Here is a 57,423-nt window from a genome sequence, read left to right on the forward strand (position 1 = left end):
CGATTTTGGTGCTTGGACATCATGTCGTCGACCGAATCCGAATCGGTGCCAGATTGCCGCCGATCGTGATTGGACAGTTTCAGTGTCTGCCGACGCAGTTGCAACGCGGATCCCGATTGCCAAACCGGATTGATTTCCAGCATGGATCGCAAATAAGTTTTAGCGGGCGAATCAGTCACAATCGGCGGCTGGGTTGATGGTTGCGGAAATCAATTTGGTGCATGTCATTTGGATGTTTTTTAGTCGGAACGTGTTTGCAGTTCCTTGATTCAACCTACCGCACGACTTTGGTGCCGATTCACGCATCCTTAGGAACCGTTCGGAATCGAGTTCGGTTGTAGCAGAGCGGCGCGAGCCGCCCGGTGTGTCACCGGAGGGCTCGCGCCCTTCCGCTACCTTTTAGATCCCGAAGTTGTTTCCGAATGGTTCCTCAGTTTTCTTCATGATCGAAACCCAACGACGACAGCACCATCAGCAACGTGTCCTTGGCATTGGCAAAGTGTTCGCGATCGGCTCGCGCCATTGCGTCTTCGTAGTAGTCCAGAGCTTCGTCGAGCTGTTGACGTTGGGACGGGTGCAATTCGCCAAGCATGCGTTCTGCGAAACGTGCCAGCTTCTGATTGTCCAGGTCGTCGCGGGGATAGAACTTCAGTTCATCGATCCGGCGTTTGGCTTCTTCGATTTGGGCGGGCGATAGTTGGCGAACATGGCTAGTCAGGACCGTGCGGAAACGTTCGCCTCCCGGCGTGTAGGCTTCGACTTCCAAGACGCCGGACAAGTCATAGGTGAATCGGACGTAGATGGGGCTGCCGGACGGACCGGGCGGCAAACCTTTGACTTCCAATTGTCCGAGAGCCGTATTGTCGGCGACCTTGCGGGCATCACCTTGGAAGACTCTCAGCGTCACGTTGGTTTGGTTTGCCGAAACGGTGCTGAAGACTTCTTCGCGGGAAACTGGGATCGTGCAATTTCGATGCAAAACGGGTTTGAAGTAACCGTCCTGCATGTGCCCGCCGAACTCTTTGACGACTTCGACTCCCAGTGTGAACGGGCAGACGTCGGTCATCACCATGTCATCGACCGCGGCGTCTTGACCGATCAGAGCTGCTTGCACAGCAGCGCCCAACGCAACGACTTCATCGGGATCGTGATCAATGATCGGTGGTTTGCCGAAGTAGTCGATCACGAAGTCCCGCAGCACCGGCATTCGCGTTGAACCGCCGACCAAGATCACATCGTCGATGTCTTTGGGATCCAGTTCGGCATCTCGAAGAGCCCTGGCGATCGGTCCGGCGATCCGCTGCATCAACGGATCGCACATGCGTGAAAATTCAGCTCGGGTGAGCCGATATGTTTTCGGTTTCTCCGCGAAGTTGCCGTCTTGATCGGGAAGCCGGATCTTGCAGCTTTCTTCCTTGGACAGCAAACGTTTGGCTTTTTCGCATTCGCCTCGCAATCGAGATACACGCAGAGGTTGCTGCAACTCCGCCAGTTCGAGTTGTGTGTCTTCGCCAACCAAAACCGCGGACACCATTCGGTCGGTGAAGTCTTCGCCGCCCAGCATGCTCTCGCCGGCGGTGGCTCGGATTTCGAGCGTGCCTTCGAAGACTTCCATGACCGTCACGTCGAACGTGCCTCCGCCGAGGTCGATGACGCACAGATTCTTTTCTTCTTCGCGAGCGTGAAAGCCATACACGAGCGCCGCGGCGGTGGGTTCGTTGATCATCCGGCGAACGTTCAGGCCCGCCATCTCGCCGGCCAAGCGTGTTGCCGTGCGCTGGTGATCATTGAAGTACGCGGGGACGGTGATCACGGCGTCGGTGATCTCGGTGTTCAAGTGCGCGGCGGCGTCGTCACGAAGTGACTGCAAGACCAAGCTGCTCAACTCGTGAGGCGTGAACTCCTTGTCGCCCAGTTTGAGTTTGCGTTCTTGGCCCATGTAGCGTTTGAATACCCACGCACATCGTTCGGGCGCGGTGACGCGAAGTTCTCTCGCAGCGGAACCGACAACGATTTGACCGTCTTGCAACACGCCAACAATGGACGGGGTGAGCTTGTCACCGTGGGCATTTGGAATCAGTTCGGGCTTGCCGTCGCGAAAAACGCTGACCAGCGAATGCGTGGTGCCCAGATCGATTCCGATGCACACCGGTTCTTCGGTTGGGAAAGACGAATCGGATCCAAATTCAGGCATGAATCGAGGACGGTTTTCGAGAGAGGGTGATCGCGGCGGGCAGATGCGGTTTCGGGCGGTGATAGTCTAGTGATTCTGCGGGCCGCCGTGCATCCGTTGCAACCGCTGGATTTAGCGAGTGAGGGCGGACTGCGGAAGAGCAACCCGTCGGGATCGAGCGAGTTGCGGAAAGGAACGATGAATTTCACTGGCAAGATGAGACGCCGATGAATTGGGACGCAAAAATCGCTTTGCGTCCAGTGTCCCAAATCGGGTACTTTGGTAGGGCTGATTCGCACCGAATGCGAAGAGCGATTTCTTGTCTCGTTCATAGAATTGTAGATGGCAGTACGCATTGATCCGATCGAAGAATCGAGTCGCGGGCCGATCCACGTTGTGGTTGCCGGCTATCGTGCTCGACCAAACGCCGATTTGATCCGTGCTGCCGAATTGAGGGGATCCACCTACAGTGTGCTGTGGGCCGCCGGGTCGTGGTCGGAAGCTGGTGCGTCAATGGGCGTGATCGCTCGCGGTGCTCGGGCAGCTGTGCCAGCCATCCACGGCGGTCGAGCCCTGTTGGGCGTCGGAGCGTTGGCCGGCGGCATCGGAACCGCTGCGGTGATCGGAGCGGCGAGCTTTCGCCATCGGTATTACTGCGCACGCCGAGACGGCATTCGCTTGGCCGACAAAATTTTGGAACTTCCCGGTGTAGGAAAACGCCCTTTGCATTTGGTTGGGCACTCGCTGGGAACCGTCGTGATTCGATCGGCACTGGAGAAATTGGCCGAACGAGAATGCCGGGTCGATGACCTGCTGTTGATGGGCGGGATGACATCGCGGCTGAATTGGAATTTGCAAGCCGACGCGTTCCGCGGACGATTGATCAATTTGTATTCGCCAAGGGACCGGATTCTGAACATGGCTCCCGTGATCGATCGCGTGGTCGGAACCGGGGCGATCGTTTGCGAAAAGCTGAGCGATCGATTGATGAATCACGATCTGTGTCTTGAGTTGCCCAACCAGTTCAATCTTTGGGGACACCACAGCGGTTACTGGAATCGATTCGGGCAATACGCAGTCGTTTGAGATCGCACGCCCGGATCACATCGGTGGATCGCCGAGTGAAGCCACATCGACCGGGAAGTCTTCGCCGTTGAATGTGACCACGTCCCCGTCGTGCAACTGTTTGCGACGACGTGTGTCGACCTCGCCGTTTACGATCACTTCGCCGGCCTGGATCAGGACTTTGGCTTCGCCGCCCGTTCCAACCAACCCCTCTCGTTTGAGAAAGTCATCCAGTCGAACCATTGGGACCGGTGTGTTGGGCTGCGTTGATGAATCGCTCATTGAATCTGGAATCGTGCGAGGACGGGATTGTGGTCACTGATGTCACGCTGGTCATCAGGGATGTCCCAGTAGCTGTTCCAGTGTTCGTCTTGGGTGTCTTGTTTGCCGCCGAAGTTCAAATCGTTTCGAACCGTGACATCGCGAAGCGATAGGTCGGCGACGCCAGGTGTGTCGATGACCAAGTCGCGCGAAACGAGAATGCGGTCGAATTGCCGACCGGGCAGCAAATGTGTCGTTCGGTCTGCGGCGGGAATTTGATCGTGTAAGTCAACCAAATCGTCGGAGGGATCGTCAGTGCCTCGCGAAATCAAAACGGCGAGGTCCGAGTCCGGGGAGATCTGACCGGCCAACTCTTCCGTGTTGAAGTCTCCGGTGACAATGACGTGAACCGGTTGATCCGGGTTCGGTTGCGATGCCTTGACCCCGGCGACCAGTCTTTCGAGCCATAGGCTGAGCGTGCGTGCTTGCCGGGCTCGCAGTTCGCCTTTTTCGGCCATCGCGCGAAGGTGACAATTCGCGATCACCAGCAATTCGACGTTGCCGTTGACTGGTATTTCGACGACGGCGAACAGATGTTTGGACACTGACGCGTACCCACGTGACTTCATCGATGGCGTGACGATTCCACGAGAGATCGATTGCACGCCGGTTGTCGTGGTCGCCAAGAACGCGACGTCTTGCTCGGTGTAAAAGTCTTCGCCTTTGATCACGTAGTCGTCGTACTTCAGGCCGTGATTGCGATCGATCGCTCGAGTCAGAAAATACATGACGTTCTGACTCTCGATTTCCTGCAATGCCACCACCGTTGGCTGCACGTTCGCGATCGCCGCGGCAACTCGGTCGCGTCGCCAATCCCATTGTTCGCGGCTGGGAGCAGTCTTTTCACGCCCGAGTTCACTCGGGTTGTCCGCCGGTTGATCGTCGAAGAACCATTCCAAGTTCCAAGTCATCACGCTGAACTCGGTTGGCTCCTGTGCGTCGGCGTGAGATCCCGTGGCACCAACAATCAGCCCGGCCGTGGCGAGCAAGTGGATCAATCGCATGATGTCATTCGTCGATGATGAGTGGTGCGTTCGGCTTTGGTTTGCGCAGAAAAGTTTCACGAGCGATTCCGACGATCAAGCTTTTTCTGCCGCGATGGCTGCGACGGCGAGCAAGTCGGCTCGTTCAAAGCAGAATTGCTCCAACGCTTCCAGCCCGGATGTGTCGCCGGCCTGCTTGGCTCGACGGGCCATCGCCAATAACTCGGGCAAGACTCGTTGAACCGGAACGTCGTCCGGGAACAACTCGATCGCGGCGCGGAGGGCTTCGGCGGGACGGCCTACTCGATCGAGCAAGTCAATGTAGGTCTCGATGGCTCCCGCACCGGCAACGTTGACGTCGACTGTGCGAGCCTTCTGCTCAAACATTCGCAGGGACGTGTCGACGCTTTGTCCCAACAACGCTGAAAAGAACGCCGAGTGAGCGGGATAGAAGTCGACGAAGGGTTCTTCGCCGGGGTACTGGAAGTCGGAGGGCAACCGGCGACCGTACTGGCAAAGCTGCAACGCTTGATCGATCATTTCGCGATCATCAATCACGGTCGCGAAACGGACGGTTGACGACAAGTGAGTTGTGTCGAGGTGATAGCCACCGCCACCGAGAATCCATTTGTGCTTGGCAATCAATTCACCGAGATTCAGATTCGCGGCATCCTCTTCGATGGTTTCGGCCGAGACGCCGTTTTCGGAGCCGCGGTTTCGAAAGTCGTCGCGAACGAGTGACAGAAGTTCGTTGTAGAACGATGTCAGCAAGCACTCCGCTGCAATTTGGCGATCGCCTCGCGAACGTGTCGCGATGGCTTGGTCGTAGAGCGTGATGCTGTTGCACGTGCCCTGGTGTTTCAGCACAGCGTTGTAACCACGACGAAGGTCGATGCTTTCGTGCAGCAGCACCTGAGTCATCTCGTCGTAGTTGTCGTCATCGATCTCGACGTCCTCGAGTAACCGCTTGGCCAATTCGGTGTCGCCGGTCGGACGCAGATACATCCATCCTTCCGCGATGCGGCCGTCCTGGATCAGCATCGCACCGGCTTGGCGACACGCGTCGAGCAGGTCTTCTTCGAGAGCCCGTTCGCGTTGTTTTTCCGCGTCCGTCTTGGCGGGTGCCAGCGGTTCGTCAGGATCCGCGATCATCGGCAGACCATGAGCCAGCCGGCTTTTCATCTTGAGTGCTTCGAACAGTTCGACCGGCTGACGTTCACGCCGGTAGTGGGCGATGACTTCGTCGATGCGTTTGGCAGGATCGGTGCTGAGACGCGTGAGCAGTTGAGGATCGAGCGACACGGAAAATGGGCTTTGAGGCGGGGATTATCGGGGATTGAGCGTCCCCGAACGTGACGCAGCAGGGCTCAAATGTCAACGGTGAGGAGATCTGACGAGCCGTTTGTCGACTGCTTTCGCTCGCGATGTGTGTCGCAAATTGCGTTGAATTTCCAGAGCTTGATTGATCTGGCGAATTTGCCGGTGAAGCTATCCAAAGGTACAATTGCCAGGGGAGAAACACATGACAGATTTGCTGGAAAAGGCGTTTCAAAACGCTTCCAAGTTGCCACCTCAGGAACAAGATGCCCTCGCGAAGTGGCTGCTTGCTCAGATCGAGGACGACCGACGATGGGACGAGTCATTCGGCAGTTCCTCGGCGTTGCTAACATCGCTTGCAGCCGAGGCGTTGCAAGAAAAGGAATCAGGGGATGCAGTTCCGCTCGTACCGGATGAGCTTTGAACTCGTTTACAACGCGACGGTTCCGAGACTGTTTCGCCGCTCTGCCGCGGCATATCCAACAGCAGACGCGAGAGGCATATCGCCAATTCCTCCTGAACCCGTCGCATCCGGGGCTTCGGTTCAAACCAATCGTCGGGCACGACAACATCTGGTCAGCACGAATTACATTGGACTATCGCGCGGTATGTGTCATCGAAAGCGGCAATGCCACTTGGTTCTGGATCGGATCTCATTCCGACTATGACAAGCTTCTATCCGTTGGCTGAAGCTGGTGGCTAGCGTAGTGGTCGCGAACTGTTTGATCTGGAACGCGATGGTCCGGGTCAGACGATTTCCCAGCGGCCGACCAAACCGTCGTCGAGGTCGACGTAGTAAAGTGCTCCGTCGGGGCCCTGGCTGATCGCGACCACGGCGCCGGCACCGGTTGTGAAAGTTTGGACGTTGGTGATCGCTCCGGTTGCATCAACGTCTCCGTGCCGAACAATCCCCTGGCCGAGGTCGTTGAAGAACACATCGCCGGTGTAGTCGTCGCCGTACAAGGTACCTCGGTAGACATCACCCATCACGATCGCATTGATGCCATCGGCCTGGTGATTCAAACCGTACTGCGAGGATGTCACGACGACGTTCTCGGCGAAGAAAGCAACTCCCTCAGGCGTGCTGGCGTAACCCGGATTGACCAAGCTGGTTCCGCTGCCGCCTTCATAGAACGGCCAACCAAAGTTCGCACCCGGGCCGGCGGAGTTGATCTCTTCCCATTTCGTCCATCCAACGTCACCAACGAACAAGCGTCCTGTGACGGGATCAACGGACATACGGAACGGATTGCGAAGTCCCAATTGGTAGACCTTCGATCGGTTCGCATCAGGATCGCCGTTGTAGAACGGATTGTCCGACAAACCATCGCCGGTCAGCGGATCGATTCGCAGCACCTTGCCTGACAAACTGTCGATGTCTTGCACCCGGTCGGCTCGCACGTCGACGCGGTTGTAGCTGGCACCGTCACCGATGGAGACGAACAACTCACCGTTGATCCCAAACGCGAGAGCCCCGATCGTGTGCGATTCGCTGTCGCTGTTGATGAAGTCGTTGATGTACGTTCCATCAGGATTCTCGCCGGCGGGAGCTTCCGTGAAGTTGAACGTGCTATTGGCCTCGCCATTGAAGTTCTCCCACGTGCTATTGCTGCCCAGCAGAACGACTTCGCTGCCCGCAACCGCGGTTTGGTAGTTGTTGGCGACATCGGCGGTCACACGGATCAGACGGCCCGCGCGGTTGCCTTTTCCATCGGGACCGGCCAACGATCCGTTGCTGTACTGATTGACCTCGGGCGGGTCGTAGGTGAAGAGCAGATAGACGTACGGATTGTTTGCGAAATCGGGATGAACGGCGATGTCCAGCAATCCGCGGTCGCGAGTTCCATTGACGATTCCCGAGATGTCAATGAATGGATCGGTAGCAACCGCGCCGCCCTGAACGGTTTTGACAACTCCGCCTTGTTCTGAAACCAACATCGTTCCGTCGGGAAGCCAGTCGATCGCGGTAGGCAGACTGAGCTGCGAGGCGATTGTGGTGCTGAGGACTTCGTCGCCGCCAACGACGGGCGGATCCAGTGACGGAGCGGTTTGATCGACCGACCAGTTCAGAATGCGATGCGAGTTATCGAGTCCCCCAGTGCCCGCGGTGAAGCCCACGAACCCGGCCTCTCCCACCTGTGATTGCAAATCGACGGTGGCTTTCATCAAGGCGTGCGTGGGCTTGGTCGCGTCATCGGAAAGATAGACCGCCAACACGTTGCTGGTTCCGTTGTATTCGACCCAGGCATAGCGTGGGCTTCCGTTGTTGAGGTCCAGATCTGGAACCGCAGTACGCACGTTCGAATAAACCGAGCCAGTCAGAATCGAAACGTGGTTGTCGTTCAGGTCCAGGCTGTTTCGATAGGTGTCAAATTCGATGGCGACCGAGTTCGTGATGTCTTGGTAGCCGAGTTCCTCGCCCGACCCGCCAATCGCAGCGGCACCGCGTGGATCGTTTTGGATGGTGAAAGTCAGCCCGTCGGCTCCGTCAGTGCCTGCACCATTCATCGCTCGAAACGCGAACGAGGTGCGGAAGGAACCATCGTCGGCCAAGTTGACCGCGGTCGAGTAGAACGCACTGCCGGCTTGATCGTTGAGAGCTTGAGTGAGCTCCAACGTGTTGCCGGTTTGGCGAGCCGTTCCGTTGAGAGTCAGGCCAGAGACATCGGTGAAATTGGCGTAGTCAGGTAGGCTGACTTCGTCGTCGACGATCGATACCGTCGCGGTTCGGGGCACCAGCAAATTGGCTCCTCCTTGCACGTTGTCGATCGTGATGTTGAAGGTCTCATTCGTTTCCAACAGAGCATCGTCCAGGATCGAAACTGCAATTGTTTGCTCGGTGACTCCATCGGCAAAGGTGAGTGTTCCCGTTTGACGCGTGTAGTCGACTCCTTCGCTTGCCGTTCCAGCGAACGTGTCGTAATCAACCGTTGCGATGCCATCGCTGCCGCCAGTTCGGACGACACGAATCAAAGCCGTTCCCGCATCTTCATCGACGGCCACGTTGCTGGTTTCCAACGAGACGGTGCCGGGACTGGTCGACGTCGTTCCGTATTGGAAGTACCCATTCGCATGCAGCCACTCGGACTGTTTGAACCCGGGGGTCAGGCCGTCTTCTTGCCAAGTGCCGGTGGAGTAAACCGTCTCGGCTTCGGTTTGATAGGAAGTCCCGTCCAGCTCGACTCGGTCAATTCGAACGTTGCGATCGACCGCTCCGTTGGCTTGGTACAAATCATTGGTGAAGCGAATTTGAATCTGTGAGATGTCGACCGTCTCGTCGGCTTCGAAATCCAGTTTGACAAAGTCTCCTGTGTCGATGTCCCCACCGATGTTCTGCCAGGTCTGTGCATGTTCGCCACCGATCCATAGTTCAATCGTTTCGGTGTTTTCAGCTCCCGCGGCGTAAACGGAAATCGAACTGGTGGACGACGGTGCGGCATATTGGAAGTAGCCGTTGCTGTGAATCCACTCGCTGCGTCGGAAACCCGGTGCGACGCCGTCTTCTTCTCGCCATGTTCCTGTGCCGAACGTGTTCGCGTTTTCGGATTCAACCGTGACGCCGTTGACGGTGATGGAGTCGACGACCAAGTTTCGATCGATGCCTTGTTCGGGTTGGTACAAATCGTTCGTGAAGACAACTCGCACATCGTCCGCCGTCGCGTCAGCCGCACCGTTGTAGGTGAACGTCTGGAACTGCCGCGTGGAAACGTTGCCACCGATGTCGTTCCAGGTTTGGACGACCTCTCCATTGACTTCCAACTGCATTTGCTCGGACCCCGTCGTGCCCGCGGCACGCAGGGAAATCGGCAACACCATCTCGATGTGTTGCAAACGGTCGACGCTCGCCAGCAGCAAACTTTCGATATTGCCGACTTCAAACTCCAAGTCCCAATCGCCGCCGCGGGTAGCATGTCCGGTCGCGTCATCGGAAGCTGCGACGTCGGCTGATGTCAATCTCGCGAGCGTTGTGATCAGGTCTCGTCCGGCTAAGCTTCCGGCTGTGTTGCACCCATAGAGCAGAATGTCCGCATTGTTGGTCAGAGAGTCCTGCCAACGTTGGAGTTGACCGGAATGCTGTTGGATCGTCATCGCATCGACGCGTTGACCAGCCAATTGCAGTGCGCCAGCCTCGCCATGCGAGACGACATGCACCGCGCGGACGTTTGTGCGGCTGCTCAAAACCGCGGTCATTTGATCGATCGCGGAAGTCGCACGGTCGAGCAGCACAATCTCGACGCCGCCGCGCATCAACTTGGTCAGCTGTTCCGATTGCTCGACGTCACCATCAATGAACGCGATTTCGGTGGTGGATGCGTTTAAGACCGAGGAATCAATTGCACCGGAATCGGGAGCGGCCGAGTTCGATTCCGCTGAGCCGGATGTCGCGGCGGCAGCCACTTCGGCACCGGTGTCTCCCGCGAGCATCAGACGTGGTTCAAGCGGTTCGATCGACCATTCAGGCTGGGCGAACGAAGGTTGGCGTTTGGATTGAAATCGAGTCATCAGGCGGAGTCCGGGCACGTTGGATTACCAGCACCTCTCTGGCACAATCGTCACAGTGCGGCTCTGCAGAGGGGTGGTGTTCCAAGCATACCTACCGACACAACCGATACAACTCTCCCAGTGTGATTTTTCGCCCCGGACAGCGTCAACAACTTCGCCGAAATCGGCGGCGGTTTCGAGATCGTCCCCGGTCTCGAGCGCGAACGATAGTTTCCACCGATCAGTTCAGCCGCCGGCCGTTACGCCCGGTCCTCACCATGAACCGCATGCGCTATTTACTAGATGCCAAGAACGATCGGTGCAGCGGTGTAGGCAGGAACCGCAGCTAATGCCGGCCGGCTAAAGCACAAAAAGAGACCTACTCGTCCGATTCTTCGGAAAGCAGTTTGAGTGCCGAGTCGTGGTTGTCGCTGCCCAAGTCGCTGACCCGTGATAGCACATCAACCAGTTGATTCGTAGAAACCGCAAATGGGTCGTCGGTGCTGGTGTCGATCAGCTTCGTCAGATCCGACAGCACGGAATCGCGAGCCTGACTTCGGAGGGATGACTGTGCGAATCCGCGAGGAGCGTTTGGCCCCATGGAGTCATCACTGCCGGGGACCAACGGTTGATTCGAATCGTCGTCACCTTGAGCGAGCTCGTCATCGACGTTCGGTTCTCCTTCGCCTTCTCCGTCGTTGGATTCTTCTTCGCCGTTGTTGACCGTCCCCGCGGGAGTCAAGATTTGATTCAGGTGGTTGATCACCAACAACGCATCGAGAGCCGTCACGAAGCCATCGCCGTTGACGTCGTAGCCAAACCCGGGATCACCAAAGCCGACCGGTCCGGGGCCGTATGTATTGAGGTAGTTGATGATCGTCAACGCATCGAGCGCGGTCACGTCGTTGTCGCCGTTGACATCGTGAGGTTCGATGTCGTTGTGGTACGGTGTGTCGTTCTCGGTCACTTGGATCAAAAACGTTTCGGTGACCGGATCGACTCCAGGCGATTGCGAGCTAGCAGTGATGTCGAGCTCGATCTCTTGTTGATCCGCCAGCAAGACAGCAACGCCTTCGGCCAACTTCAACGTCGAACCGTCAAACACGAACCGCGAATCGTTGACGGACAGTGTGTGGTTGTTGGCGGCTGGGTTGCCAGCGATACGAAGTTCACCGACGACCGCGCCGGCCATTTGTTCTTCGACGGTGGAAGGCGTCAGTGCAAAGCCAGCTGGTGTTTCCGGCATATCGACGACCTGCAACGTGATCGCTTTTTCAAACGAGTCGTCCAGGCGAGAAACCGTGAGGTTCACAACGATGCTCTCTTCGGCTTCGAAATCGACCGCGATGCCGGGCTTTAACCGCAGGCTTCCACCGAAGACAAAGAAGCGATCATCATCGACTTCGAAATCGTAGGTTTGATCTTCGTCTTCATCGACCACCGTGATTTCGGTGACCACGTCGCCCTCAAAATTTTCGCGGACGGTCGCGTTGTTCGGCAACACGTCCTCGATCGGATCGTCTTCATCCGTTATCTGCAGAGTCGCCGTGTGGATCAAAGGTTCTTCGAAGTCGGGATCATGAACGGTGATGATCAACGGGATCGCCCATTCATCTTCCCAGTTCAAGCTGCCGGGACCGACGAAGATCAGATTGCCGTCTTGGTCGACGATGAAGCGTTCGTCATCGATCTCGATGACATGGTTGGCTTGGCCATCCCCATCGATGACATCGATATCACCGATGGGAGCGCCCGGCAGTATGTTTTCAGGGACCGGATTGACGTTCGGGATGACTTCGATCGGAGCATCAGGGACATTCACGACGGTGATGTCCAAAACGTGTTCGGTGAAATCTCGACCGTCGTGCAGCCAAACGGTGAACTGATCGACGCCCGCGAAGTCCTCGATCGGAACATATGAAAGTGAACCGGCAAGCGTCACCGTCGACACGCCAGCACTGGTGCCTTGCATTGGCAGCAGAATGAAATCGTCGTCGTCCGCGTCCGCTGAATCGCCGTAAACCGCGGGAGCCGCGTTGGTCAGCACGGTGTCTTCGTCCATCGTCCAATTTGGCGGCGTGTCGTAATCCGGCGCCGTGTTGGCACCGATCAAACGCATGCCGAATTCGATCGGCGCGGGATCTTGGTTGTTGGTGATTTGCACTCGGTGAGGCGCCGGAGTCCGCAGGCTCATCTCGGCCAAACCAGCCGCGCCCACAACCGCAACTCGACGCAATTCAGGGTCGAGCGAGATGCCCTGGACGCCCGAAGTTGCGGGCAGGTTGAGAGCCGACAAATCAATCGCCAAGTCGACGACCAAGTCACCTGTGTCTGCATCAATCAATCGCAGGCCAGCCTCCAGTGGGTCAACCGAGTCCGGACTCAAAGTCACGATCAAACCGCGAGCCGCATCAATCGCGACGGGGCCGTCGTTTGAGAGGCTGTAAAGAGTCGCCAGGTCGGTCGACTCCAGATCGTGGACGGTCAAACCATCGGACTGGCGGACGACCAACAAGCCTGCTTCATCGCTGAAGCCGACTACTTCGACGCCGCCGTCGACGATGATTGGATCGTTCGTCAACAACGAGTGACTCGCATTGCTCCAAACGTGAATTTCCAGGCCGTCGTCCGTGCCGCCTTGTCCGTCATCGATTTGCGTCGCCCGAGCCAGGATCGAACGGGTCGGACCGTCGCTCGATCGAGGAGTCGAATCGCCAATCAGTTGTGTGTCGGTAGGGATCAGTGCACCGGTGGCGTCGGCACTGAGGCTGTTCGTGTCGACGGTCCACAATTGGGAGGTGCCATTTTCGGCGGCTTGCAAAAGCAGTCCGCGACCGACATCGTCGATGGCGTGATCGACGAATTGCGGGGCCAAGTCGCTGTCTTGGAATGGAGTCGATCCGGCGAGCGCCGCGTCGACGATGAACGCTTTGTGTCCGACGGCGTTATCACCCAAAGCGAACAAATCGCCAGCGGGTGAACGCCAAAGAGCTTGAATGCCAACGCCCAAATCCAACGTCGACGCAACCGTTCCGCTGGCCGTCAATGTGTTCAGCGAGGTGCCTTTCGCGAAAACGGCCGGCAAGACAACTTCGTCATCCGTTCCCGCGTCGAGAACAAAGGCTGGAGTGACGGCGGTGATCTCCGATTCGCTGAGGAACGGGTTCGCCGTGATCACCGACGGAGTGGTTTGAATTTGTGATTGGGTTCCGTTGAAGACGCGGACCACGTGGGTTCCGTCGCCCAATCCATTCAACGAAAACTCACCGGATTCATCCGTCAATCCGTATCGCTCGCCTTGATCGAGTGTGCCGTTGTCGTTTTGGTCGACGAACACCAACCGATTTGCCAGCGTCGATTCTTCGGCTTCTTTCTTCAGCGAATCGTTGGCATCGTGAAAGACCGATCCGACGATCGCGGCCAAAACGCGGCGATCATCCAGCGTCTGCATCGACAGGCGACGGCGAGTTCCGCGCGTCAGATTTCTCTGGGAGCGGCGTCGAAGGCTCGTCAGGGAAAGACGCGGCATCGTGTCAATTTCTCACGTGTCGAGACGGAACGGATAGACAGGCGTTTCAAGGAGGACGTCATGGGTGGGAAGAAAGTTCCCAGGCAGTGGCATCTTTCGCGTCAAAATTGGACGAATTGTCCACACGATTGTTTGGATGCTTTTCCAGAATCCATTCCCCAGCCCTCGGCGCCGTCGCTTATTATAGACGACGACCGTTTGGCTCCGAGTAGCCTTTTCCCCGGATTTTTGCCGGATTTCGTCGCGACCGGGTGACCTCCCGAGTCGTTGTGTTTTCGGCGAATCGCTTGATTGCATCTCCGCCGCGCCTCTTTTCCATTCATTTTTTCCAATGTTGACGATGCCCGCTGATCTGTCGCTGCGTTCTTCTGCCAAATCTGCCGGATTGGCGATCTGTTTGACGACGCTTTTCACGGCGTTGTCCGCAATCGCGTTCCCATCTTTCGCGAATGCCCAAGGGCAACAGGCGGCGATGGCGGCTGCTGAGCGAGCTGCCATGGAAGCTCAGGCAGGCGGCCCCGGCGGACCGCCGACCTATGGAGAAATGGAAAATGGCTACGACGAGATGGAGATGTACGATTCCCAGATGGAAGACCAAGGAATGGGCGATCCGTACGGCGAATCGGGGTACGGTTCTGGCTACGGCGGTCAATCAAACTCCGGCGGAGGCAACCTGGCTCCGTCGCCAATGGTGATGCTACAAGTGTTCCGGCTCGATTGGTCACCGCTCACTGAACGGGTCCAGCAAGTTTTTACGAACGCAACCGCTTCGCAACAGCCCGTGGCGTTGGGGCCGGTTCTTCGCAACGAAGCCCACGTCGCTTATCGGTACGGAAATCTGCCGTTGGCCCTGCAGCTTTTCCATGGCTTCATCGCACGTGGAAGCGACGCGGCGGAGCAGCAGATGGATCAGATCAAATTCAGCAAGCATTTTCGAAAGCCTCTTTGGCACCTTCGGATTGGTACCAGCCTGGGTGTGCATGGCGATTCGTCGACGGCTGACCCATCACCCATCACCAGCTCCGGATCATCCAATGGTATGGGACGAGGCGATATGGGAATGGATGCCGGGATGATGGAAATGGACATGGCGATGGGCAACCCAGGTCCGGGCATGGAAGGTGCGATGCGTGACGACATGGGCATGGACGACATGAGCATGGGTGAAATGGACATGTACGCGGAAGACATGGGCATGGGTGGACCTGGCATGGGCATGGGCATGGGCGGGCCCGGAATGGGTGGACCAGGCATGGGAATGCCCGGTCGAGGCGGACGAAACCGCAACGCAGCGGCGATGGCTCCGAAGGCCGAGATGACCGACTCGGAAGTGAACTCTCGCATGGAGAAGTTCCTGGGCTTGGTCGCTGAAACGATCAAAACCGGATTGTCGAAACGAATCTCCGACGGCAAATTCGGACATGCTTTGACGGACGTCGAACGTGAATCGACGACGCAGGGGCACACCGTCAACGGTGACTCAGTCGACGACGCAGCTCAATCGATGTGGATCCCCAGCGTCTTGTTCGTCGGCGAAGGAAATTCTCGCGACACGATCAAGACCGCTCACAATTTGGAACTGGATTTGTTGTTCCATTTTGACGTTGGTCTGAAAGAAAACCGAGTCGGCGCGGTCAGCAACATCAGCCGGGTGAAAGTTTTGGACGCTCGCACCGGAAAGACATTGGTTAGCTCGGGGCCAATGGAAAACACCGAAGTCGAACGAATGAACCGCGTCGGTCGAGGCTCAGCTTCATCCTACGTCGACGAGCAACTGAAGTCGCTTTGGGCGGTCGTTGATGAGCGACTGACGTTGTCTGACCTGCCAACGCTGAGCCCCGAAGTGGCTCGCAAACGCGTGGCCCAGGTCCTGGGTGACAGTTCAATGACTCCGCTGCGAAAGCTGGCCGAAATTCGCTACTACGGTTACCGCGGTTGGTTGACCGAAGAAGAAGTGGAACAAGCCTTCGAGATCACAGGCGGCCCCGACGCCATGAAAGTCCTCCACGGCAGCGACACCCAAGCGATCGAGGCCATCCACGAACTGGTTGTCGAAGCTGCGGCCAGTGATTCCTGACCCGAACGACGCTCGTAGGTTCGGTTCCCACCGGACATCTTCCCAGCTCCAAGTCCCAACCCGCAGCGTCAGCAAGGCCATCCCCGTAGCCGGATTCACCAGAATTCGGACGGAAAGTCACGCGGTTCAGGCTATTCCTGGTCATAACCCGCAGCGTCAGCAAGGCTCCTGGTGATGTGACCAACCGACTCAAAGCCTGAGTCGGCAACGTGTGCATTGAACCGCAGCTTCGTACAGCCATCCCCGTAGCCGGATTCGCCAGAATTCGGATCTCAACCCGCCGCGTCAGCAAGGTCTTCCGTGTTGAGGATCCGCCGACTCAGAGCCTGAGTCGACTACACGTACATGGTGTGCAGGCTGGCAAAGCGTCCGGTTGGCCCGCGTAGCCGACTCAGGCCCTGAGTCGGCCCAGGTGAACGGCATCCGAATTCTGGTAACCCTAACGCTTGCCGCGACTTTATCGATCACGCAAACCAGGGCCCCTCTGGTCCAGCGATTGAACGTCGAGGGTACAAGATGACGAATGAGAGAATGCATCAAGGCTCCCGTCACGCAAATCGCGTTGGGGATCCACCGCATCGCGATTCAAACTCATTCGGCCCTGCAAAAGGACTTGCCCGACCATGGCGACCACGTTCCCAACACAACGCACGTTGCTCTTCGCCGCAATCCTCGCAGCGACAGCATTCGGTGGCATTCGCACCCAAACAGCATCCGCGGACTGGGGTTCGTTGGTTCACCAAATGCACGTCGGATACCACCGCAACGTCGCTTGGCCGGACCCGTTCAACGAGGTGGACGCGTTGCAAGTCGTGATGCCATTTGAAGCGATGAAACGCAACGGATGGCGTATGCACAACACCATCGGACACGAACTGTTCCGCGGCGGCGACGGAGCCCTCTTGGCCGCCGGCCAAAATCGCGTCCGTTGGATCGCGACCCAGGCACCCGAAAACCGCCGAGAGATCTACGTGCTTCGTGGTGCAACCCAGTCCGAGACGCAGTCACGGATCAAATCCGTGCGGGATGCAGTCGACAACTATGTGTTGGATGGACAACCGCAGCCACAAGTCCTCGTGACCACCATCGAGCCCGCGACATCGCCGGGTGTCATGGCCACCAAGATCAACCGAGAGCGCCTCGAGCAAATGGCCGCACCAAAGTTGCCAACCACCAGCGCCGCCGGAACCGCTGGCATCACTCAGTAGAGCTGTCTGAGCCGAGGAGTCCGCAAGACGACGGACGGTTCCAATAACAACAAAAAAGGCGACTGCGAGCCAAGCTCACAGTCGCCTTTTTTCAATGTCGTATTAAAGTTGCCTGTCGCTCAGCCGCCTAACAGAATCAACCTCGTAGCCGGATTCGCCAGAATTCGGACCACAAATCATGCCGTCCAAGCTACTCCAAGTCACAACCCGCCGCGTAAGCAAGGCTCTTAGTGATGTGGACAACCGACTCAGAGCCTGAGTCGGCGACACGTTTGCTGAACCGCAGCGTCGTACGGTCGTCTTCCGCAGCCGGCTCGCCAGAATTCGGACTCACCACTGCCCGTCACCTATCCCAACCCGCAGCGTGAGCAAGGCTCTTCTTGATATTGCGAACCGACTGAGAGCCTGAGTTGGCAACACGCATGCTGAACCGCAGTGTCGTACGGCCGTCTTCCGCAGCCGGATTCGTGAGAGATCGAACTCTTCACATCTGTAGCCGATTCAGGCCCTGAATCGGCCTTCTGCGCATTCAAACGCAATCTCGCCGGGGCCGTCCATCCCGCAGCCGGATTCGCCAGAATTCGGACCACAAATCATGCCGTCCGAGCAGCTCCAAGTCACAACCCGCAGCGTAAGCAATGCTCTTGGCGATGTGGACAACCGACTCAGAGCCTGAGTCGGCAACGGAGTCATCCCGCAATGGAAGCAATGCCGAGCCCTGAAGGTGGCGACCAGCACCGCGTCCTTGCTAACGCGGCGGGTTATGAAAAGCAAATGCCACAGGCTGCCGGGAACGCGATCGCTGATTCAAGACCTACAAATCCTCGGCAAACCCAACCATCTCAATCGGACGTCTCAGCTTCTTCCGTCATCGCCGCTCGGTGTTCTTCCGCCAATTCTTCTTGCCCCAAAGCCTCAAAGCAAACCGCAAGCGACTCGTGAGCCGCATTGGCGAGCGACTCTTCCGCCAAAGCCCGTTCGAGGTCAGGGATGGCTTCCAGGTGTTTACCGAGCTTCGTCAGGATCTGCCCGCGGGTTTCAAAGAAGTAAGCATTCGGTGTCGAGACACTTTCGATCGCTTGCTCGCTGATCTGAAGGGCTTGCTCCAAATCGCCATCTTCCTTCTCCGCTATCGCGACTGCCAAGTTATTCAGGATGGCCGGGCTATGCGGCAAATGTTCCACCGCGAGCTTCAGGTGGAGCGTTGCTTTTTCAGCATCGCCTTTCAACAGGGCCGCCGTCCCGCGGATGAAATTCGCGATTCCCGGCGAAGACCCTTTGACCAGTGCCGCTCGAATCTTGCCCAGTTCTTTATCGTCTGATTCCAACGTTTTGAGCACCTGATCCGCAACCAGGCTCAGCACGCGCGGATTGTTGGGGGCGTACTGCAACGCAACTTGCAGCATCTTCAGCACCCGCAAACGTTCTTCCACGGTCTCGTTGGGTTCCGATTCAATCTTGTTGATCCAGACGACGATGGTGTCGCCCATCGCCTGTTGCAACCCAGCCTGATGCTCCTTGGTTTTCATTCGGCCAATCGATTCGCTCAACAGCCGAACCGCGTCCGCGTGCTTCTCAAGAAAAATCAACGCCTGAACGTTCGCCATTGCCAACTGCGGGCTAGCCGGCTCTTCCTCAAACAGCTGCTGAATCTTTTCGAGCGTTGTTTCTGCGTAGCGAGTTGCAGCGTCATCCTCGCCAGCCTGGCGGGAAATCATCGCCGCCTGCAAACCAAACATCGGCTGAACGGACGCGAGTTGAACCAGGTACGGAACCGCCTGATTCTGGCGGTTGGTGCGAATGAGATAGTCCGCATAAGCCTTCTTGATGCCCAAGTCATCAGGAACTTCTTCGCTCAATAGACGAAGCAACTGTCCGAACTCTCGCTGCTCATCATTCTCCAGGTCCGCCCACTTCTTTTGTTCATAGAGCTCCTGCAACAACCACCGAGCCGCACGGGCGTCACGCTGCTGCGCCACCAACCCACGCATCAGCGACCGAGCCTCCTCCGTCTCATCCTGCTGATTCCGAGCCACCGCCAACCGGTACAGCGTCTCAGTTGACTCGTCACCTTCTTCAATCTGCCGCCGAATCAGCAGATCCGCTGTCTTGTAGTCATCACGTTCAAAAGCGGACGCCAACTGTTCGCGGATCAACTGATTCCGCCAAGAAACGTTCTCACCCGTCGAAACAAACAGCAAAATCGCCAAAGCGATCGTTAATGCCAGCGCAGGGATCGCAGTTGATGCTCGCTTCCACGGAATCGTCCGAAACCAAGCAATGAACCACTGTCCAAACCACTTGAACCACTGCAACGGGTTGAGGTACCGAATCATGATGACGCCTCCAAGTCAGCTTCAGTCTGATCGGCAGTTCCGACCGCCGAGCCACCACTGGCCGCCTTCACCGCGGTCGCGATCTTCTGCCGCAGTCCGTCGAACATCTCATCAACCCGATCAATCGTCGACGCATCAAGCTTTTGAGGGGCAACCACCCAAAGCTGCAGCATCATCATTGGTTCGATTGCTTCATCCAATCCTTCCGCGGCATCGGCGATGCGGCGTCCGATTTGTCCGGGCCTTTCGGGTGGGTAAACAAAATTTCCTGATGGAGTGATTGCGGAATACCAAAGATGACCGCGTGCGTCGGTGTCGCCACCAAACAGAGCATAAGCGAAAGGTTGGAATCCAGAATCGGCCACTTCTGACTCGGTAGCATCCGTTGACTCCAAAATTCGATTGAGCAGTCTCCAATCTTGGTTTTCATAGCAAAGACAAAGCTCATGCCACTCCGCATAGGTTTGGCTTAAAACAAACTGCCCGCGAACTGGAAGGCCGTTGACCATCGATTCGAATGTCCAAACATCCGCATTTTGACCGAGAATGGGATTGTCACCATCACGCGACTGTTGATGTTCATTCAGTTGAAAGCCGCTGTTGCCTGAAGAGATGAACTTGACGGGCGGCTCAAAAACAATCCCATCAACGAACATGCCCTGTGCACCTTCCTCTACGCCGACAGCACTGACCTTCATGGCTGACGACGAACTCACCGAAATCAAGACAACTCCCAGAACCGCCATTGCTGCTGCGATTGGCTTGGCTTGCAAACGGCCCAATAGACGAGCTAGCTGAAGTTGGAATCCAAGCTCCTTCCGATCGGAAGCGGACTGATTGCTCCGGTAGTATTCGCCCACGGCGTCAACGTTTTGGCCGTCGTCAACGAACCAATTCCAAAGATGCAAGACTGGATTGTCCGGATGTTCGTCCGACGTCGTTCCAGTCACGTGCATCAGCGTCATGATCATTCCATCGAATGACCATAGGAAGAATGCCGAAATCGCCAAAGTGGTGTATCCCAAAATGTCGTGAGCCCACCCCGATGCAAGGTCAAGCGACATCCATTGATCAGCGACAGCGACCATGGTCACTCGCAAGACATTTCCGCCGGCGGCGAGAATGAGAGCGATGATCAAATAGAATGGAGCCAGCCACAGTTTCCGACGATTGATCGCGACGATCAACGTGCTGAGAAAAGCCATGGTGAAGACAGACTGGATTCCACTGCACGCCTCAGCCACAAATAATTCTCGGCTTGGCAGTTCAATCACATTGCGTGTCACCGCGTGCGGAATCGAGAGAACATCGAGGAGCAAGCTCGACATCATTGTGGTCAAATGCTGCAGCTGGATCACCAGCAACTGGTCGTAGCCAAGCGGCAAACGAATCAGCAGCAGTAACGGCAGAGCGAGGATCAACAGGCTCTTGTCGTGCGGGCCGCGCATCACACTCAAACAAGCCGCTGTGTAGCAGACAAAGGCGATGGACATCATCCAAGGTGACCGGAGGCTCCAACTTCCGATCATGGCGAGCACGCCCACTGAGATCAGCAGCAAGGAACTGATTCGAGACGGAGCGTAGAAATAGCGGTCGCTACGAGACCATGCCAGCCATGCGACCGCTCCAATCGCAAACGGAAAGTACTGGTAGTGGTCCAGACGCCACATCCGCGAGAAGTAGATGACCAGCATAGGAATGCACGCGGCAAGCAGAGCCACCCAAAACCACGTCCAAACGGATTGGATGACCGGAGTGCGAATGGGAGCCAGCGGCACCTTCGCCTTCGTCTTCATGGGAGCGATCGCGGGAGAATCTTCAGTCATACTGCGGTCTGTTGTGCGGGGGGAAAGGTCGATCCCCATGATAAGGCGAGGAGTGTCCGAACGCCACAAATTGCTAGCCGATTGTCACCGCAATCGCGAAAAGATTTGCAGCCAATCCCGCTCAATCGGACGCTGGAATCGCAGAGATCAGATGTGTCCGGCGTTTGAGTCTGCAATCACAACCCGAACGCGTCAGCGAGGGACCATACGTCGGAATCCTCGGCAAATCTGGCGATGCAGACGAGCATCGCTTGTCGCGTCACAACCCGCCGCGTCAGCAAGGCTTCGACCAACATTTTTACGAATCGTAGCTGGAATCGCCAGATCTCAGTTTGTTTGCAGGACTGCGAACCGTTGCGTGCGTTCTCACGCAGAGTCCTTGCTAACGCGGCGGGTTATGAAGATTGGCAAGATATCCGAATTTGATGCGATTCCTGATCATGTTCGGGAGGCCGATTCAAAGCCTGAATCGGCTACGACGTTTGGTGGCTCGAGCTTTTGCAGCTTCGGCGATGGAGAGACGCCTCGATAACGCCGAGAATGCACACACGTAGCCGACTTAGGCCTCTAAGTCGATGATCTGGCTACGCAGACGAGCGTCGTTTGTCGCGTCACAACCCGCCGCGTCAGCAAGGCAGCGATCAAAAGTTCTTTACATCGTAGCTGGAATCGCCAGATTTCAGACTGTTCGAATTGGAATTCTTGGCCCATTTCGTACAGCGAATTCTGCTTGGTTCAATGAGCGTTGGATCGCCACCGAGGACACAGAGTTCACAGAGAGCCGGACGGGACTCCATGTGCGGTTTTAAATGGCCGTATTATTGCAGATTCGAGAGTGCGTATTCCAAGCCGAGAGCGACTGAGAAACGCAGCTCTGTGTTCTCCGTGATCTCTGTGGCTATACCGATAGTCCGTCCAAACTCTCAGCGAATCCGGCTACACGTCCGAGCGTTCTTGATCAGTTGATGACGTCACCGTCGGCGGCACCGCAATCGGTCTCGCACTTCTAGCACCGCCTCCGCGTCCGGACACAACCACGGGACTCCGCCGTTGCCCTGCCTTGGCACCGTTGTCAGCAGTCTTGCGGTAATAGCGATTCGTGTGGCGTCCATAACGATAGTAGCCGTATCCTTTGTAGCCGTCATTGTTCGCACCTTCATCGGATGCATTGATCACCACACCGAGTAATTTCGCACCGACATTGGCCAAGATCGAGGCAGCTTCTTTCGCGTTTGGCTTGCTCTTGCGACGAACCTTCAGTGCCATCACGACGCCATCAGTCATACTGGCGGTGATACTCGGGTCGGTCACCACCAACAGCGGCGGCGTGTCCAAAATGATGTAGTCGTACTCTTCCCGAAGCACGTCCAACAACTCGCTCATTTCAGGCAAGGTCAACGCCTCCGCCGGGTTCGCCGGGATCGGCCCCGAAGGCATCATTTTCAATGTGCTAAGGGGCGTGTCATGAGCCGCGTCCACATGTTCACATTTCCCGTTGAGAACATCGACCAAACCAAGTTGATCCGCCATGGCGAAGTTGTCGGTCACCTGCGGCCGGCGAAGGTCACAATCAATGATCAGCGTGCGTTTGCCCGACTGAGCGATACTGCACGCCAAGTTGCCAGCGATGGTGGATTTCCCGTCACCAGGAAGCGGGCTGGTGACCTGCAGAACTTTTCCTCCCTCAACGCCAGCCAACTCAAACAGAACCGAAGTCCGACAAGACCGAATGGACTCGGATGCCACGGAGGATGGAGCATGCACAACCGCCAAGTGAGGGTCAAGCAATTCAAATGGATTCGAGGCTTCACCCTTCTTACGTTTAACGCGACCCTTGAAGAATGGAACGTGAGTCAAGATTGGCGCACCAACGGCCGCGATGATTTCCTCTGGGTCTCGGAACGTGTTGGCATTTTTTTCCAAAAGCACTGCGAGTCCGCAACCGAGTGCAAGGCCCAGAAATGTGCCTATCCCGAGCATTTTCACCAAGTTAGGGCCAGTGCGATAGGCGCGGCTTGGAGCTCGTAGCTCGGATACCTGGATCCCACCTTCTTCCTCCGTTAGCTCAACACGTGCCATTTGCTCGTCGAGTTGATTGATTAACTCGCGATTGCGGTCAATCTGCCGAAGCATCGATGCGTTTTCCTGTTCGTCTTGGGCCAGCTTCATTGCTTCGATCCGTTCGTCCGCGATTTGCGAATCAATTTCGGAGATCTGCTGTTTCAGCAGCTGCACTTCCGCTCGCGAGGCGGTCAAAATCACATTGACGGCTTCTTCGGCACGTTTGCGAGGGTCGACACCTTCGACTTTGTTTTGTTCCATCAATTCGACGATGCGTTCGGATTGCTCTTTGACCAAGCGTTTGAGCTCCCGCTTCATCATCGAAAGTTCAGCGTCAAGCGCCTTGACCGTCGGGTGTTGCTCACCAAATTCCGCCGCGAACTTGTTTCGCTCGATCATCAGCGGGACCAATTGTTGATCCAACTCAATTTGGGCAAGTTCAGCGTCGCCATCACGCATGTTTTGGCTAATCTGATTTGACTCAGGCATCTCGAAGGTCTTACCCATCAGTTGCCCGATAATGGAAAGTCGTACAAGCGGATCTTCAGCCTCTTTCGCGATGCTCTCAACTGCCGACAGTTCGACTGATTGGCTGCGGAGCGTCTCAAAAAGTTCGCTTCGACGTCCGGTCAAATAAAGTTGACGTTCGCGGTGAGGGTTGATTGCCTCCCCGTTCTCGTTCCATACTAACGAAGCTTTCGTTCGGAACGCACGGTAGTCCTTCTCCAGTTCGCTAAGTTTTGGCTGCAAGTTGTCAGTTGCGTCCCGAATCAGACGCAGTAATTCTCCCCGTGAGCTTTTGTGCTTTTCCGCGAACAGCTGCTGCAGTGCGGCACTGTACGCTTTGACGGAGGCTTCACAAAGCTCCGGATCGGAATGTTCAAAAGTCAATGACGCCACGAGTGATGAGGCGGAACGAGCGTCCTGGATATCGGTTTCGAATTTCAAGGCCTTGTTCGCCAGGCCTAGCAATGCAGAGGGATGACCACCCAGCGATTCGCGAAAAACTTCCATGCTCTCATTCTCAAACGCATTGCGAGTGACCTTGTCACTCAGCAGCTGCGATCGCAGAATATCGATCGACGGGACACCGCCGATCAAATCGCCCGTCATCGTATCGATGACCGCTGGACGATCCGATTCAAACATCAGCAACGTTCCGGATTGAAACGTCTCCGGTGTTTTGACAAACACCAGGAAGCCAATAACCGCACCGAGAATCGTGGGGACCAATGCGGCCCAGCGATAACGCCAGATCGCGCCCATTAGATCCGCCGATTCGGCCGTTTGGGCAGAGCCACTGCTGCCCCAGCCTTCGTTCATCGCAGGGTACGATCCCATCGCCGCCTGTCCCATCGTTCCCGCGTTTTGCGAGGGATACGACACAAAGGAATTCGGGCCGCGTTTTCCGGCGGTCGAGTCAGTTGAATTCGAGTTCGGGGTCATCCGAAGTCCGTGATGAAAAGCAGAGGAGTGGGGATGGAACGGCAAAGCGGAGGGAATCTGCTATCGAAGCAGTCAAGTGTACGGAGCCACCCGCCGTAGGGCTAGGAATTCTGATTCGGGAAAGCCAATTCCGAAGATACGGGAACGGCCATCCGGAACGTTCGGATTGCCCCACAAAATCGTCAAAATCGACCAGAGTGGAACAGTTGTCCCCAACCGTTCCACAAAGCCGTTCGAAACTCAGGCCCAGGCGAGCCAATCGATTGCACCCCGAAAAGTGGCATAGGCTTGTCAGCCTTCTTGTACCCCACATCTTTTCGGAGACGCTTACGTTGGGAATATAAGCGGTTTGAAGCCAAATATCCCTGTCAAGGAATTATTAGTGTTCGATTAGCGGCGATTAGTGTTCTCTTGGCCACTCTGGTGGAACACTAATCCAGTCTAATCGGACACTAATCTTGGGTGTTTCGAGATGTGGGGTATGAAAAGGTCTCTCAGCCTGTGGAAATAAATCACAGGCTGGGAAGCCTATGCCACAAAGTCCCCTCTCCTGCCGGGAGAGGGCTAGGGTGAGGGCTGAGCGAGACACTGCTCACCGTCTCAAAACTGAGGAAGCTTCCGAATCGGCTTCGTGAACCGCAATCCAACCGGTGGTTTCAGACCATTGATCAACCAAGCCTGCCGCCACTAGAAAGTCCCCTCTCCTGTTGGGAGAGGGCTAGGGTGAGGGCCGAGCAAGATACTGCTCACCGTCTCAGAAACTGGGGCAGCTTCCGAAGTGGCTTCGTGAACCGCAATCCAACCGGCGGTTTTAGACCATTGATCAACCAAGCCTGCCGATCATCCCGATTCGCATTCAGGCGATTTGCCAAGCTAGCATTGCTAGCTCCACCAACTCGCATCTTCACGGTCACACGAGGCAGATACGCCATTTTCGCCTTATGGCGAACCATCATCCGGACCAGCAGCTCATAATCCGCGGCCGTTCGAATGTCTTCATTGAACAGACCAAACCGCTCGTAGAATTCACGACGAAAGTACACGGTCGGATGCGGCGGCATCCAACCCCATCGAAATTTCCGGACGTCGTAGGCACCTGAAACCCAATGGCGGTGCACACGATCTCGATCATTTGCGTCGACATAGTCCAGATCCGCGTAGACACCGTCGACGTTGGGATTGGCCATGAGTTCAGCGACATCGGCCAAGACATTCGCGTCTGCCAGCCAGTCATCCGCGTGCAGAAACCCGATGACGTCTCCGGTGGCTGCGCGAAGTCCCTTGTTCAACGCGTCATAAATCCCGCGATCGGGTTCCCGTATCGAAACCGAAATCTGATCCCCGTAACCCGCCACAACCGTCGCTGTCCCGTCCGTCGATTCCCCGTCCACCACCACGACCTGAACATTCGCGTCCGCCTGGGCGAGGGCAGACTCGATCGCGTCCGCAACAAACTGTGCCCGGTTATAAACGGCAGTGATAAGGGAAATTTTCATGCCTGACTCGGATCATAATTGACGGAGAGTTGCAGACTCATTTCGGGCACGATTTCAAGGTTGCTTCAATTCCCTGCCTAAGTCCGATGAATTCAAACCCCGGAATCAGCTTGAGCAATCGACGGGAATCCAGTGAAATCGATCGTATGTCAACCGGTCGGCTAGGTCGATACTCTATATGAATTTCGTGATCGACAACCGATTGTAGTGTTCGTAGCAACTCATTCAGGGAAGTCGCACGCCCGGTACCAAGATTAAATACTTCACTCGCTTCAGGTCGATGAAGCGAAGTAGCCATGAGCTGGCATACATCATTGACAAAAATGTAATCACGCTCGTCCGTCCCATCTCCAAAAATCTGTATCGGTTGGTTCGTCTGAATCGCTTGGATCCAATGAGGCAGAACACCCTGACCCGGGCGTGCACGCTGCCCAATACCGAACGGGTTCCCCAGTCGAAAAATATCAACGGAAAACTGCCCCATGCGAACTGCGTGCTTCAACATTTGTTCAGACGCTAGTTTTATAATTGCGTAGGGTGAACGAGGGTCTGTCGGAGACTCCTCCGTTCGTGCCGATGGACTGTCTGCGTAGACTGTTCCGCCAGAGGAAGGAAACACGATTTTTTTTACCTTTGCTTGTGTCGCCACTTCCATTAGTGTTAGAAGCGGCAGGAAGGCGTCATTGCATTCGGCGAGAGGGTCGCTGTAGTGTCGAGTCGGATGCGTGGTGGATGCAAAGTGGTAGACAAAATCGACTCCAGTGACAGCCTCCGTCAGCGCCATTGGGTCTCGCAAGTCGCCGACTTTCAATACAACGTTCGAGAAGTCGTTCCACTCGTCTGTCTGCTGTCTGCTGCACGCATGCACCTGATGCCCCTCGTTGGCCAGGTACTGCGTCATCGCGCTGCCAAGAAAACCAGACGCTCCCAACACCGCAATCCGTTGCCTGCAATCTTGCAATGTCAAGAGTGACGCACCGGTTGATGCACCAATCGTTGCAAGTACTCGCCGTACTCGCTGTTTTTAAGTTTAGTCGCTTGCTCAATCAGAGTCTCAATCGAGATCCATCCTTGTCGGTACGCAATTTCTTCCGGACAGGAAACCTTCAAACCGGTGCGTTTTTCCAACGCGCCAACGAAACTGCTCGCGTCGTGAAGATTCTCATAAGTCCCCGTATCAAGCCACGCAGTGCCGCGTCCAAAGACTTCTACACTTAGGGTTCCCTCATGCAAGTAAAGGCGGTTCAGGTCGGTGATTTCGACTTCCCCACGCGATGAAGGAGTCAGGGTTTTTGCGAACTCACACACCCTCGAATCATAAAAGTACAAACCTGGCACCGCAAAATTGGATCTTGGTTCTTCAGGCTTTTCCTCTAGGGAGATCGCCTTGCCGTCCTTGTTAAATGACACCACTCCATATGATCGCGGATCGCGAACCTCGTAAGCGAATACACGAGCACCTTGTTCAATCTGTGCGGATCGCTGTAGAAGCTTGATTAAACCCTGGCCGTAGAAAAGGTTGTCGCCCAACGTCAGGCAGCAGGTGGATCCATCGATGAATTCCTCTCCCAACGTGAAGGCCTGAGCCAATCCGCCGGGGTTGGGTTGAACTTTGTAGTGAATATCCAATCCCCACTGGCTACCATCACCCAACAACAACTGAAATAGAGGCGTATGTTGCGGTGTCGAGATTATGAGGATCTCTCGAATTCCAGCCAGCATTAAAGTCGACAGCGGATAGTAAATCATTGGTTTGTCGTAAACTGGCAGCAGCTGTTTGCTGATTGCCATCGTGAGCGGCGCTAATCGACTACCGCTTCCCCCTGCAAGTATTATCCCCTTCAATTTACTTCTCCGCTAGGTTACCAATGGAATTGACGACGCACGCTGCAGGCGCCGGTGGTCAGAGGTTAGTTGCGACATCAACGATCGCTATGTAGTAAAGAAGGAAAGGTTCTAGGAATTGCTACAGGCACGGGAAAATTGTTATGGTTGTAGCGAGCAAGATGGTCCCGGTAGTTTTGTCTGAGCCTAGCTACGAGTTGTCGCTGGATTGCCGATGACGGTTGTCTCAGCGGCGACGTCGTTTAAAACGACGCTGCCAGCAACGCACATGCTGTTGGGCCCAATCGAAACGCCCGGCGCGACAAAGACACGAGCTGCAATCCAGGAACCTTTGCGAACCGTGATTGGTCGGGTAATAAGGTCGAATTTGGGCGACGAAAATCGATGCGAACCAGTGCACAAGAACGCACCCTGTGAAATGCAGCAATCTGACTCGATGACGATTTCTTCGAGATTTAGTATGAACGCTTTTTCGCCGATCCAAACATGGTCGCCGATTGTCAGACGCCAGGGGAAAGTGATCGATACTTCGCTCCGGATGACCACCCCCACACCAATTCGTGCACCGAAACAGCGGAGCACAAAGCATCGCACCCGCGATGGCAATGGGTATGGCATCGAAAAGAAGAAGAATCTCGCGACAATCCAAGCGACTTCCGTGAGGCGACTCGCACCACGGTCCAAGCAACTTCGATAATTTTTAAGTTCGATTTGCACAAGAACATTGGTCGTGTGGGTGTCGTATCAAAATGCCGGAGGGAGAATTTCGAAAGTATAGACCAAGAAAGGAACGCTCGGAACAGTCGTCGACTTCATTGAGGATAGTCTTGTACGTTTTCGCTCAATCACTTTGTTACGAACTGTGGCTCGTTCCCACCACCGATCATCCAAGCGTACAGCTCATGCATTTGACGGGCGACCGATGACCATACAAAATTGGATTTTACAAGTTCGTAGCCGCACTCTCCCATGTCCGAAAGTTCATCGCTTGAACGGTCGAAGGCGGAGAGCAGACCCTTACGGATGCTTTGGATGCTCGGCCTGACCTCGATTGCAGCCCCCATTTCGAAGCCTATGTTTAGATTGCATTCGGCCGTCATCATTACCGGCGCTCGGTGTGCCCAAGCTTCGAGCACCGCCATCGGCAATCCCTCGGAGAAACTTGGCAGCACAAATAGACTAGCCTCTGTTAGCAGCTGATACTTTTCATCAGCGTAAGTTGGTCCTAGGAAGGTGACATCGCTTTGCTTGTCATCTTTGGAGTCGGCGCATCGAAGACCATAATCGATGCACAACTGACGCAGTTCCGGCAAATGCCCACCATCGTCTTTTCCGGCAATGACGAGCTGCCACTCTCGAGACGATTTCTCTTGTTGAATTTGGCCCCATGCATGAACCAGATTGGCGAGGCCTTTCTTGCGGTGGATGCGTCCGAGATAGACAATTCTTTTTGGAGCTGATGTCATTGAGCGGGACGTTGCACGCGGAACGCAGACTTTGTTGGGCAGATAGACGCCATTCGGAATGACTGCGATTGGGCCGCGGAATCCATACCGTTGATAATCCTCCACATCTTTGGTCGTGTTTGCTTGGACGCACGAAGACCGCGAAAGCATTCGCTTTTCAATCAACCAACCGATCAGCATTTTCTTCCATTTCGAATTCCGAAGTGCCCACGGATCAAGCATGCCATTGGGGGAAACTAAAAGTGGCTTCTTCGAAATAACACTCCAATGAGAGGCCACCAAGGAGGTGTGGCTCCACAACGAGTGCAGATGACACAAGTCCTGGGAACCATTTATAAATGCTCGGCGAAGACCCGGCGAATAGCGAAATGAATCGTTGCCGAAGCAGGGGAAAATTTGGGGTTCAACGGGCGCCCAACACGCAAGATCACAAATCGATTGGGCGTCGGATGGGCTGAAGACACTTATCTCGCAGCCACGACTCGTAAGTTCTTTCGCAAGCGCGCATTCGACTTCGAAAATACCTCCGGCATCCCGTGACATTGATCTTGTGAGAAATGAAATTTTGAACAAACTGAGTCACTCAGCAAATTATACGGTCTTGCGTTCTGGCTTGCCGGCGTTCCCAATAAGCAATCACGATCCAGCCGAAAATGAACGGGTACAAAGACAGCAAAGTGATGTCACGCCCCATGTTGAAGGTCAATGCCAAGCCGAGGGCATACAACAGCAAGCGAGCCGGTTGGGTCCCCAAACGGTCTTGCCTTGCCAAAATGCCACACCAAACGGACATCAAAAACGCCGCTGCAATCGGCCCCAGCCAGGGTCCAAAGTTGACTACGCCTTGTCCGATCATGCCCGTGGAAATCGTCGCGTGCACGCCGGCACTGCGTGCGTTTCCGCCGCCCTGTCCGCGAGCGATGGCGTAGTCGATCCCGATCATCGGCTTGTCCGGCCAAATGACCCGAGGTACTGGATTGACCGCTTCAGCGAAATAACGCATGCCCCAGTTCGGTTCGTAGCTGCCGTTCTCGAGGAACTTATTGATCCAGCCGAGTTCTTCACCCATGTTCAACCCCAAGTGCTTTGAACCGGCTGCCTCCCGAATACTCGCACCACCCGCAAACGCATTCGCGATGCTTCTGCTGGTTCGATTCTCAAGCACGAAGTTGAACCAAAGACTAGTTAGAATCACTCCGCCAAGAATGTATCCAGCTTTGACCGCTAGTTTTCCTCGGACACGCCCGAACACCCACGCGCTGAAACCCGGCACAAACGTCGCCAGCATCGTGTTCCTTGTTCGATCGAAAACATAATAGGGAAAAGCAAGCAGACAAACGACTAGAGCGATTCGACGTGTTTGCCGATTGTGCGCGAGAGCGAAGATCACGCCGAACCCAGCCGTCAAAAAAATCTGGAAGTAGGATGCCAGTGAGAGGATCGCATCAATCCCGCCACCGATTCGGTTTCTAGCCCAGGGATCGACTTTGTGACCCAGGTAAGGTGCGAAGAGACCGACGACATCGCCCTCGACCCGGAACAGCGCCACCAGCATCAACGCAATCCAAACATACAACATCGACCGGCAGAATTTGTCCAATTTGGCCTGAATGTGGGCCTGATCCAACGGTCGTTTCTCCAGGATCGCCACCGCTTGGCTGGGGCGTAGCTCACCCGCAAACGACTCGGCGACCGAAGGTGTGAGCACCATGAAAGCCAGCACAAAAAGCCCGATCTGCCACCATGCTTTTTCCAATGCATGGTCACCAATCGTGGAACGATAGCCGGCGTAATCGTTGTAGATCGCATCACCGACATACCAAACCGACACTGTCACAACGACAGCCAAAGCTGGGATTCCCCAACTCGTGCGCCGCTTGTTCCACGCATTCACCCCCGCGACGACTAACAAAAAGCAAGCGATCGGAAAGGAGAGCGGAAAGAGGGAAAAGTCAGGCATTTACAAAGAGTGCATCGCGGGTAGCAATGGTCAAATCATTTTCGATGAGTTGGTGTGCAATTGGTCGTAGTTCAGGGCTACCGAAATGACAATCGTGGATTTTTAGAGTGTCGGTGCGACGGCATTTCGCCGAACGGACCCGTGTTTCTGGCTTTCGAATAGGTCGCCGGGGGACAATTACCCGACTCGACGATCTATATCTTGATCAATCGCTCGGCAAGCTGCTCGATGCCGAAGGTTCGCGATGCATTGCCCCATTTCAATTCGTCGCGTTGCTCGCAGGCATGCACCATTGCCGCGGCAATCGACGCCGGTTCGAGATCCTTCAGCAACCATCCGTTTTCGCCGTGTGTCACGGCCTCACCGCACCGCCGTGACGCAATCACGGGAACGCCAGCCGCCAACGCTTCCAACTGCGTCAATGCGTAGCCGTCTGATAGTGTTGGCAAGATAAATACGTCCGATTGACCGTAAATATCCATCACCTCGCTGCGACGTAACGGCCCGATCCAACTCACATGGGGTAGATCCGCCCACAGCGATGTGTCAACTTCCGTCGGGCCCGCCAGGGTCAATTGGATTCGTGAGTCGTCTTTTAACAACCGCATCGCGTCGATCAAACGACCGATGCCCTTTCGCAAATTGATCTGCCCCAGAAACAATACATCCAGCGATTCTTGATTCCGTGGGATGGGGTGAATGTCCGTCCCATGTCTCGCCGTTTGAAACACCAACGGGATCACTCGGACCTTCGCTTCCTCAATGCCCTCTGTCGCCAAGCACTGCGCCGACCACGGCGAATTGACGACGATTTGGTCCGCCGTTTCCACCTCACCGCGCCAATCATCCCAATACGCCGTTGGAGCTGGCCGCCAGCTCGAAGTAACATGAGAATAGCGTTCGTGTTCGGCCGCCACGATCCGTTCTTCCTCCGGACCTGGATCGATCTGGCCAATCACGTTCGTCCAGCCGCGGTCCCGGCACAACGGAAGCAATCGTGATGCCGTGTAACTATAAGAAAAGAAGCGGCGATCCGAATCAGCTATCCGCTGCAATTCGATCGCAACACGATTTTGAAACCATTGGTTGCGATGCCGAATTCGATCCCAACCTCGCAAACGTTTTCGACGAGCCGAAAGCTCCTCACGAACGAACGAGGCCGGCCACGCTTTTACCGCTGCATCCGCGAGATCGCCGTGATATCGATCATGCCACCGATCTAGCGCTCCCACTTTCCGCAGCCAAGAACTCGGCGGGCACCAGACATCTGTAATCAAGCGGTCCAATCGTCCGGCGGCGAGCAACGCTCGCGGAATAGCGAAATGTTCGCGGGCTCCGAGCTGGGAAACGATCCAAGACCTTGAATCAAGTTCGAGTATCGAATCATTTGCGAAATGCGAGTCACGAGTTGCGAGAGGGGGCCCGCTCATCAAACCAACTCACTGCTATCCAACAATTTTCGCAGCCCCTTACCGAATGCCGACGTGGGCATGCGTTGTTCGAGCAATTCACGAGAGCGTTGTCCCCAGCCTTCGTGTGTTTCCAATGGCATCTGCATGAACCTAGCCATTGCCAAGGTCATCGCTTGGATATCCTCTGGATCGAATAGCAGCCCGTTCTCATCCTGGACGATTAAGGTTTCCGCCGCACCCCCATTGCGACTGGCCAGAATCGGCAATCCCGACGCCATCGCCTCATTGATGACCAATCCCCAAGGCTCGCTGGTCGCCGGATGAAAGAGCGCCGCCGCGCGAGCGTAGTATTCCGGCAGTGCATCGATTTGCTGAAACCCGGGAAAAAAAACAGTGGGCTCGTCAAATTGACTTTCAGACGGTTTCTCGCCGCTACCCCGCCGCCCCTTTTCGGGGAGAGTGTTTAAGGGTGAGGGGCCGATCGCGTCCAGCGACGGCTCGTCCCAAGGCCTTCCCAAAACTACTTTCAACCCCAATTCCCGGGATCGATCGATGAGCGATTCCCGCAGCGGACCATCGCCCAATAAACACAGATCCCAAGGCCGTGTACTCTCCTTTCGCATCGCACCCGCAAACGCCTCGATCCCGCGACGCAGATTCTTGATCTCAACAAACCGGTTGCTGGCCAAAAAGAACGGCGTTGTGGTCTTCTGCCTTGTGTTGTCCCGCACTTTCTGGGTCGAACTGGCAAAGTAGTCGTCATCAATGACGTTATAGCCACGGAAAATCTTGTCCGTTGCCAATCCAAGCTCCGCCAAGTAATCAGCATGAGACTGCGAGCCAACGAGAGCGGCGTCGAACTTTCGTACAATTCGTGACTTCAAGGCCTCTTTCCACCAAAGGCGGTCGCCATCAGCGCGTCGCGTTTCGCTCATCAAAATGGTTTTGCAATGGTTGCGTTGTGCCCACTGCAGACAAAAACGTGCGTCAGCACTGCTCCACCCAGAGACCGCAATGGCGTCTGGCCGCTCGCGATCCAAGTAATTGTTGACGCCGTCACGCATTTTTGTGCGACTGATGTCCTCGTAGTGTCCGGCCTGAAAGATCGTGCTGACAACCCCCGATTCGACGGTGCTAGAATCACTTACACTGTCATTGTCTGCATCGATTGGATCCCATGCGTAGATGGCGTCCGACGTACAAATCTGCATGCCGTGAACGTTCCAGCCGACTGCCGTCAACTGCTGTACCGCGCTACGCAGCCTTGCAAGGTGGTAGTGACCGAATCGAACGAAATGGATCGCGAGCTTTGGCACGTCAGAATGTTTATGTTTTGCTCGTGACATCTGCGCCAGTGTTGCTAGAACCCACGCCGATCGCTTTGTACAACCGATCACGAATGTGGCGAGTTTTGGCTTCAGTGAACAACGAAACGACAAAGCTGACCAAGTACGCCGCCATGACCACGGCCAGGAACAACAAGCACGTCGTCAGATTAAGTTCGTAGCGTGTCAGTCGATCACCAGCAGCGAAAAGCACAGCGGTGATGAACAGGATGACGGGCAGATGAATCAAGTAAAGCGAGTACGAAAAATCGGCTAGCCAGCGTGACCAACCTTGTAGCCAAAAGCGATTCTCGCCCCCCGCAACTGAGTTCAGCAAAATTGCAAACCCAAGCCCCAATAAGTACTGGTGTGAGTACGGAAACAGGTGAACCTCCAGTCGCATCATCAACAGGCTTGCGAAGAAAACAGGTAAAGCCAAGAACGGTGAAAACCATCGCCTGGCGTTCAACCTCCACCCGAGAACACCCAGCAACCAGACACCAAACAAGATCAAGATGTATGGCGTCAGTAGCCAGCACAGCAAGATGCCCAGACCAGCGCATACCAAGCGTGGTAATGCGGGGCCCTTCAACACGCCCAGCAACAGCGGAAACAGAATGTAGTACCACCATTCATGGGCAAGACTCCACAACGGACCATTGCTGCCGAATGACGGCAGCCATACCTCTTGAAACATGATCAAGCTGACAGCCGCGTGACGGAGTGACAATCGATCTAAGAACGATTCCCCCACCACAGCAACCGGTTCAGGCGTTTGGTCCGTATAGAATCCAAACGCGTTGAAATAGTTCCCGCCAATCCAATCCATGACGCCACCCAAAATTACGGCGACAATCAACACTGCGTACAATCGGCTTGCTCGATCTGCCATGTAGCGTCGCCATTCGAATTGTTCTTTTTGAAACAAATCCCAGGCCGTTCCGCCAACCAAAAATCCGCTGGTGACGAAAAAGATCACGACGGCCTCGTGGCCAAAGCCAGTCGCAAAGTAAAACCCCTTATCCAGTATTCCAGGCGATTCGGTTTGGCCGTAGTCGACAAACAATAGACTACGCGCGTGTTCTAGCACAACCAAACCGGCAGCGATCCATCGCGTCAGATTCAGAAAGTCAGATTGGGTTTCGGAAATTGCCATCTGCGAATGCCAGACTAATTCGCGCCGATGGCCTGAAGTTGATTTCGCAAAACGGAATACGAGGCAGCGTTCAGATGAACGCCGTCCATGGTCATTTCGTTCGCGAGGTATTGATCTGCATCGATGATGGCGTCATGCAAGTTTGTGTAAATCGTCCGTGGTGACTGGCCAGCCAAATTGCTCAAAAAGACGTTCATCTGTTTGACGCGATTGTTTTTCGCTTCCGCCTTGGTGACCCACTTGGAAAACGGTGGCACGCTGACCAATACGATCCGCGAGTTCGGCCACATGTCCAGGCTATGCTGAACCAAGTCACGATACGCTGCTTCGGTTTCTATGAACGGTCGATCAGTCAGCACGTCGTTGGTTCCGATCATCAACACACACGTTGCAGGTTGGTGGTCCTGGTAGTCGCCAATCCGATACGAAAGCCCAGCAACCGTATCGCCCGGAATGCCTCGCCCCACTGCATCGAAGCCTGGCAACATTTCGTTCCAATTGACAAGTGAAACCTGACTGTCCCCCAAAACCAGCGTCGCTGGTCGCGTGTCGGAAGGATTTGATGCTGCATACAGATCAAACAATTGGCGGCTGGTCGCGTAAAAGCGATTCGATTCAAAGCTCTCGTTAACGCCGGGCACGCGAGATTCAACGACCAGCCGACGATAAAACTTGCCAGGCACGCGGTAGTACCAACAAATCACAACCAGCGTCGCAAGTGTGATTGCGTTGCTGAGCAAAAGGAAGAGCGTCAATTTCTTTGATCGCAACAAGGAATGTTCGGCAGCGTTTGCGAGCGTCTTGAGAAACTTGATTGTCCTACCTTGTTCTCAGCACCGCCTTCAGGCGGAATCTAATCCTGACCAATTCAGGCTGAAGCCCAGACTGCAAACTTTCATGATTAGCAAATACTGCTGTGGTGGTGGGCCGGTCGCTGCAGTCGCTCGAATCCGAGATTGGCCGGCGGAGCCGGCCCTACGTGCAATCATCGCCAGGACAGGTCATGGCCTACGCTTACTACGGCTACCTCACCGCTAAAGCAACAGCGGATTGTAGTTCAGTTGATAGGTCAAGTCCTTTGTCCGTGTTCCGATCGGCTTGGCAGGAACACCGGCAACAATCGTGTAGGGATCAACGTCTTTGCTGACCACCGCGCCGGCCGCAACAACAGCACCGTCGCCAATTGTCACGCCGGGAAGCACGGTTGCGCGATAACCAATCCAAACATGATTGCCGATCACCACATCACCGCCGCGGTCCGCGAAATCCGGCGATTGCGGATCGTGTCCCAATGTCAAAATGGCTACCTCGGGACCGATCGATACATCGCTGCCCGTTGTGATGTTAAACTTTCGTCCATCCAGCAGGCAGCCAAAGTTAATCACGTTGCGATCGCCGAACGAGACGCGGCGTCCATTCAGAAACCGGCACCCCATCTGAATGCCAGTTCCTTGTCCACGCCGCCTCAAATAGGCTTGCAAGTAAAGCGAGCGAACGAGACGTGAAGGAAGCTTTCCCACGATGTGGTTATATCCAAACGCCGCCAGACTACCGGCCAGAACGCGAAGATTCATAATGGTAACACACTTGGAGTAGTTTTGATCAAGTCGCTTGCGATTGCTGGGCAATCATTGGTGGCGTGATCGAAAAGCGTATCCCGTACGATCTTTCCATTGGCAATGTCGGTTTCCAAAGCATTCGCCAGTGTGTGTTTCTGAATCAGATCCGCCAATAACTTGACTTCTACTTCGGTCACGGCACCTACTAACTCGCGCCGTTTCCCGTCGCGCGACATGACGTAACGACGTGCGAAAACAGATCCAACGGTCTCCGCGATCAACATACCGATCGCGGAATTCACTTGGCGGTTCTCCGTGACTTCATCTCCATTTGCAAACAGTCGGTTGCATTTCGACCACACCAAAGGGGGCAATTTTTCCGAGGGGCTATTCCCCGAGCGAATCCCAGCAAAGCCCCTCATATCTGCCCCCGAATGTTTCAAGTTCAGCTATCCCGTTGACGTCGACAATCACCTTGTCTTTCGTAAAGTGGCTGGCCGCCTCTGAGAGGCCAACGGGTGATTGAGAAAACACCACCAGCTCACTTTTCTTAATGCCACTCGCTAAGTCGGAGATCAACCTTGCTGCCAGGTGAGGCATCCGGCGGTCAATTTCGATTTGGTTACTTCCCGTCAGCCGTGACAATTCCAGGTTGTCATCAAATATCTCGACATCAAATCCTTTTCCTAGAAGTGTCTCGGCAAGAGCTACCATTGGGCTGCTACGCAGATCGTCCGTTCCCTTTTTGAATGTCAATCCAATAATCAAAATCTTTCTAACCCCTGCCCTATTGACTATTCGAAGAAGATGATCCAGGTGCGATTCATTTGAATCCAAAATGCTTTCAAGCATCGGAAGTGAAATCCCTTCTTGTTTTGAGAAAGCGCTCAGGGCTGACACATCTTTGGGCAAACAGGATCCACCGAATGGCGTCCCAGGTCTCATGTAATTCGGCGAGATATTCAATTGAGTGTCTTGGCAGAAGATCGACATCAAATGTTGGCCATTCACGCCAAGATGCTTGCTTATGCGTCCTATCTCATTACCAAATGCAACCTTCACTGCGTGCCAATAGTTGCAGGCGTATTTAACTAACTCCGAGGCCTCCAGTGGTACAAGCTGTGATTCGCCCATCAGCGTCACGAGGCTCTCATTTGGCTTGTCACCGTATGACCCGTAGACAGCGAGGCCGGGGTGATTGAAGTCTTGTATTGCACTGCCTTCACGCAAAAACTCTGGGCAGAAAGACACTTCCAAAGAACCTGTCTTGATTAGCTCCTTCGAATAATTCTCGACCAAATTCCGTACGCTACCCGGCAGCATTGTGCTTCTGATAATCACGACATGCTTCGACTGTTTTGTCTCTACTGCTGCGCAGATTTGCGCATACACTTCGGTTGCGTACTTTAGGTTCAGGCGACCGGATTCCAATGATGGAGTCCCAACGCAAACAATCGAAATTTCAGTATCGGCAATTGCTTTCTCGTGGTCACGCGTTGCACTCAAACGGCCTTGGGCCCGCGCCTGACGAATCATTTCATCAAGCCCCTCTTCAACAATCGGCGCCACTCCGTTGTTAATGTTGTCAACCTTCTCCTGGTTAACATCCACGCAAATCACGTCATGGCCCTGGTCAGACAGACAGCCGGCGGTGACAACTCCGACGTAACCGATTCCGAAAATACTTACACGCATATGTGCCTAAATGCCTTTATTCCTGGTTTTGTAAATTGTGAAATACGGCGATACGATCGAGCAACAATTCTGCGTTCCGATCGTAGGAGTGCTCATGCCGAAAATCATTCCATCTGGCCGATTCTGCAACTTCATCAACGCTTTTCAACGCCTGACTTACTTGCGTTATCGTTGGCTTGGGAATTCGAATTCCGAGGCCATAGTCCTGAACAGCTGCAGCAAGCGGCCCATCACCACATGATGCAATCAAAGGGACTTCGAACGGCACTGCGATAAACAGAACGCCACTGGCAGAAACGAAACTGCTGTCGTACGGCAAAAGAATGCAGTCCGACATTTGAAACAGATTCGATGTATCTTGATCAGTCTGGTACCCGATTTTCCAGAACACACTCGATTCAGCATCGATCTCTTTTGCAAAACGTACGTAGTCGGAGGATTGTATTTGGCCGGGAGCGGCTTCGCTACCGGCAACAACCAGCGAATATCCTGGAGTTGCCGCTACCGCTTCGATCGATGTCTTCAGATTCTTATTATCGCGTAGATGCCCGTAGCAAAGTGCTACATTATCGCTATCAGGTATTCCGAGCTCTCGCTTCAGCTCGGCTGAGCTGCAACTCGGCGGCGGCATCGGGTATTCCCCATGCGGCACGACGGTTGGCTCGATTGAACGTGACGAGAAAGTCTCTAGCTCAATCGGATGATGCACGAATGCGTCACTTAGAAACGAATACCCATTCTTGACTGACCATCGATGCCACCATTTCGGCCCAACGACATAATCCCGAACTGGATCAAGGCACATGGCGCCAAACCATACACCTTGATTTGACATGCGTCTCAGCACTGGAGCCCAGACTGGGGCTAAGTACTCAGTGAACGATGCAAACAAGACGTTTGCATACGCACCATCGCGTATGGAACGTACGCATTGCCGATGATTCGCGAGGATGCTGCGTGCCGTTCGAAAGCGGCTAAGAATTCGTGAACTCTGGCCATGCTTGGGCGGCGCAGTAAGTTTGCGAACCTGGCGGTAATTCGTTTCGGTTTCCGCATGCGACCATTCAGGCGAGCACAAGAGCGTCACATCAGCGCCTGCTTCTACAAGTGCAGTCGCTTGATGATGAGCGTTCGTTGCAACCCCGCCCGTACTCAATGGACAGAAATGAAGGATTCGTCTCGGCTTGTTCCCGTTAGCCACTCTTTAGTCCTTCTTAAACACGCCGACTTGGCCAGGTTGCAAGGCAGGAAAAACGGTGTAGAGCGCATTCACGATCCTGTTTCTGATCTTTATTCCGCGAATGTGTTGGCGATACCAGTGTCGATCCACGTGGAAGCCGGACGCGTTGAAAAGTTCAACCAATTCGTCTTTCGTCCATTCACGCCAATGCAAACCAACGCTCGTTGCCATCCCGGGTTGAAGTTGCAGCAACAGGGACGAGATCGGACTTAGGAACCCTTTTCCACGCGACAGATAAACACGGTTTCGCAGGCAAGCAAGGTTGGGAGTTGCACAGTAGACTCGTCCCCCATTGTCGAGAAGTCGATTGAACTCGCGAAGTAGTGGAATCGCGTTGAAGCACAAATGCTCTAGCACTTCATTAAAAACAATCAGGTCGAACTTTTCGTCTTGAATCGGAAACACGGTGTCCTGAAGGTCCAAGCCAACACATTCTACATTGTTGTTGACCAGAAAGTGTTTCATCGATTTGTCTTCAACAATGAACGGTATATCGTGCGCAGTTACGGAATATCCCATTTTCTTCAGCGAAACCGAGACAACCCCCGTGAAGGCACCTATCTCCAGGACTCGAAGCTGCTTACCGACGGACGTGATGTCATCCAACGTCAAGCGGTATCGGTACCGCATATGCTCGTTGTACTCTTTGATTTCTCCCCACGATGGAGAAAGGTCATTCGATTCCGCAATCGTTTCTTCAAGAATGTTCGCAATTTCAATCATGATCATCCGATCCTCAGACAGGTATGTTCTCTAAGAATTCAACAACTTAGACGTAAAAGATTTTGCCGAAAAGAAACTCGCAACATCACCTGCCGCTCCACGCGACTGCTGGGCCATCGTGTCAAGGTTCGCTATTGCTTCCGAAATCGCTTCAACCACGCCGGCCACATCGTTGTCCATCGACAGGCCACAATCGAACTGGCTGGCAATGGTGTCTACCCATGTATCGCTGGTGTAAAGCAATGGCTTACCCAGCATCATTGCTTCGACTGCAACGCCCGAAATGCGCGCAAAATAAACTTCGCGACGATACGGCAGAATGATCAGATCAGCCTTCAAAAGCTGTTGATGATAGGCTTCACTGCTGAGCGGTTTCGTGATCACATCGAACGTCACGTTCGAAAGATTCAGTGCAGGCAAGTCGTCGGGGCCCAGCATAGAACCGTTTGGCAGCGTGAATGCATCAGACCATTGAAAAACCATTTCTATCGGCGACAAATCCTGTTGCTGACTCAGCAGCTTCGCAGCTTCAACCAATCGGTCTGCCCCTTTTTCATATCGTGCAGGCCCAGGCAAGAACACGCGAACCGATTTGGTGGACTCGCTTGTGCTATTTTTTTCCGTTTTGCCGAACGATTCATCGGCCGGTGTACTCGGGGCCTGAAGTCCAATCAAGCATGGATGCGGCAGTACTTGAAACCGTATCCCGGTCAATTCTTCATATTCATCAGCCAAGCGTTCGCTATCCGTCACAAAACGCACGGCTCCTGAATCCAACATGGGCTGAAAGCGCTTGATCGCCCAACGCCAGAACTTGGCTGTGCCGCGAAACGTCCGATTGCCTTGATTGTCGTACAGGGCGATGTTATTGCGAACCAGCAACACCAATTGCCGAAACTTGCGACCACCAAATCGTTTCGCGATCTTGTGGTACCCAAGAAAATGGTGCAACACAACGGTCGGTGCAAAAACCGTGTCGTAGTGATCACTGACCACAAGATGCTTGGCCAGGTCCTGGTACAGTCGTCGATTGTGTCTGGCGATTCCCAGGTAACGTTTCCAAGCCTGTGGCTGGTTGTAGATCTGATCCCAAACGGTAAATCGAAAGTGCGGCGTTGCCCCCAGTTCCTCGGCAACCGATGGCTCCATGGTGATATTGCCCAACATGGATACATCCACATCGCCGACTTCCTGCAGAGCAGCCTTGGTTGCGCGATTGTACTCAAACCAATGACCTTCGCGGTTCCGCAAGGCCTCTTCGACAATCAACAGGTTTGTTGGTTTAGACATCAATCAGGACGCAGGCGTTTCGCAGCAATCTTTTCCTGGGAATCGATCAAGCAACTTCTTTGCCACCTTCGCCAACGACGTGCACAGACGGATTCGGCACGATGAACTTGCCGCCCGATGCCAAGTAGTCCTTGTACTTTTCGACGAAGAACGGCAAGAAATTCCAGCTGAGCACGAGGTAGTAATCGGGACGTTCGGCTTGACTCTTTTCATCCTCGATCGGAATATGCGTGCCCGGTGTCAGCTTGCCAATTTTGAACTTATTGACCTCGACTGCCTTTTGGCACAGGTCGGGTCCAATGTCGCAATAGTTCAGCAGCGTACTGCCCTTCAGCGGTGCTCCCAAGGCCCAGACGCTCTTTCCGTCATCCTTCAAGCCCTTTAACAGTTTCTGCAGATCGTCGCGATTGGTTTCGACCTTTTGCGTAAATTCGTTGTAAGCGTCGATGTCGTACAAGCCAGCTTTTTCTTCGTCACGGATCCATTTTTCGACCGCTGGTGACGTCACGTTTTCGTTCGAATTCAGGCCGACGTAGCACAAGAAGGAACCGCCGTGAACGTCCACATGTTCCACGTCAATGATCCGCATGCCGTGCTCCTCGAATAGTCGCTTCAGCGGGCCAATTGAGTGGATCATGGTGTGTTCGTGATAGAAGTGATCGAACTGGCACTTCTGAATCACATCTTTCAAGTTCACACACTGGGTTAGAAAGATCGTCTTGTCGTCCATCACCGCGGTAAGACCACGGATGAAGTCGTGGATGTCTTGGACGTGATAGAACACCGCCGTCGCCGTGATCAGCCGCGGCCGAACGTTCAGCTGGCTTAACGCGCGACCGGTCGCTTCGTTCCAAAACGTCTCACAAACGGTCGTGCCCGCTTCACGACACAATTCGCCAGTCAAACGGCCAGGGTCGACCCCCAGGACACGCATCTTGTGGTCTTGGAACTTTCGCAGCAGCGTTCCATCGTTGCAGCCGATGTCAATGACCAAGCTGTTTTCAGGAATTCGGAATCGTTCGACCGTTCGCTTGGCCATCCAGTCAAAGTGATCAACCACCGGCATGTTGACGCCCGTGACGTAGGGGTGATTGCTGAACATAAATTCCGGTGCAGGGAACTCTTCCAACTGCACTTGGTGGCAGCTCTTGCAGATCATCATTGCGAACGGAAAGACCAATTCCTGATCTTTGATCTCAGGCGTTGGAAAGTGGTTTCCATTGGGCTGGTCACCCAAGTCAATGAAACGCTGCAAATCGTACGATCCACAATTCATACAGTGAAGGTTTTTCATGAATTAACGTGGGGCTAGTAGCGAGGAGTTTGAAGGAATGTCAAGGAAAAGGTCAGGGCTCGACAGGATAGTCGGCTTGAATGCTTGGGCAGTCGAAAGTCTGTTCGTGTCTTTTAAACGTCTGGCTTCTTTGCGGTTTACACCGGTGTTGCCGAATGCTTGGCTGTACTTCTGGATGATTGGGGTTTCCGGATGACTGGGCCTGCCGCTCATCGAAAACTCAGTGGTCGCTAGATTCGAACCTGACTACGGAGTGTTCGGCAACGTTGGTCATCCGTTGTTGATCCACCAGTCGCAGGTTTCGATCAGCCTTTGCTTCACCGTCGTCGACGACTGCCAGCCCAATTCGTTGGTTTGCCGGCCAATGTCGGCGACGATGCGTTTGGGCTGCCCCTTTGGGTCGGGCAAGCTATCGAATTGAACCTGGTCAATCCGCCCCATGTGCTGGGCTAGGATGGTGACGATGTCGCGAATCGACGTGTCCTGACCTGACGCCAGATTAATCGGTCCTTGAATGCTGGATGTCGCTAACGCCGCGAAGGCGTCCCCCAAATCCTGCACACTGATGAAGTCCCGAATCAGGTTCCCGCTGTCAAACGGCATCGGCTCGTTTGCGCACAAGCGACCAATCAATTTGGGAATCAACCGTTCGACCCGCTCGTGTGGGCCAAACGGACAAAAAACACGTCCCCACGCCCACGACAAATTTTTCACGGCTGCCCATTGTTCTAGCGTGCGACGCAGAGAATCCTTGGCAACGCCGTACAGCGTATTGGATTGCTCGTTGACGCCCTCGGTCAAATTGGCATCGTCACCCCAACTGTATTCAGCACTGGTACCAGCGGCCACGATGCGTTTACCACCGGATTGCTGAAACGCTTGAAACAGTTTCAAGCTGGCCGAAACCCAATCCAGGTTCTTGGATGTCGTCCAGTAGGTACCTGGCGTTGTGTCCCATGCGGTATGCACCAAAGTGTCTGCGTTGGCCTGTGCAACCGTGCTTGCGATCGCGGAATGGTCCAATAGATCACCAGTGATCCATCGCACATCGCTTTGGCCCGCCGTTGATTCGTGGCAACTTGCTGCGTTAGGGCTACTGCTGACGGCAATGACTTCGCAGTCGCGCGCAGCAAGCGCTGGCAGGATCCAGCGACCAATGAAGCCAGTCGCACCGGTGACTAAAACTCGCATTGCTCCCAATCTGGCGCGGTAGCATCTTTTTCAGACAAGATAGGATCCTTGCACGGCCATTGAATTGCGACCTTCGTGTCATCCCAACGAAGGACTCGGCCAGCATCGGGAATGTATTCGCCTTCGATCAAGTAGGCGATGGTCGTGTTCGGTTGCAACGTAATGAAGCCGTGACCGCATCCCGCCGGAATCAACACGGCGTTTCCGCTCGCTGCGGACAGTTCCGTCGCGTGCCATTTGCCAAACGTGCTTGAATCCGCTCGCAAGTCGACCATCACGTCCCAGGCTTTACCGCTGATACAGGAGACCAGTTTGTTCTGCCCGTGGGGAGCCTTTTGAAAGTGCATCCCGCGCAACGTGTTCGTTCGACTGTTGTAGGAATGATGCGCATTGGTGGGTGCGAACGAGATGTCCTTGGCTTTCAGCAAGTCCTGTTCCCAGAACACTTCGAACGAGCCGCGATTGTCGTTGAACACACGTGTGTTGATCAGCTTGGAGCCGTCGATCGGTAAGTTTTCGACTGTGATCAATATTATTCGTTTGTTCTTAGCGGAGTGGCGCGAGCCGTCGATTCATCTGGTAGTGGGATTCGCCAGAATTCCTTTTTTATGCTGCTTGAGCAGCAGGAACTCTGGCGAGTCCCGCTACGAAAGCAGATCGTCTTAGCTCGGGGTGGCCAGGATGTGGTGGTATTGTCCGTTGTGGTTGGCCATGTCGGACAATTGCCCGATTTCAAACCCGTGTTCACGCAAGAATGCGTAAACCGATTCAGTCGACTCACCGAACTGCGGCAGTGCATAGTCGTGGACTTCGATCAACAATTTGGGCCGCACGCGTTTCAGGAAATCGATGCCACTGCGAAGCACGGACATTTCGGCACCTTCCACATCAATTTTCACGAAGCACTTGCCCGGGTTGGTCAGGTGTGTCGTGATCGAATCGAGCGACTGATTTTGAACTTCAATTGTGCCGACCGCATTTTCATTCATCGAAATTGCAGCACTCGGCTCCAGATTGTCTGAGTCAACCTCCATCTGCAGCGTCGGCTGTTCCAGATCGCTAATGGCACTAGCTGTGATTTGGACACGGTCGTCGAAACGATTCAGTGCGATATTGCGACGCAGCAGCCGCAAGTTTTCCGGAATCGGTTCCAACGCGATGACGTTCCCGTTGCTGCCAACGCAGTCGGCCATCAACAACGTATGCATGCCAAAGTTGGCACCGATATCGATCGCCGTTTCACCAGCACCCAGGTTCGATTCGATTCCGTCGCGCACCTCCGCTTCTTGATCGAAATTCCAGCGGCGCAAACTTTCGTCAAAGCGAAAGTCGTGCTTTCCAATGGATCGTGGAACTCCGCGACCGAGGTGGCGAATCAAGAAATAGCTATCACGTAAGAACTTCATTTTCGCTTTAGCCGATTAGCCGGCGTGTTTTCTCGAACAGAGGAATACCAATCAGCTTTCGCAGCATCAACGAACCGGACGAGGACTCGCAACGACTTAGCCAATGATTGGCTTTCTCTGCTGCCAGCTTGGCATATTGGGTGTTATTGGCTTCAATTGCTTGGTTGTATAGACCGGAATACAGTCGCATCAGCGCTGACGCCTGCTGTGGGTTCGGCTCGCGACCGAGTGCCCGCAGGGCTTTGACGTTTTCCTCGGCCGCAGCGTTCACGCCGTCAAACCACTTTTGAATGTCACCGGATTGAGTCCGACAGTTTTCGGTTTGTGTACGGTACAGTGCGGATGCTGATGAACTGAACACGACGCTTCCATGAAGACAAATACCAAACCAAAACGCGTTGTCTTCGGCAAGAAGGCCGTCCAAATGCTCTGGCCATGGATGATCCAAGATCAACTGCCTGTCGACCAGCGCTGCATGAACGGCCCAAGGGGATGCGGCAATGGTCGCATTCGCAATTTCCGTCGGATCTGCCTCACTGGCTGGTCGCTTGGCAACGAAGTCGTTCGGATTTCCGTCGACAAACTCTTTCCAACCACCGGCAATCACCGTTGCATCCGGATTCCGGTTGGCGATTTCAATTAGGTTCGCGAGATGATCGGGCTCCAGCAGGTCATCCGCATCAAGAAATTGAATCCAACGTCCGGTCGAATTCTGAACACCGAAGTTCCTTGCATGCCCTGGCCCTTGTTTCGGTGACGAAGACAGTTGAACACGATTGTCCCGCGATGCAACGTCTCGCACGCACTGGGAGCCAGTATCAGTCGAACCGTTATCGACGACAAGAACCTGAAAGTCTTCATGTGTTTGTGCCAGCAAGGACTCCAGTGTCGCGTTGATATAGTCCGCCTTGTTGTACAGTGGGACCACGACGGAGATTGCAGGCTGGATCACTTTTCCTGCCCCATTTCCGGAACGAAATTTCGCTTTCTGACTTTCTGCAAAACAGGCCGTTCCACAAAGTGCCACGACAACACTGCGAGTGGCAATGTTGCCAATGTTGAAACAACAAACATCTGTGACGGAACGACAGCCGGGAACAAGTTCACCACAGTCTGCTGGATCGGATAGGCAAAGATATACATCCCATATGAATAGTCCCCTACCTTGTTGTAGGAACGAAGGGTGCCGCCCGGCACAAAGCCGAGCCAGAGCACACAATAGCTGCCTAGAATGAGTGACCCGAGGTTCGCGTATCCAAGCAGCGACATAGCGATCCCAGCACAGCTCAGCAGCCCAAATACTGAGCGTTCGATTCTGATTTGGGACTGGAACAGGTACATCACAACGCCGACGGCACCGAATGCTCCCAACCGAATGGCATGCGATCCGTCACCTAAATCTCCGATGAACGCGACGACGATGGCCAAACACAAAGCGAGCGCAACAATGCGCCGCTTCAAGAATCCCAGCAGCCCGACCGCAGCAATCGCAACGTACATCGAAACTTCATACGGCAATGTCCACAAAGATCCGTTCACCACATTCGGATAGGGAACGTCTTCAAACACTCCCGGAAGCGAAAATTGCATCTTGCCGGGAATTAGCAGGCAGTCTTTCACCAAGAAATTGCGAGTAAGCTTTTCCGCAAAGTATTCGGGTGTTGATAGCGAAGTTTGCGATAACCCGACCGGAACGATGCAAAAGACGACCGCGACAAATAGCGCTGGATAGATCCTTGCGACTCTTGCGAGGCCGAAACGACCAAGCGACTTTCGCTGGATAAAGCTTCTTGCGATCAAAAACCCACTGATCGTGAAAAAAGCATTGACCGCAAAATCGCCAAGAGCGAAGCCGAGCCAACGCTTAAACGGATCGCTGAAATCACCTCCCAATGAAAGCGGAAAGCTGTGAGAATAAATCACCAGGATCGCCAAGATGAACCGAACGAGGTTCAGGTTATTGTCTCTGCCTTTCGTGTGTTCTTCTAACACTAAATTTCGCGTTGCAACAACTGTGCTAAGTGTCCGCCGGCACTCATGGATGCTTCCCGAATCTGCGGTACGCGATCGCGTAAATGCGTCCGCAAATCTTGCTCATTGGAAAGCAGGCGTTTGCAGTAAGAAATCAGTGTGTCAATGGTTAGATCGGCAGATGGAATGCACCAATCTTGGGTGTCAAACACATCTTGATTCAATCCTCTTGCCTTGAGACTGTATCCAAGACTGAGAGTCGGAACTCCAGATCCTATCGAAGCAATTGTGGAGTGCGTGCGAGCACCGACGAACACACGACACTTGCCGATGATCCACTTTGATTGAGCAGCGTTAAGCGTTGGAGGTATTAGCGTAATTCGCTCGCGGTCACTGGCGGTCACTTTTTCAAGTATCCGTTCCATGAGGAACAAATCGTCGCTTCCAACATGCTTTGACATCACATGCGGTACAAGCACGATACTGGCATCAGTTTCCCTCAATAGTTTGTAAAGAAAATCCACGCAAAAACCTATGAACACTTCAAGGTCTGCAGGTGTGATTTCCCACGGCATTTTTGACGACGACCGAAACTTCTTCGCCACGAGCGGCGACAAATTCACTCCGATTGGATCGTCTTTCACAAGTTCTTGAATCTGCTCAGACGGAGCCGTGGGCTTCAACAAGAAGGCAGGGTCGGCAACCTGCCGAACATTCGCTTCCACGCCAATCGATTTCAGATAATCTGCGCTGAAAGACTCGCGGACAAAAACTCCAGTCAACTGCGAAAGATGACGTTTCATCTGACTCTCGAAATCTGGCGAGTCAGAAAAAGGACCAATCGAAGCTCCCCAGATAGCGACAGGGACATTCTTGGACTGAATGAAATTGTCCATTTCTAAAAAGTGGCCGGGGACCCCATAGTCCAACGAATAGTTGTCGCCACCGAGTTCAAGGGCAACTACCGCTTTCGCCAAGCGTCGTTGCAACGGAGAGTGTACTCCGGCGACATTCGTGCCCAGGCGTCGGTTTGCCTGATCTGCAAACCAGTCCGCAGAGAATCGTGGCTTCGCTACGCGAAGCCCGAAATGCGAAACTCCGTGGTCTGATTCTTCTTTCTGCTGAGCCTGAAGCGTTTCATAATCGGCGTAGATGCCTGAGTCGAACTCGAAATCACGAAATGAATTGGTGTTTCGCAAGATCTCTAGAGTTCCGCGAACAATCGCCTCGCAGCCACGATTTTGATACGAACCGTTTCCAACGAATAGAATACGATCACTCATCCAGACTTCTCCGGTCCTTGGCCCTCGAAAGCAACCATTGCTTTATCCTTGAAAGTTGTTTTCTGCCGTACGTCTTGAATCGGACAAACGCGTTTGGCCGATACAACGCGTCATACTGTTCCAGCAGCGGCTTCATCAAATCGAAGAATTTTTGCAGCGATCCTTCGCCAATTGCCGTCTTGAATGCAGTGTGACTTTGGGCGGCAATCGCTTCACGCAGCTCGAAAATCCGATGTTGCCGAGGTGTCAAGTGATCGGCTTTTGCAGCAACGCGTTTCTGTGGGCGCCAGAGCGCCCGCTTGTCACGTTGAAAGAGACGATAGGAAAGCCCCTCGCGACGATGGCGCAGGCCAGCCTCTTGCGATTGAACGACAACGTCTGGATCTACACTTGCCAAAGCAAGTTCACCGCGAGTAACACCGGCATCAACCAGACGCCGAATCACTTCATTCCGTACGACAACGACATTCGATCCCCGACTGTCATCTACATATTCGGACAACCAGGCATCGCCAACGGATATGTCGGCCGTTTCTCCAACGACATCGTCACAGTAATCACAGGCGGTGTACTTGAAGAATCCATATCCCCAACTGCTGCCGGAGTACTCTAGATTGGAGCGACAATGATCAATATCAGCTCCCTTTACAGTAATGCCATAGTTGCTGGCCGGACGATCAGGCAACTTCGTTCTGAAGTTTACGGATTCAAGTTGGCCTGGCTTGATTCCTGCTTGCCACGCAAAAAAATCTGCGAATCGACTGCTTTTTAAATGGCCGCAAAACAACGCGACTGTAAACGCAACGCGATCACCAATCTGCGCATCTTGCGATGCCAGTAGGCGAAGCCCCTTGATGAAGCAAGGCAACCCGACAACTGCGTAACGCCCGCCCAGCTGGCGAAGCTGCTGTAGGACCTTTGACATTTCGACGGGATAGTAACGCGATTTCGCTCGCGCCCGAATCTCCTGCTCGGTCTTGGAAATTGTATAGGCGAACGGAACCCCATCTCGGTCGTCTGCCCCACTGACATGCAAAACGCCGTCGATCTCCCCGCTGTTCAACAACTCGACAAGGACCCAGGTCCCCATTCCACCTGAGCTGCCAGCGTCTCGGATACCCGGCACACTAACGTGCCCGGCGTAGCAATCGGCGTAGTACCCAATGCCTTGCGTGTACCCAGTCGCGGCTGGATACAACTCTTTCGCTATCTGATCCTCATCTGGAACGCCATCGCCAAACGGACAAACAACTGCAGCCTTGTCATCGGCCTGTTCGCCACTCGATACGGCCGTGTACATCCCGCTGTCACTCAACGCGATCGAGTAGGTTTTCGGATTCGCCGACGCGCACATGCCGCAGCCAATGCACATGCCGTTGTTGATTACTGTGCTTTGCAAACTCATGGGCGACGGACGCTGCTAGGAAGATTCTCCCAAAGCAACCCCAAACCAAAACGAGAGGCAAGCGTGTGGATCTTTCCGTTTACAAAGAGCCGATCCTCTTGATCCATAACGAAGCGATAAAGAAGGAGTGAGTACACAACCGCCAGGGATAGCGACACACTAATGATGTGAAGCCAGGAATCGATCACGATGATGTTGCTTGCTGACCAGGCTGCACCAGCGAGCATTCCCGCAAACAGAGACAGACGAATCAGCGGCGTCAGAAAAGTCCGCCAAGAGTGGTCAATATTGCTCGCCGCGTAGATGGGAGTGAAAATCGCATTTTTCAATGTAAGAACAATCACACCCGAAAGTGCTACACCAAGAATCCCAAGCGGTGTCCGAGTCGCCAAGGCAATTGCCAGTAACAAGTTGATCACGCCGGAACCGATCGTCAGTATCCCCGGAATCTTTATCTTGTCTGCCGCAATCGAGATGGAGAACAATGGCATGACTGCCAAATTAATCGACAAGGGAGCGACCAACACAATCATTAACGGGGCGAGCTTCGCGAATTCAGGGCCCAGCCAGACACTCAGTACAAATGGCGCTAGCCCACAAAGGATTGCGATCGGAATCGACATGCAGTATCCGACAAATCTTGATGCACGTATCGCATAGCCAGCGACAGCCGGAAAATCGCCTTTCCCGTACAACGCCATGATGGTTGGAGCAAACACAGCAGCCAAGGACATCGAAAAGTTACGCAGCAAGGCGCTCCATTGAAGCACCGCCGCATACTCACCGCCACTCGCAGGACCAAAAATACGATTTACCAGTACCAAATCAATGCTGAGCAGAAGGATGGTTCCCACCTGGAAGACGGAGACCCAAACCCCCGTCGAAAAAAGTCCCTTGAATGTAGCCCACTCTACATTCGACACTCGAAAATAAATCTCGGGCAACAGATGACGCCACGCCAGAAACAACAAGATTGCTTCAACGACAACCGACGCCAAACCGGCGAGCCCGACCGACTTGAGGCTAGGCTCCGTATACCAGAACAAAAACACAATCATGGAAACACGAACAATGTTCCTTGTGATGCTGATTGCGTGGGTGATTTCGAATCGATTGCGGCAAAACGCAGAAACCGAAAACGGCGTAACAAGCGTTGAGACAACAAACGAAACGGCCGTGCAACCGAATAGCCAACGTGCTTGTGCAAGTCCGTCTTCGGGAACCAAAACCAAACGATCCAGAAATGTCGTCGCAGCAACGAGCGCGGTGGCGACAATCGCGGCAATGGAAATACAAACGGCGACGGAAGTATTGAATATCAAATTCGCCTGGGACGCCTCCTTTCGCTCGATTGCCTGAATAAGCGATCGAGAGACAGACGTATTAATTGCGACGGTAAGAATCCCACAGTAGCTGATGATTGTTAGCGAGAGTGGTATCAGCCCGTAGTATGCGGGTCCCAGCTTGTGAATCAGGTACGGCGTTAGCATCACGCCAATGCCTATCGACACGATGAAGCTGAATACCTGCGCAAAGACGTTGACTGAAAACGTGCCGCGTTTGACGCCATCGTTCTCAGAGTTCGTGCCGCTAGCTATGTCGGACTTGCTCACGAAGGTGAAGCGTCTCCAGAGATTACTCGCGCCCACCGAGCCCACTGTTCCGTCATCGCCATTCCAGCGTCAATGTCAAACTGTGGCTGAAACCCCAACATTCGCTTCGCCTTCTCGTTTGAATACTCTGTTTCAGTTGAGAGATACTTTGCGTAGAAAGCGGGCGGTAGAAAAAGTTCGCCTGTTGGATCTGAAGTCTCCGCAGGCGCGGGTGTAGGACCAGTCGGCGATTCGCTCTTCTTGCGAACTAGGCCTCTAGCAAACTTGAGAGGCGTTACGAATCCGGAATCCGTGAGCGCCGAACGGAACTGTGAGTTTTCCTTGAGCGACGCGACAGCTGCGGGGATCAGACTACGTGTCGCTTTGCGCTTTCTTGCTCGAAGTTCCTTACCGAATTCGTTTTCTTTTAGCAATACCATCGAATCCGTTCGACCAAGCATTCGTTGGTAGTGTTCGTAAAACTCACGACGCGTAATGCGGCCCGGCCCCTTTATCATGAAAATTTCTCCGACCGCTTCATCATGCACTCCAGCGCGAAGCAAAGCTTGAACGACATCGTCAACGTATGTTGCGTTCGAGACTCCCTTTCCCTCGTTTGGGATTCCAACCCTTCCGGCCTGCAACTGTCGTAGTGGAGCAATCGTGAATACTGGCCCCCATGGACCATAAACACCAGACACCTGCAACACAGTGCTCTTCAGTCCCTGATTCTTGTGGAGATCCAAAACGACGTTTTCAGCGTCCAGCTTCATATCCGAGTAGTCCCAGCCCCACTTGATACGGGGCTCAGACTCATCGATCAAAGCATTCTTCTTATTTCCATAGACGGCGGATGTACTCACGTTCACAAAACGCTCGACTCCGCATTCTGTAGCCGCTTCCGCTAAAGCTCGAGTTCCTTCAACGGTGATCTCATAGATTTCCTTGGCCGTACCATTCTTTGCGTACGCGAGATGAAACACGATACTGCATCCTCGAATCGCTTCTTTCATCGCGGCCTTGTCAGTCATCGGCGCGAAGACCGTCTTTATCGGAAATCGAGCCATGCGCAGCGCGCCTGCAAAAGGCCGATTGACGAGCGCGGTAACGTCTGCATCAAAGTCACGGACGAGACTCTCTATTAACCGGCCGCCAACGAAGCCTGAACCGCCGGTGACGAAAACCTTGGCGCCACGAGGAAAATCGATATTCACTACTTTCCGCCTCCGATCGCAGCCATCCACGGAAAGTTAAACAGCTTTGGCGAGCTGTAGCACTGTTCAATTAAACGAATTGAACGCATAGCGTCCGCAGCCGTCGCCATCGGTGGTTCGCCTGTACGAATGGCGTGAGCAAAATCGTCAAGCTCCTCTGCCATTATTTCAGCCATCGATTGCACTTGCGCTTCTGGATTTGACATCGGCACAGATCTTCCTTTCAAGACAAGCGCGCCGCTAGTTAGGGAGAGCGTAATGTTGTCACCGTAGAACGGCGCGACCAATCGCCCCTTTTCAAATTCAAACAAAAATCGGTTCTCAAGATTTCTGCTTCGGCTGAGCTCAACTGACCCTTTTGCGCCGCACTGCATTTCCAAATCTACACGACACTCGGACTCGATCCCGCCTTCTGCGTCACACCAGTATTCGTGCGCAACCGGGTCGCCAAGCATCCAGATCAAGGAATCCAGAACGTGTGACCCGAGCCCCATCAAGACACCACCACCTGCTTGTTCTTTGCTTAAGATGAAGTTTGACGCTGACGGCCAAGCGTAGTCGTAACCATTCTCGATCGAAAAGCTGATCAGATCACCAAGCAGCTCGTCCTTGATCAAGTCGCGTAACAAGAGATCACTTCGGAACAGCCTGCGTGTCATACCTGCAGCTAGCAGAACTTTGGTCTTGTTTGCGAAATCAACCATCTCTTGGCACTCAGCCGCAGTGAGTGCGATTGGTTTTTCCAGAAGAACCGGGATCCCCATTTCCAATAGTTGACAAGTAATCGAGTTGTGCGAGCCAGGAGGAGTTGCCACCACGGCTGCATCCGCGAACTTTAAAACATCGGCTAGCTGATCCGACGTATTCGCAACATTGAATTGCTCGCTTAGCTTCTTGGTTCTTTCATGTTGCTTGTCGACAAGCAACGTAACTGCTACCTCGCTTGAGTGCATTGCTCCCGGTAAGTGCCCCTGTTCAGCAATGGCGCCGCAACCGACAATGGCTAATTTAAGTATCATTTAGGATTCGGCTCAATAAACTATAGGGAGACAGAGCGACTCCAGCCCGGCCAGTTATCTCCGTCCGAGTGTAACGAGACGATGCTAAGCTCTTTTCCAATACGCTCAGAGTGAAAAACAGTTGCGTACTCAGCGTGACAGGCTTTGAAAATCTGTACGTTGTTGCTTCGCAATCTCTGTAGTGTGGAGTAGTGCAATCCAGTTCAGCTCGACGGAACTTTTTGCAGAGTCGCCTAGCTAACCATTAGAGTAGACGCATCGACGTAGAGTCGAGTAGATGGCAACCTTGAACAAAGGAGACTGGCTGAGGAGCGTGGCTGGGCGGGTCGGTGACGAAGGCGATGAGATCAGAGTTGCTAGTTGCTAGGACGTTCCTAGGCGGTCGAGTTGGTAGTCGCCGGATAGGATGTTTTGCCACCAGGGTTGGTTGTCGAGGTACCATCGCACGGTTTTGCGGAAGCCGGTTTCGAAGGTTTCGATCGGTTCCCAACCGAGGTCGCGTTTGATTTTTCCGGCATCAATTGCGTAACGCAAATCGTGGCCGGGGCGGTCGGTGACAAACGAAATGAGTTGCGAGTGGCCTTTTTCCCCCTCACCCTGACCCTCTCCCCCAGAGGTGGAGAGGGGAGTTTTGCTTTCTTTCCCCCTCACCCTAGCCCTCTCCCCCGTGTCCGGGGGCGAGGGGACTTTGGGACAGAGCTCATCCATGAGGTTGCAGATTAGATGGACGAGGTCGATGTTTCGTTGTTCGTTGTTGCCGCCGATGTTGTAGGTTTCGCCGGGAGTGCCTTTTTCAATGACGGTTAGCAAGGCACGGCAGTGGTCTTCGACGTACAGCCAGTCGCGAATGTTTTCGCCTTTGCCATAGACGGGGATCGGTTCTCCTCGCAGGCATTTGAGGATTACGACCGGGATCAGCTTTTCAGGGAATTGATACGGGCCGTAGTTGTTGCTGCAGTTGGTGACGATGACGGGCAACCCGTATGTGTCCTGCCAGGCTCGGGCGAGGTGGTCGGAGGACGCTTTGCTGGCGGAGTACGGCGAATGGGGATCGTACGGCGTCGTTTCACTGAACAGGCCTTCGTCGCCAAGACTGCCGTAGACCTCGTCGGTGGAGACGTGCAGGAAGCGGAAGCGGTCTTTGGCATCGCCCTCGAGCGAGCGGTAGTGCTTCAGACTGGATTGCAGCAGGTTGAAGGTGCCGATGACGTTGGTCTGGATGAACTGGCCGGGGCCATCAATGCTGCGATCGACGTGGCTCTCGGCGGCCAAGTGCATGATCGCATCGGGCTGGTAGTCGGCGACGGTGGCGTCGATCGCGGCGGCGTTGGTGATGTCGACTTGAGCGAATTGGTAGGTGGGGGATGACTCGATGTCTGACAGGGACGCGAGGTTGCCGGCGTAGGTCAGGGCGTCGACGTTGAGGACTTGGTGGCCGGCTGACAGGGCCATGCGGACGAGGTTGCTGCCGATGAAGCCTGCGCCGCCGGTGATGAGGAGTCGTTGGGGAGTGGTAGGTGGCATGGGGGAGGATGGCGACAAAGGGCCTTTGTCGCCAACAGCGTTAAAGGGCGGCGAAAGTACAGGTTGTGGGAAGGTTGGGGTGTTGGGGTGTTGGGGTGTTGGTGGGGATGACAGGCTGGAAGCCTATCCCACAGGAATCAGGTCCGAATTCTTGGCGAATCCGGCTACGCGTGGGGCTTGCTTACGCGGCGGGTTGGGAGGGGAGGTGGTGTGCCTTGCTTACGCTGCGGGTTATGACAAATGCTGGCAGGAGGCTGGAGTACTTGCTGACGCTGCGGGTTATGGAAAGCTAGAAGCTAAACGCTAGTTGCTAGAAGCCAATCGCTTCAGCGATTCAACGTCTGCGGCGGTCATTTGTTTTGCTAGCTCGAGCGCGGTTGTCGCGGGGGTCCAGCCGAGTTGTTTCTTGACGTGGGTTGGGTCGCCGACCAGGCGGGTGACTTCTGACGGTCGCATGTACTTGGGGTTTTGTTTGATGTGGTCTTTGTAATCGAGACCGACGCTTTGAAACGCGGCGTCGAGGAACTCTTCGACGCTGTGTGTTTTCCCGGTCGCCAAGACGTAGTCGTCTGGAGTGTCTTGTTGCAGCATCAGGTGCATGGCGGTGGTGTACTCGGGAGCACTGCCCCAATCGCGGCGTCCGTCGAGGGACCCAAGCACGATTTCGTCACTCAAGCCGAGTGAGATTTCAGCGGCCGCTTTGGTGATCTTGCGGGTAACAAAGGATTCGCCTCGGCGTGGTGATTCGTGGTTGTAGCAAATCGCGTTGCAGGCAAATAAGCCAAACGATTCACGGTAGAGCTGGACCATTTGGGTCGCAAAAGTCTTCGCCACACCGTACGGCGTGACTGGTCGCATCGGTGTGAGTTCGTTTTGGGGTGACTTGTCGGGACGACCAAAAATTTCGCTGCTGCTGATGTGCAAGAACCGCGGTTGTTTCTCAAGGTCGCGAAGGATCTCAAGGATCTTTAGCGTGCCCATGCCGGTGAACTGGCACGTTGATTCTGGGATGTCAAAACTGGCTCCCACATGGCTTTGACCGGCTAAGTGGTACAGCTCGTCGGGTTGTGTTTTGACGAGGATTCGTCGGATTGTTGTGGTGTCGTCCAGGTCCGCGTAATGGAGAAACAGGCTCTTGTTGTAGACGTCCTTGTTGTGGAACAGCGGGTCGAGTCTTGATCGAACCGTGTTGCTGGTCCGCCTGACCAAACCGTGCACGGTGTAGCCTCGGTCAAGCAGTTGCTTGGTCAGGTACGAGCCGTCTTGGCCGGTGATGCCAGTGATGAGTGCGGTGGGCATGAGGAGGAGGAAAGGGGCTCAGGGCCACAGGGACTCAGGTTGTATTAGCGGAGTGGCGCGAGCCGCCCGGTGCGTGCTCGGAGGACAGTGGGATAGGCTTCTAGCCTTTTTATACCCCACAACTCATTTGCTTGAATGCCGCGAATGCTTCGACGATGGTGGCGAAACGGCTCATCCCTCGCCACAGCGTTTTCGAGCCGGGCGGGCCCTGCGATTTCTTGTTGATGTATCCAC

Annotated in this window: 44 protein-coding genes (1 of these 44 only partly in view); 5 read left to right on the top strand and 39 right to left on the bottom strand. The window is 54.4% G+C overall.

What is annotated here, in order from left to right; all coding sequences use genetic code 11:
• Positions 1 to 179, bottom strand: the beginning of a protein-coding gene (locus CEE69_RS05155) for a hypothetical protein (RefSeq protein ID WP_233214783.1). The gene continues 499 nt to the left of window position 1, outside the view; the window shows 179 of its 678 coding nt (coding positions 1-179); it begins with the start codon at positions 177 to 179; the stop codon falls past the left edge of the window.
• Between the two features lie 251 nt (positions 180 to 430).
• Positions 431 to 2,194, bottom strand: coding sequence for an Hsp70 family protein (locus CEE69_RS05160; protein ID WP_099259620.1), 1,764 nt, complete (start codon positions 2,192 to 2,194; stop codon positions 431 to 433).
• A gap of 321 nt (positions 2,195 to 2,515) precedes the next feature.
• On the opposite strand from CEE69_RS05160, the gene CEE69_RS05165 reads away from it, so the two are divergent.
• Positions 2,516 to 3,259, top strand: a complete 744-nt coding sequence (locus CEE69_RS05165) for a DUF726 domain-containing protein (protein WP_099259621.1) — start codon at positions 2,516 to 2,518, stop codon at positions 3,257 to 3,259.
• A gap of 15 nt (positions 3,260 to 3,274) precedes the next feature.
• Here the strand turns inward: CEE69_RS05165 and CEE69_RS05170 are convergent, their stop codons facing one another.
• The 3 genes from CEE69_RS05170 to CEE69_RS05180 form a co-directional block, all read right to left on the bottom strand.
• Positions 3,275 to 3,520: an RNA-binding S4 domain-containing protein gene (locus tag CEE69_RS05170; RefSeq protein ID WP_099259622.1), complete on the bottom strand. Its 246-nt coding sequence runs from the start codon at positions 3,518 to 3,520 to the stop codon at positions 3,275 to 3,277.
• Positions 3,517 to 4,563 (bottom strand): endonuclease/exonuclease/phosphatase family protein, encoded by a 1,047-nt coding sequence (locus tag CEE69_RS05175; protein WP_099259732.1) that lies wholly within the window; start codon positions 4,561 to 4,563, stop codon positions 3,517 to 3,519. The genes CEE69_RS05170 and CEE69_RS05175 overlap by 4 nt, the downstream gene beginning before the upstream one ends.
• A gap of 75 nt (positions 4,564 to 4,638) precedes the next feature.
• Entirely contained in the window at positions 4,639 to 5,844 is a 1,206-nt protein-coding gene (locus tag CEE69_RS05180; RefSeq protein ID WP_099259623.1) for a hypothetical protein, read from the bottom strand.
• Positions 5,845 to 6,064: 220 nt separating this feature from the next.
• Between CEE69_RS05180 and CEE69_RS05185 the strand changes: the two genes are divergently transcribed.
• The gene (locus CEE69_RS05185) at positions 6,065 to 6,283 is read left to right on the top strand and encodes a hypothetical protein (RefSeq protein ID WP_099259624.1); all 219 of its coding nucleotides are present in this window, start codon (positions 6,065 to 6,067) and stop codon (positions 6,281 to 6,283) included.
• Entirely contained in the window at positions 6,280 to 6,549 is a 270-nt protein-coding gene (locus CEE69_RS33810; protein WP_099259625.1) for a ParE family toxin-like protein, read from the top strand. The genes CEE69_RS05185 and CEE69_RS33810 overlap by 4 nt, the downstream gene beginning before the upstream one ends.
• A 57-nt stretch (positions 6,550 to 6,606) precedes the next feature.
• Here the strand turns inward: CEE69_RS33810 and CEE69_RS05195 are convergent, their stop codons facing one another.
• Positions 6,607 to 10,362 (bottom strand): DUF4347 domain-containing protein, encoded by a 3,756-nt coding sequence (locus CEE69_RS05195; protein ID WP_099259626.1) that lies wholly within the window; start codon positions 10,360 to 10,362, stop codon positions 6,607 to 6,609.
• 358 nt (positions 10,363 to 10,720) lie between these two features.
• Positions 10,721 to 13,870: a dockerin type I domain-containing protein gene (locus CEE69_RS05200; RefSeq protein ID WP_233214786.1), complete on the bottom strand. Its 3,150-nt coding sequence runs from the start codon at positions 13,868 to 13,870 to the stop codon at positions 10,721 to 10,723.
• Positions 13,871 to 14,201: 331 nt separating this feature from the next.
• Between CEE69_RS05200 and CEE69_RS05205 the strand changes: the two genes are divergently transcribed.
• Both CEE69_RS05205 and CEE69_RS05210 read left to right on the top strand, forming a co-directional pair.
• The gene (locus CEE69_RS05205; RefSeq protein ID WP_099259630.1) at positions 14,202 to 15,947 is read left to right on the top strand and encodes a hypothetical protein; all 1,746 of its coding nucleotides are present in this window, start codon (positions 14,202 to 14,204) and stop codon (positions 15,945 to 15,947) included.
• A gap of 623 nt (positions 15,948 to 16,570) precedes the next feature.
• The gene (locus CEE69_RS05210; protein ID WP_233214803.1) at positions 16,571 to 17,155 is read left to right on the top strand and encodes a hypothetical protein; all 585 of its coding nucleotides are present in this window, start codon (positions 16,571 to 16,573) and stop codon (positions 17,153 to 17,155) included.
• An 842-nt stretch (positions 17,156 to 17,997) separates the two neighbouring features.
• Here the strand turns inward: CEE69_RS05210 and CEE69_RS05215 are convergent.
• From CEE69_RS05215 to CEE69_RS05385, 32 genes are all read right to left on the bottom strand, one after another.
• Complete coding sequence (locus CEE69_RS05215) at positions 17,998 to 19,491, bottom strand: tetratricopeptide repeat protein (RefSeq protein ID WP_099259631.1); 1,494 nt, start codon at positions 19,489 to 19,491, stop codon at positions 17,998 to 18,000.
• Positions 19,488 to 21,317 (bottom strand): exosortase U, encoded by a 1,830-nt coding sequence (xrtU, locus tag CEE69_RS05220; RefSeq protein ID WP_099259633.1) that lies wholly within the window; start codon positions 21,315 to 21,317, stop codon positions 19,488 to 19,490. Before xrtU ends, CEE69_RS05215 begins: the two co-directional genes overlap by 4 nt.
• A 936-nt stretch (positions 21,318 to 22,253) precedes the next feature.
• Positions 22,254 to 24,824: a polysaccharide biosynthesis tyrosine autokinase gene (locus CEE69_RS05225; protein ID WP_099259634.1), complete on the bottom strand. Its 2,571-nt coding sequence runs from the start codon at positions 24,822 to 24,824 to the stop codon at positions 22,254 to 22,256.
• A gap of 746 nt (positions 24,825 to 25,570) precedes the next feature.
• Positions 25,571 to 26,320 carry a glycosyltransferase family 2 protein gene (locus CEE69_RS05240; protein ID WP_099259637.1) on the bottom strand — a complete coding sequence of 250 codons (750 nt, stop codon included), beginning with the start codon at positions 26,318 to 26,320 and terminating at the stop codon, positions 25,571 to 25,573.
• Between the two features lie 37 nt (positions 26,321 to 26,357).
• On the bottom strand, positions 26,358 to 27,287 hold the full coding sequence (locus CEE69_RS05245; protein ID WP_143549157.1) for an NAD-dependent epimerase/dehydratase family protein: 930 nt from the start codon (positions 27,285 to 27,287) through the stop codon (positions 26,358 to 26,360).
• A complete protein-coding gene (gene rfbA, locus CEE69_RS05250) occupies positions 27,284 to 28,165 on the bottom strand; it encodes a glucose-1-phosphate thymidylyltransferase RfbA (RefSeq protein WP_099259639.1) in 882 nt (293 codons plus the stop codon). The genes CEE69_RS05245 and rfbA overlap by 4 nt, the downstream gene beginning before the upstream one ends.
• Positions 28,166 to 28,351: 186 nt before the next feature.
• Positions 28,352 to 28,882, bottom strand: a complete 531-nt coding sequence (locus CEE69_RS05255; protein ID WP_233214810.1) for a WcaF family extracellular polysaccharide biosynthesis acetyltransferase — start codon at positions 28,880 to 28,882, stop codon at positions 28,352 to 28,354.
• 128 nt (positions 28,883 to 29,010) lie between these two features.
• Complete coding sequence (locus CEE69_RS05260) at positions 29,011 to 30,174, bottom strand: glycosyltransferase (protein ID WP_099259640.1); 1,164 nt, start codon at positions 30,172 to 30,174, stop codon at positions 29,011 to 29,013.
• A 40-nt stretch (positions 30,175 to 30,214) separates the two neighbouring features.
• Positions 30,215 to 31,591, bottom strand: a complete 1,377-nt coding sequence (locus CEE69_RS05265; RefSeq protein ID WP_099259641.1) for an oligosaccharide repeat unit polymerase — start codon at positions 31,589 to 31,591, stop codon at positions 30,215 to 30,217.
• 194 nt (positions 31,592 to 31,785) lie between these two features.
• Entirely contained in the window at positions 31,786 to 33,021 is a 1,236-nt protein-coding gene (locus CEE69_RS05270; RefSeq protein ID WP_099259642.1) for a glycosyltransferase family 4 protein, read from the bottom strand.
• On the bottom strand, positions 33,021 to 34,214 hold the full coding sequence (locus CEE69_RS05275) for a glycosyltransferase family 4 protein (RefSeq protein WP_158230961.1): 1,194 nt from the start codon (positions 34,212 to 34,214) through the stop codon (positions 33,021 to 33,023). The genes CEE69_RS05270 and CEE69_RS05275 overlap by 1 nt, the downstream gene beginning before the upstream one ends.
• 115 nt (positions 34,215 to 34,329) lie before the next feature.
• Positions 34,330 to 35,484 carry an acyltransferase family protein gene (locus CEE69_RS05280; RefSeq protein ID WP_099259644.1) on the bottom strand — a complete coding sequence of 385 codons (1,155 nt, stop codon included), beginning with the start codon at positions 35,482 to 35,484 and terminating at the stop codon, positions 34,330 to 34,332.
• A 14-nt stretch (positions 35,485 to 35,498) separates the two neighbouring features.
• Entirely contained in the window at positions 35,499 to 36,239 is a 741-nt protein-coding gene (locus CEE69_RS05285) for a GDSL-type esterase/lipase family protein (protein ID WP_143549161.1), read from the bottom strand.
• A gap of 279 nt (positions 36,240 to 36,518) precedes the next feature.
• The gene (locus tag CEE69_RS33815; RefSeq protein ID WP_099259646.1) at positions 36,519 to 37,058 is read right to left on the bottom strand and encodes an acyltransferase; all 540 of its coding nucleotides are present in this window, start codon (positions 37,056 to 37,058) and stop codon (positions 36,519 to 36,521) included.
• On the bottom strand, positions 37,055 to 37,345 hold the full coding sequence (locus CEE69_RS05295) for a hypothetical protein (RefSeq protein WP_143549162.1): 291 nt from the start codon (positions 37,343 to 37,345) through the stop codon (positions 37,055 to 37,057). The genes CEE69_RS33815 and CEE69_RS05295 overlap by 4 nt, the downstream gene beginning before the upstream one ends.
• Before the next feature lie 85 nt (positions 37,346 to 37,430).
• On the bottom strand, positions 37,431 to 38,738 hold the full coding sequence (locus CEE69_RS05300) for a nucleotide sugar dehydrogenase (protein ID WP_099259648.1): 1,308 nt from the start codon (positions 38,736 to 38,738) through the stop codon (positions 37,431 to 37,433).
• Between the two features lie 16 nt (positions 38,739 to 38,754).
• Positions 38,755 to 39,573 carry a glycosyltransferase gene (locus CEE69_RS05305; protein ID WP_143549163.1) on the bottom strand — a complete coding sequence of 273 codons (819 nt, stop codon included), beginning with the start codon at positions 39,571 to 39,573 and terminating at the stop codon, positions 38,755 to 38,757.
• A gap of 369 nt (positions 39,574 to 39,942) precedes the next feature.
• Positions 39,943 to 40,701, bottom strand: coding sequence for a class I SAM-dependent methyltransferase (locus tag CEE69_RS05310; protein ID WP_158230962.1), 759 nt, complete (start codon positions 40,699 to 40,701; stop codon positions 39,943 to 39,945).
• Positions 40,702 to 40,731: 30 nt separating this feature from the next.
• Positions 40,732 to 41,586: a glycosyltransferase gene (locus CEE69_RS05315; RefSeq protein WP_143549164.1), complete on the bottom strand. Its 855-nt coding sequence runs from the start codon at positions 41,584 to 41,586 to the stop codon at positions 40,732 to 40,734.
• Positions 41,587 to 42,037: 451 nt separating this feature from the next.
• Positions 42,038 to 43,267, bottom strand: a complete 1,230-nt coding sequence (locus tag CEE69_RS05320; protein ID WP_158230963.1) for a class I SAM-dependent methyltransferase — start codon at positions 43,265 to 43,267, stop codon at positions 42,038 to 42,040.
• A 288-nt stretch (positions 43,268 to 43,555) separates the two neighbouring features.
• Positions 43,556 to 44,476 carry an NAD-dependent epimerase/dehydratase family protein gene (locus CEE69_RS05325; protein WP_099259653.1) on the bottom strand — a complete coding sequence of 307 codons (921 nt, stop codon included), beginning with the start codon at positions 44,474 to 44,476 and terminating at the stop codon, positions 43,556 to 43,558.
• Positions 44,464 to 45,006: a dTDP-4-dehydrorhamnose 3,5-epimerase family protein gene (locus CEE69_RS05330; RefSeq protein WP_158230964.1), complete on the bottom strand. Its 543-nt coding sequence runs from the start codon at positions 45,004 to 45,006 to the stop codon at positions 44,464 to 44,466. Before CEE69_RS05330 ends, CEE69_RS05325 begins: the two co-directional genes overlap by 13 nt.
• Before the next feature lie 132 nt (positions 45,007 to 45,138).
• Entirely contained in the window at positions 45,139 to 45,882 is a 744-nt protein-coding gene (locus CEE69_RS05335; protein WP_099259655.1) for an FkbM family methyltransferase, read from the bottom strand.
• A 7-nt stretch (positions 45,883 to 45,889) separates the two neighbouring features.
• Positions 45,890 to 46,834, bottom strand: coding sequence for a glycosyltransferase family 2 protein (locus CEE69_RS05340; RefSeq protein ID WP_158230965.1), 945 nt, complete (start codon positions 46,832 to 46,834; stop codon positions 45,890 to 45,892).
• Complete coding sequence (locus tag CEE69_RS05345; protein WP_158230966.1) at positions 46,831 to 47,874, bottom strand: acyltransferase family protein; 1,044 nt, start codon at positions 47,872 to 47,874, stop codon at positions 46,831 to 46,833. The genes CEE69_RS05340 and CEE69_RS05345 overlap by 4 nt, the downstream gene beginning before the upstream one ends.
• Complete coding sequence (locus CEE69_RS05350) at positions 47,874 to 49,136, bottom strand: polysaccharide pyruvyl transferase family protein (RefSeq protein ID WP_099259658.1); 1,263 nt, start codon at positions 49,134 to 49,136, stop codon at positions 47,874 to 47,876. Before CEE69_RS05350 ends, CEE69_RS05345 begins: the two co-directional genes overlap by 1 nt.
• A complete protein-coding gene (locus CEE69_RS05355; protein ID WP_099259659.1) occupies positions 49,129 to 50,541 on the bottom strand; it encodes a Coenzyme F420 hydrogenase/dehydrogenase, beta subunit C-terminal domain in 1,413 nt (470 codons plus the stop codon). Before CEE69_RS05355 ends, CEE69_RS05350 begins: the two co-directional genes overlap by 8 nt.
• Positions 50,538 to 52,154, bottom strand: a complete 1,617-nt coding sequence (locus tag CEE69_RS31875; protein ID WP_158230967.1) for a lipopolysaccharide biosynthesis protein — start codon at positions 52,152 to 52,154, stop codon at positions 50,538 to 50,540. The genes CEE69_RS05355 and CEE69_RS31875 overlap by 4 nt, the downstream gene beginning before the upstream one ends.
• On the bottom strand, positions 52,151 to 53,347 hold the full coding sequence (locus CEE69_RS05370) for an NAD-dependent epimerase/dehydratase family protein (RefSeq protein ID WP_158230968.1): 1,197 nt from the start codon (positions 53,345 to 53,347) through the stop codon (positions 52,151 to 52,153). Before CEE69_RS05370 ends, CEE69_RS31875 begins: the two co-directional genes overlap by 4 nt.
• Positions 53,347 to 54,366: a Gfo/Idh/MocA family protein gene (locus CEE69_RS05375; protein ID WP_099259663.1), complete on the bottom strand. Its 1,020-nt coding sequence runs from the start codon at positions 54,364 to 54,366 to the stop codon at positions 53,347 to 53,349. Before CEE69_RS05375 ends, CEE69_RS05370 begins: the two co-directional genes overlap by 1 nt.
• A 363-nt stretch (positions 54,367 to 54,729) precedes the next feature.
• On the bottom strand, positions 54,730 to 55,890 hold the full coding sequence (rfbB, locus tag CEE69_RS05380; RefSeq protein ID WP_099259664.1) for a dTDP-glucose 4,6-dehydratase: 1,161 nt from the start codon (positions 55,888 to 55,890) through the stop codon (positions 54,730 to 54,732).
• A gap of 303 nt (positions 55,891 to 56,193) precedes the next feature.
• The gene (locus CEE69_RS05385; protein WP_099259665.1) at positions 56,194 to 57,189 is read right to left on the bottom strand and encodes a GDP-mannose 4,6-dehydratase; all 996 of its coding nucleotides are present in this window, start codon (positions 57,187 to 57,189) and stop codon (positions 56,194 to 56,196) included.
• Positions 57,190 to 57,423 lie beyond the last annotated feature (234 nt).

Origin of the sequence: Rhodopirellula bahusiensis, from assembly GCF_002727185.1 — a bacterium.
Classification (GTDB): domain Bacteria; phylum Planctomycetota; class Planctomycetia; order Pirellulales; family Pirellulaceae; genus Rhodopirellula; species Rhodopirellula bahusiensis.

Coding starts and splice junctions, on each gene's coding strand:
- CEE69_RS05160 (WP_099259620.1), bottom strand. CDS start 2,194: ATGCCTGAATTTGGATCCGATTCGTCTTTCCCAACCGAAGAACCGGTG.
- CEE69_RS05165 (WP_099259621.1), top strand. CDS start 2,516: ATGGCAGTACGCATTGATCCGATCGAAGAATCGAGTCGCGGGCCGATC.
- CEE69_RS05170 (WP_099259622.1), bottom strand. CDS start 3,520: ATGAGCGATTCATCAACGCAGCCCAACACACCGGTCCCAATGGTTCGA.
- CEE69_RS05175 (WP_099259732.1), bottom strand. CDS start 4,563: ATGCGATTGATCCACTTGCTCGCCACGGCCGGGCTGATTGTTGGTGCC.
- CEE69_RS05185 (WP_099259624.1), top strand. CDS start 6,065: ATGACAGATTTGCTGGAAAAGGCGTTTCAAAACGCTTCCAAGTTGCCA.
- CEE69_RS05195 (WP_099259626.1), bottom strand. CDS start 10,362: ATGACTCGATTTCAATCCAAACGCCAACCTTCGTTCGCCCAGCCTGAA.
- CEE69_RS05200 (WP_233214786.1), bottom strand. CDS start 13,870: ATGCCGCGTCTTTCCCTGACGAGCCTTCGACGCCGCTCCCAGAGAAAT.
- CEE69_RS05205 (WP_099259630.1), top strand. CDS start 14,202: ATGTTGACGATGCCCGCTGATCTGTCGCTGCGTTCTTCTGCCAAATCT.
- CEE69_RS05210 (WP_233214803.1), top strand. CDS start 16,571: ATGGCGACCACGTTCCCAACACAACGCACGTTGCTCTTCGCCGCAATC.
- CEE69_RS05215 (WP_099259631.1), bottom strand. CDS start 19,491: ATGATTCGGTACCTCAACCCGTTGCAGTGGTTCAAGTGGTTTGGACAG.
- xrtU (WP_099259633.1), bottom strand. CDS start 21,317: ATGACTGAAGATTCTCCCGCGATCGCTCCCATGAAGACGAAGGCGAAG.
- CEE69_RS05225 (WP_099259634.1), bottom strand. CDS start 24,824: ATGACCCCGAACTCGAATTCAACTGACTCGACCGCCGGAAAACGCGGC.
- CEE69_RS05240 (WP_099259637.1), bottom strand. CDS start 26,320: ATGAAAATTTCCCTTATCACTGCCGTTTATAACCGGGCACAGTTTGTT.
- CEE69_RS05260 (WP_099259640.1), bottom strand. CDS start 30,174: ATGTCACGGGATGCCGGAGGTATTTTCGAAGTCGAATGCGCGCTTGCG.
- CEE69_RS05265 (WP_099259641.1), bottom strand. CDS start 31,591: ATGCCTGACTTTTCCCTCTTTCCGCTCTCCTTTCCGATCGCTTGCTTT.
- CEE69_RS05270 (WP_099259642.1), bottom strand. CDS start 33,021: ATGAGCGGGCCCCCTCTCGCAACTCGTGACTCGCATTTCGCAAATGAT.
- CEE69_RS05275 (WP_158230961.1), bottom strand. CDS start 34,214: ATGCAGATTTGTACGTCGGACGCCATCTACGCATGGGATCCAATCGAT.
- CEE69_RS05280 (WP_099259644.1), bottom strand. CDS start 35,484: ATGGCAATTTCCGAAACCCAATCTGACTTTCTGAATCTGACGCGATGG.
- CEE69_RS33815 (WP_099259646.1), bottom strand. CDS start 37,058: ATGAATCTTCGCGTTCTGGCCGGTAGTCTGGCGGCGTTTGGATATAAC.
- CEE69_RS05300 (WP_099259648.1), bottom strand. CDS start 38,738: ATGCGTGTAAGTATTTTCGGAATCGGTTACGTCGGAGTTGTCACCGCC.
- CEE69_RS05305 (WP_143549163.1), bottom strand. CDS start 39,573: ATGTCAAATCAAGGTGTATGGTTTGGCGCCATGTGCCTTGATCCAGTT.
- CEE69_RS05310 (WP_158230962.1), bottom strand. CDS start 40,701: ATGATTGAAATTGCGAACATTCTTGAAGAAACGATTGCGGAATCGAAT.
- CEE69_RS05320 (WP_158230963.1), bottom strand. CDS start 43,267: ATGAATTGTGGATCGTACGATTTGCAGCGTTTCATTGACTTGGGTGAC.
- CEE69_RS05325 (WP_099259653.1), bottom strand. CDS start 44,476: ATGCGAGTTTTAGTCACCGGTGCGACTGGCTTCATTGGTCGCTGGATC.
- CEE69_RS05335 (WP_099259655.1), bottom strand. CDS start 45,882: ATGAAGTTCTTACGTGATAGCTATTTCTTGATTCGCCACCTCGGTCGC.
- CEE69_RS05350 (WP_099259658.1), bottom strand. CDS start 49,136: ATGAGTGATCGTATTCTATTCGTTGGAAACGGTTCGTATCAAAATCGT.
- CEE69_RS05355 (WP_099259659.1), bottom strand. CDS start 50,541: ATGAGTTTGCAAAGCACAGTAATCAACAACGGCATGTGCATTGGCTGC.
- CEE69_RS05375 (WP_099259663.1), bottom strand. CDS start 54,366: ATGATACTTAAATTAGCCATTGTCGGTTGCGGCGCCATTGCTGAACAG.
- rfbB (WP_099259664.1), bottom strand. CDS start 55,890: ATGCCACCTACCACTCCCCAACGACTCCTCATCACCGGCGGCGCAGGC.
- CEE69_RS05385 (WP_099259665.1), bottom strand. CDS start 57,189: ATGCCCACCGCACTCATCACTGGCATCACCGGCCAAGACGGCTCGTAC.